Source organism: Rhodocytophaga aerolata, assembly GCF_030503435.1.
Taxonomy (GTDB): Bacteria; Bacteroidota; Bacteroidia; order Cytophagales; family 172606-1; genus Rhodocytophaga; species Rhodocytophaga aerolata.
The window spans coordinates 115,344-173,014 of sequence record NZ_JAUKPO010000012.1 but is presented as its reverse complement, the minus strand read 5'-3'; the positions used below and the strand labels follow the sequence as shown (position 1 = coordinate 173,014).

Here is a 57,671-nt window from a genome sequence, read left to right as displayed (position 1 = left end):
AAGCATAGGTATATATTCGGGATTTTCCGGAGCCAGACGTGCAAGTTCTTCTGAGCGGCGTACTGCTTTTTCTATGGAGTCATCATCGAATTCATCTACTGTTGCTACTCCTGATTTTTTTCCGAAAGCAGACCGGACTTCTAAATTCTGGTTGATCAGCGAGCCACTGGTAGAAACGGTGTTACGGGCATAACGGATGTTGCCTCGTTCTTCTCCCAGAATATTAACTTCACATTCGTCGGCTTTGGAATACCTAAGAACTTTTTGCAACAGGGCTTTTGCTTCAGCCTCTGATAAAATTACTGCCATAAGTTTAGAAGAATAGGGATTCGATGTATAGTCAATTATAGTAAATGTAGAAAAAGATCGTGGGAAAAGCAGGGAAGCTGGCAGAAAAATGGGGTAAAGTAGCGCATCCTATAGAAAGCTTGATATGATACAATCTTATAAACAAAAAGGCCGCTGATTCAGCGGCCTTTTATATGAGTATGTAGTTTCTTTATTACTGTTTATCCCACCAGACCCGGGTTAAGAATAAATCAGGTCCTTGTTGTTGTACAGCAGCATTGTATTGTGTTGAATTTACACTGGCTTCGGATTGTGGGTAAATCAACCGGCGAGGTATAACTCCGCCTGTTTCATTGCCAGGGTAGTTCGTAGGAGTAAGAGCAGGATAACCAGTTCTGCGCCAATTAGCATAGCCTTCATACGAATTCAGGAAGGTAGCTACCCAGTACTGTGTATGAATTTGCTCCATTTGTTGTTCCATGCTGCCTCCTACAAATGGATGCGCTGTAAGATACGCCGTTGTAGCAGCAGCGTCAATAGTAACGCCAGGGTACAAGTTCATATGCTGGATGGCAGCAGTTACCCCTTTGTTGTAATGATCTACCACTGATCCGCTTTCCCATCCACGTAAAGCCGCCTCTGCTAATAAAAGCTCTACCTCTGCATAGCTTTGCAAAATAGTAGGGGCCTCTGAGCTGGCAACTGTATGTATATTAGGTTCTGAATACAGAGGGAGTGAGTCGGTAACGCCCCATGTAGGAATCAACGTGCGGATAGAAGTTGCATCATAGCCATTAGGCAATCCCTTTTGTAAGGCAGGAGCCGTACTGGTAGCTAATTTAGATTCATCTGCATTTCCTTGCCATAAAGTAGCAATTACAGGAAGTCTGGGGTCGTTGTTGTTTTTTAGAAAATCAACCAAGGTTTTGCTTAACTTACTGTTTGCTTTTCCTTTTAAATTGGCGGCATCTATCTCCTGAGTAATTAGTTGACGGCCAACCATATTGCGATTGATATCTTCCGGGCCATCTGTATGAGGTACTTTTGCCAGGTCATCGTTGCTTTGCATAACACCGCCTGCAATGGCTTTCTTTACATAGCTTTCTGCCAAAGCTGGGTCTACTTTTGTTAGGCGCATACCTAAACGTAGCATTAAGGAATAGGCAAACTTTTTCCATTTAGCTGTATCTCCATTGTAAATAAAATCAGCTGCACCAAAAGAAGCTTTTGTCGCATCTAGAGCAAGTGCCGCCTCTTCTAATTCTTGTAGCATATCCGGATAAATTTCAGACTGCTTATCATATTTTGGAGAGTATACTTGATTGATATATCCTTTGCCTGCTTCTGAATAAGGTACGTCGCCGTACAGATCTGTAATGCGGTGATAGATAAATACACGCCAGATACGGGTAATGGCATAGTGATTAATTTGCTCAGGATTATCTTGTACTTCCGCTATAATTTGCTCAATTTCTTTTACCTGGTCAGGATAAGCTCTCACATAGAAGGCTCCTGAATACTGATCATTAAACAAATATTTGTCTCCTGACCAGTAAGTAGTAGTAGAAGCAAAGTGCTGAATCATGGCTCCTGCATAGATCAAGTTGGTCCGGTGACTTTCAAAATCAGTACCCGACGTTCTCAATATATTCGTAGAAAACATACTTTCTATCACTGGCTCGGTAACGGCATTAGGGTTCGTATTCATTTCTTCAAAGCCTTTATCGCAAGACACAAAGAAAGCTGCCATGCCGGCTACGAACGCCATTTTTTTAATCTTATAGGTTATGTTATTCATTATCTTCAACAGAATTAAAATTTAATCATTAAGTTCAAGCCATAGCTGCGGGCAGTAGGTACGCCAAACATCTCTAATCCTTGGGCATTGCTGCTGTTGTAATTAGATTCCGGATCTGCGTTAGGTACATTCTTGTACAAAATCAGCAGGTTTCTGGCCACAAATGATAAGCTGGCAGACTGGAAAGGTGTATTGGCGATAAGGGATTTAGGAACAGAGTAGCCAAATACCACCTGACGCAGCTTAATAAAGCTGGCATCATACACAAATTCATCGGTAATCCGGAAAGCAATGCCGCGGTAATAGTCCTGCGCACTAACTGTAGCACTATATGGCTCGCCTTTCGTATCCACACCAGATACAGGTATACCTGCTTCGCGGCCATCCAAGGTGTTTTTGTGTAAACCGGAATTGTAGGCATAGGCATTAGTTGCTGAATACAGGTCGCCGCCAAATTTACCATCGATTAAGAAGTTCAGGTTAAAGTTTTTGTAAGTAAAAGTATTGGTAATACCCATAGCCCAAGGATGTACCCCTTGTCCTAATATTTTTAACTCACTCTGCACGGGTACGCCAGTAGCTTCATTATAGACTATATTGCCGTTTGCATCACGTTTCATTTCATAGCCTTTGATTACACCAAAAGGTTGTCCTTCATCATGATATACAAAGCCATTTTGAGTTCTGGCTTGCCCCAAATACAGTGTTTTTAACCCTGGAGCAATGCTTACTACTTCGTTTTTGTTGTAAGATACGTTGTAGCTAACGTCCCAGTTAAAGCCAGCGGTTTTTACTGGAGTACCGGTTAACAATAATTCAATACCTTTATTGCTTACTTCTCCTACGTTTAATAATACGTTGTTGTATCCGGATGATTGGGAAGTAGAAGCCAACACTGGATCATCTGTAGTAAGTCGCTTGTATAAAGCTAAGTCTACTCCTAAGCGGTTATTTAACGTCTTTAATTCAACACCTATTTCTGAAGAGGTATTCAGCAGAGGCTTTAAGTTAGGATTAGGAATAGTGCTGGTAGCAATATTCATTAAAGGCTGCCCAAGGTGGCCTTGTCCTGTTAAACTGTAAGGCAACGTTAAACCATAGGGATCTGGGTATCCGCCACCTACTTGTGCCCAGGATGCACGTACCTTACCAAAATTTAACCAGGCAGGCATACCAAATGCTTCTGAAAATACAAAGCTCACCCCAGCAGATGGATAGAATATGCTGTTGTCATTTAAAGAGAGGGTAGAGAACCAATCTTGGCGGCCAGTAAGGTTCAGGTATAACCAGCCTCTATACCCAATATCTGCGGAAGCAAATACTGAGTTAATCGCATTCTCTCTAAACTCATTGCTAAAGCTTCTGTTTTTTAGGTTACTTAAGAAGTAACTGAATGGCACAGAAAATTCATTCCCACTAGCATTCAATCTTTGTGATTGGCGCTTCATCATATTCCCGCCTGCAATTACATTTATAGAAAAATCACTTACGTCCTTTGTAAAGCCAACAATCACTTCAGCGTTGTTCTCGAAGAATTTCTGCTGGAAAGTATTCATGCCGCCAACGGTCCGGTAAGCAATACCAGTGGGCTCAATATCTGTTCCATCTAACGTAAAGTAGTCTGTTCCTAATCTACCCCGGACATACAAGAAGTCAGTGATGTTGTAGCGTAAGCTGAACGAACCTAATAATCTGCGGCGGTCATCTTCATTGGTTACTTTATTAACCGCAAAATAAGGGTTGGTTGCATACACATTGGAGTTAAAGAGTTCTTCGTAGCCTCTTTCATCATAGCCTGGATTTAAGCTACGAATGTCGATATTGGTAGCCAGTAACTGGGCACTGTAATTTGGATTCTTTGGGCTATCTGATAAGAATGTCCGGTTTTTACCCTTTTCTATATTGTATTGAACATTACTTTCAAATATGACTTTTTTTGAAAGATTGGCATTGGCACTCAGGTTGAATGTTTTCCGGTTAAAGGAAGAATTCGGAATCATACTCTGGTTCTCCAAGTTAGAAGCAGAAAAACGGAAATTAGCCACTTCATTGCCACCGGCTACGGCTACTGTATTTGTAAAGCTGCTACCATTGTCATAAAAGTTTTTTAAGTTATTTTTTTGTGCAGAATAAGGTCTGGCTACTCCATCAAACTGTGTTACAGGTGAGCCATCTAAACGGTCGCCCCATGAAAGTAATCCATAAGAAATAGCTTCTTCCTGGCTGATAGGCTTGGCTCCTCTGGTACCAGAACCATATTCGTACTGCCAATCAAAGAGATTAATAGGCCTTTCCATGGTATAGGTAGAATTGAACTCTACACCTATCCCTTGCTGCCCTTTCCCAGATTTGGTTGTGATCAGAATTACCCCACTTGCTGCACGAGAGCCATACAGCGCAGCAGCTGTACCGCCTTTTAATACAGATATACTCTCAATATCATCAGGGTTTAAACTGTTCAAGCCATCTCCCCGGTCAAAACCACCCCACTCACCAGCCTGACCTTGATTGGAGTTGTCAATCGGAATACCGTTAATTACGTATAATGGCTGGTTGGTACCACTCAGGGAAGTATTACCCCGGATAACAATCCGGCTGGAACCACCTGGACCAGTAGCAGAAGGAGAGGCATTTACTCCGGCAATTCTTCCACTTAAGGCATTACCCAGGTTAGTTTCTCTGGCTTGCGTAAAGTTTGCACCTTTTACTTCTGTAACTGCATAACCCAAGGTTTTGGTTTCTCTCTCAATACCCAGCGCCGTTACTACTACTTCATTCAAACTTTTAATGTCAGAAACCAGCGTAAGATTAATAGTTGTCTGGTTATTAACCGCTATTTCTTCAGTAATGAAGCCTATGGCTGAAAAAACCAGTGTACTGTTGCCATCTGGTATCTGAAGAGAATAATTTCCTTCTACATCTGTAGCCGTTCCTACGGTGGAGCCTTTTACGAGCACGTTTACACCTGGCAAAGGTTGTTGTGAATCATCTAACACTTTACCTTTTACTGTTTGCTGTGCCCAGGCTATCTGAAAACAACAGAGCAGGAGCAGGGTAAATAAAGTGTATTTAAAACTGCATTTATTCATGATTGGTTGGGTTACTGTTTATGGGTTAATGTTAAAAAAGAATGAGGTTAAACAAGTTAGTTGCGTTGTGGGGGGGTGCTTCATACAATAAAAGGGATTAAGGTTATAGAACTAGGTAAATTATTAAGGGAACTCTGTTAACTAAAATGAATTTCAAGTCTTCTACTTTTCTACTGTACATAAAGTAAAGGGGCATTTTTGAATAAGTATTCCAAAATATAGAATGGCAAACTCCCTATTTTACCCCAAATGCTACAAAAGTATTGCTGGTTGAGAAATATCAACTAAGTAGAAAAATATAATTCTTCTGTAATGTACTAAGCAGCAAATTTGTAATTTTTTATATATTATCAAAAGACATCTTTTAAAATAATTAAAGGAGATTTGAAATAAAATTTAAATATTGGAAGGATAATCAGAATTTCAAAATAGAGACGCAGATCTTTTACTATTTTAATAATAAAAATTATGGGATATGCAAGATTTGGGAAATATTATATGGTATGTTATTCTGCTATTAAAGGATTCTTAGAAATGGAATTATAAATTTTCGGTCAAAATACACTCATAAGATACATTTACTCAAACCGAATTGATATTTTCTTCTATGTATATATAGTAAGGATTTGGCTACAGATTCATAATCTGTTTCTAATCTATTTGTTTAAATATATAATTATTTAGTGATTATCTGTTAATATATCAACAACAATAATAATAAATTGGATTAGAAAGATTCCATTAATGAATTGTATAATATAAGTCATAAGATATATAAATATTTTAATAGATATTTATATAAGGTGTTAATCTTGCTTTGAAAAATCATATAGTTGATGCTTTTAGATAGTTGTGGATAGTAATCTAAACTCATGTCTTGATGTTGAATACTGACAGCTTTAGGTTCCAAACCTTAGTGTAAAGCATGCCTCAAAAAGTGATAAGAGTCAGAGGGATGGATGTGTGGAAGAAATAATTTCTTTTCTACAGAGGGCTGGTAAAAGCTCAAATATTATAGGTCTGCTGGCTGACTTCTTTTGGTAGCGTAAGGTATTTGCTAGTGCCTGTTACAAAGTTTACAGGGCAACCGTATTTGTTAACTTCATCAAATGGCTGATGTTCTAAACTTCGTGGCTGTCTCTATATATAATGAATGAAGGGAGAATCAAAAGAAAAAACCTTGAAAATAAAATTTTCAAGGTTCGTATTATAGTTAATTGAGGTCCCGAGCGGATTCGAACCGCTGTACGAGCTTTTGCAGAGCTCTGCCTAGCCACTCGGCCACAGGACCATTTTTGATGCTGCAATATTAAAGAGAATACTCATGCTTTCAAAGCAAACCAGTTAAATTTTGAAAATTACGCTGTTTAATCCTCTTTGTATAGGAGTTGCTATAGCTGAATCAGATCTTGCGGGCAGTGTTAATTACATTCACGCCATTAAATCGGGCTGTTGATGAACCATGAGAAACGGCACTGCTTTGAGAGGGTTGTCCTTTTCCATCAAAGAAAGAACCACCCAACCGGTAATCTTTTTCATCACATATGCGGGTGCATGAATTCCAGAATTCCTGTGTGTTAGATTGATAGGCCACATCTTTCAGCATGCCTGCAATTTTTCCATCTTTAATTTCATAAAACAACTGGCCACCGAACTGAAAGTTATACCGTTGCTGGTCTATAGAGAAAGAGCCATCGCCAATGATATAAATTCCTTTTTTTACATCTTTGATCAGATCATTTACAGAGAGTGGAGCTTTACCAGGAGCCAAGGAGACATTTGGCATCCGTTGAAATTGTACGGAACTCCAGCTATCAGCATAGCAACAACCATGCGACTCAGCCTCCCCAATAATTTTAGCCTGGTCGCGGATAGCCTGGTAGTTTACCAGCGTACCATCTTTTACCAGGTCCCAGCGTTTAGTTTTAACCCCTTCATCATCCCAGCCTACAGCGCCTAAAGAGCCCTCCTGAACTTTATCGGCAAACAGGGTTACTTGCTTACTACCATAATTGAAGTTTTTAGATTGCCATTTGTCCAAGGTAGCAAACGAAGTACCTGCAAAATTGGCTTCATAGCCCAGCACCCGGTCTAATTCTAACGGGTGGCCTACAGATTCATGGATTGTTAACCACAAATGGGAGGGGTCCAATACCAGATCGTACTTGCCGGGTTCTACGGATTTGGCGGTTAGCTTTTGTTTGGCTTGCTTGGCTGCGGCAGTAGCATCTTCCAGCATATCATACCCCTTGTTATAGCGGGTAGTAATGCCGCTTACCTTATCTTTAGGATTGGCTTGCAAATATTCATAGCCCATACCCATAGGCGCACTTAGCGAACTGCGTGTTTCAAATTTGCCGCTTTGCGGATCTATTGCTGTAATCTGGAATACTGGCCATATGCGGTGTACGTCCTGGTCAATGTAAGAGCCATCGGTAGAAGCAAAGTATTTCTGTTCATTTACCAGAAACAACAGAGAGTTTACATAATTTGCTCCGTTTTTCATGGCGGCTGCATTCACAGATAAAAGTAGATCGGCCTTTTCTTTAATAGGCACTTCGAATGCATTTTTCTTAATTGGTGCTTTCCAGCTTACTTCTCCAAATCCTTTTTGCGGAGCCAGTTGTACAGGTTCTTTTTGCAGGCGGGCATTGGCTTTGGCAATGGCTACGGCCTGTTCCGCTGCCTTTGCTGTGTCGGCTTCATTTTTGGCATCCACAATGGCTGCAAAGCCCCAGCAACCATCGGCTATCACACGTACGCCTACTCCGTAAGATTCTGTATTAACAATGTTCTGCACTTTATCTTCCCGGGTAATAACAAACTGGTTCAAATACCGGCCAATACGCACATCCGTATAGGTGGCCCCTCTGGATTTGGCTGCATTCAAGGCTGCATCGGCTAAGCGTTTTTTAACAGCTACATCCATACCGCTATCCAGAAGTGATTCTGCAGGTACAGAACGGCCCATTACAGGGATTCCGGGTAGCATGATGGCTCCGGCACCTACTCCGGCTAATTGTATAAAATCTCTGCGGTTCACAGGAAAGTCCTCCTTTGGGTTTTAGGTTAATGAGAAGCAATATAGAAATTAAACAGGTGGATGCCTGCACTTTCTTCTAAAGTTACAAATTTTGCCAAAATACCCTGTACCCATTTTAGAATGTAGTTTATTTAGGGTAAATTTTTTAAACTTGTATACTTGCAAAATGTATCACCATTCATGAACCACACTGCTATCCGATTTCTTTGCTTATTAATTAGTTCTCTTGCATCGCTGCCTGTTTGGGCGCAACAACCAAAAACGTATCCTGCCGGTGAATTGCAGCTTGCCCTAAAAAAGATGACTGTTGTAGGCACTGCGTTGTATATGGCTGCCCACCCGGACGATGAAAACACCGCTATGCTGGCATACCTGGCGAAGGAACGGCTGGTCCGTGCGGCTTACCTGTCGGTTACCAGAGGCGACGGAGGACAAAATCTGATAGGTTCTGAACAAGCGGAGCTAATGGGACTGATTCGTACACAGGAGTTGTTGCAGGCCCGCAGGGTAGATGGAGCTGAGCAGTTTTTTACCCGTGCCAACGATTTTGGTTTTTCTAAAACTACCGAAGAAGCACTGGAAATTTGGGGAAAAGAGCAAATACTGGGGGATGCTGTATGGATAATCCGCAATCTGAAGCCTGATGTTATTATTACCCGTTTTCCTCCGGATTCCAGAGCAGGACATGGGCAGCACAGTGCCTCTGCTGTACTGGCACATGAAGCATTTAAGGTCGCCGCCGATCCCAAGCGCTACCCGGAGCAACTCAAGTTTGTGCAACCCTGGCAAGCCAAACGTATTGTATGGAATAGTTATAATCCAAATTTCAGTAATACCGCCCCTAAAGACACAGGGAGTTATACGAAAGTAAATTTAGGTGCTTACAATGCATTACTTGGAAAGTCTTACACAGAAATAGCTGCTGAAAGCCGCAGTATGCATAAAAGCCAGGGATTTGGTTCTGCCCGCAGCCGGGGAGAGCGGATAGATTACCTGCGCCACACAGCTGGCGAAAAAGCCAAAGACGATTTGTTTGAGAATGTAGACCTGACCTGGAAAAGAGTTCCCGGGAGCGAAACGCTGGCCAAGACATTGCAGCAAGCTTATGAGACTTTCAGACCAGAAAATCCTGCTGCCAGTCTTCCATTGTTGCTGCAAGCCTACAAGCAAATTGAACAATTGCCTAAAGATAATTACTGGGTACAGGTAAAAAAACAGGAGTTAGAAGAGGTAATTGCTGCGTGTGCAGGAGTATGGTACGAAGCCAATGCTACTACTTTTGCCAGTACGCCTGGTGATAGTATAAAAGTAACTGCCAGTGTGGTAAAGCGGTCAGATTTTCCGGTTACCTTAACTAAGGTGCAGTTTACGCAGGTAAAGAAGGATACTACTGTAAATAGCACACTAAAAAATAACAACCTACTTACCTTATCATTTAAGGCCATTATTCCTGCCAATACTCCCTATACACAACCTTACTGGCTACAGGAAACACCTGCCAAAGGAATATATAGTGTTAATGACCTCCAGTTAATTGGCAAACCAGAAGCTCCGGCTCCGTTATCGGTAACATTTACTTTTTCTATAGAAGGCACTTCTTTTACTTATACCAAACCAGTAAATTATAAATGGACTGATCCGGTAGAAGGGGAATTGTACCGTCCGTTTGAGGTGCGGCCGGAAGTGATGGTGAACCTGGCGGAAAAGGTGTATATGTTCCCTGATACAAAACCGAAAGAGGTGCATGTAGTAGTAAAAGCAGGGAAAGCCAAGGTAAGCGGTGAGCTAAGCCTTGATTTGCCAAAATCCTGGACAGTGAATCCGCAACGGATTCCATTTACATTAACCAAAAATAACGAAGAGCAACGAATTACTTTCCAGGTAACACCGCCTGCAACAGCTGCGAATGATTTATTGAAAGTAGTTGTAAAAACAGCTTCTGGTGTAACTTCTTCCAAAGGCTTGCTTACCATTAATTACGCCCATATACCTGTACAAACCATATTTCCAGAAGCGCTTGCAAAAGTGGTACGGCTGGACATAGTCGCTTCCGGGAAAAATATTGGATACCTAATGGGGGCCGGAGATGATATTCCTGCTTCTTTGCGTCAGGTAGGCTACCAGGTAACGCCTCTTACAGAAAGTGATTTTGCTACCGGTACTTTAGATGCCTATGATGCCATTGTGCTAGGAGTCCGGGCATTTAATACAGTAGACCGTATGCCTTTTTATCAGCCAAAATTGATGCAGTATGTGGAGAATGGGGGAACGATGCTGGTGCAGTACAACGTAAGCAATGGACTGAAAACCGATGAATTAGGCCCATACCCGATCCGTTTATCCAGAAACCGGGTAACCGTAGAAGATTCGCCCATTACCTTTCTAAATCCAAAGCATACGTTGCTGAATACCCCTAACAAAATAACGCAGAAAGATTTTGAAGGATGGGTGCAGGAACGGGGGTTGTATTTCCCGGATAGCCTGGATACACATTATGAAACCATCTTGTCTACCCTGGACCCCAATGAAAAACCGCAGGATAAAAGTGTGTTTGTAACACAGTATGGCAAAGGCAAATTTGTATACACTGGCCTGTCGTTTTTCCGGCAATTGCCGGCAGGCGTACCTGGTGCTTACCGTTTCTTTGCTAATTTAATAAGCCCTGGTATCGTGCCTGAAAAGAAAGAAAACGGAAAAGCATTTTCAGGAAACGGTAAGAGTGAATAGACATATAAAACAACTAAGCCGGCGTATATCATACTATACGCCGGCTTAGTTGTTTCTAAAGTTTACGGAATAAGTTCATAAACAACTTTCCGTTCGTCGTGCTTATAATCTTTGGGTAAGGTAAATTCCAGATGAAGTTCATTTGCATTAATGCCATTTAAAATAAAAGCTGTTTCTTCAGTGGTGGTAGCCTCATCTAACACCATGCGCTGGTTGTTGCTGATAAGTTTCCATTTACCAGTTTTAATCTTCCCTGGTCCGTCGGTAAAGTTATAATTACCATCGGTATCAAATCTCCTGCGGTAAGCACTGTAGTCTGTAGATTGGTCGGGTACATTGTTTATCAGTACTCGTTTTATTCTCCATTCTTTGCTGAGGGTTTGGATTTCCGTAGGAATAACAGGACCGGGTTCTGGCCTCTCACAGTTAGCCGCTACAAAAACCAGGCTCATCATGAGGAGCAAGGGTATAGAAAAGAAAATGCGTATGTGCTTCATATATAAAGGAAGTTGAGTAGTTAGATGAATTTGGAAAAACCCTGCCTGCTTTACTAGTAAGCAGGGTTTCCACAAGTGATAAGAGCTTAATTTATGATTATTGCTTAATAAAAGGCTGTGAATACTGTATACCTTCACCGGTTATCCGCACCATGTAATGACCACGTGGGTACTGAGCTACAGAAAGTTGTAAGGAACCATCTGCCTGATGAGGAGCCACTTCCCATTCAGCCAGCTTCATGCCCAATGTATTATAAATCATCACCTTTACAGACTGCTTTAGTGTTGGAAGTTCTATTGTCAGGCCATCGGAAGCTGGGTTAGGATAAAGTTTTAGCGGTTGCTTTGCTATGTTTTCTTCAGGGCTGCTGGTAAGCACTACTGCACTAGACATCAGGCTGCACTGTCCGGAAGTAACTTTTACTGAATAGCTTCCTGCGGCAGTTACGTTGTAGGTTTTTGAGCTTGCATTGGCTATAGCTACATCATCTTTAAACCACTGGTAGGTGTCCGCTGTTGTCGGGCAAGTAAGAGTTACGGTAGCAGAATCTGCCGGAGCACTAATCTCAATGGTAGGCTTGGTGATTGCACTGTTCACCATTATCTGCTTGGTAGCACTTCCTTCACAGCCGGTTGCATTCATACCAACCACCCGGAAAGCTATATCTTTCATGGGTTTTACAGTAATTTTGGCACCACTTCCAATAAAGGTGTTTCCTTCATACCAATTATAGGTAGCTGCGCCACTAGCAGACAATTCTAATTCATCATCCGGGCAAATAGCTGATTTGCTGGCGGTAATCTGTAATACAGGTTGAGCCGTAACCGTAATATATGCCTGTTGTGTAGTAGTGCCTATTCCTAAGGCATTTTTCGCAGTAAGTGTTACAGCATAGGTACCTGGCGTATTGTACATTACGGTTGGATGCTGTTGGGTAGAAGCAGCCGGTGTAGCTCCCTGGAATGTCCAGCTCCATTCTCTGGGTGAATTTTGGGAGACATCGCTGAATTGTACAGCCGTACCTACACACACGGTTTGGCTAGCTACTGTAAAGGCGGCAACCGGTTTTTGAGTAGGAGCCGGAACTTGTACATTTATATTATCCAAATAAATATTGTTACCCCAGCCAGAGCGGTTTGCAATAGCTAAGTACACATCGGTTTGGCCATTGAGGAAAGCCAGAGATATTGTTTCTTTTCTCCATTGAGAATCTGTAGGAACAAAGCTACTTTCGGCATCTGGGGCTGTAGCCAGGTCTTTTCCGCCTTTTCTCCAGAAAGGAGAAAACGTTTTTCCACAATCAGTTGAGTAATAAACGACTAAGGTATCTGTCAGGTCAGCATTGTAGCGGGCATAGGCTAGGTCAAAGCTAAGCTCGGCAAAGCGGTTGGCAGATAAATCTATGGAATTACTCATTATTCCATCTACTGTGCCATAAGGGTTATCTTTTTCGTCGCCACTATAGTTGTCGAAATAAATACTGCGGCTGCCTATGCCAAAGCTGCTGTTTCCTTCCGAAAACTGCCAGGTTCTGTCGCCATCCGGATTGTAAGGTATCCAGTCAGGAAATGCAGTACTGGTACTGCCTTCCACTGTTTCTGCAAAAGGAAAGGCAAGATTCGTGTTAGAGAGAATGGTAATATAGTTGGAGAAGAAAATGGTATCGCGGCCTGTTGGGTTGGAAGCAATCAGACGTACGCCATAGGTACCTGCTCCGGTAAAAGTAATACTCTCATTTTTATTATTAAACGTAGCCAGCGACTCACCATCACTGTTGAAAAACTCCCAGGCCCAGCCAGTCGTATTATCAGATGACTTGTCTGTAAACTGGATAGTAGCGCCATCGCAGGCAACAGTCTGGCTAACTGTGAAATCGGCAATGGGTTTGTTGCCGCCACCAACCGGAATATGTACCGTAGAAGTAAGTAGTTCTTTCCGGCGTGGGCATTTTTCCAAAACAGTCCGCATTCTGGTTTTCTGATCCTGGGTAAATATATTCACACAGGCATCGTCAGAATAATCCATATAGTTTTCGACCATGTCTTTTCCAGGGTCGGTACAGGTGTCTTCGCCTTTCGCACAGCCATAGTGTTTATCTCCGGTTTTGGGAGTATCTGCTACAAAATCATCTGTATTACATCCGCCATTGTCATCGCCCCAGATGTGCCGTAAACCTAAATAATGTCCTACTTCGTGCGTAGCCGTGCGTCCGGTAAACTGGGAAGCTACATTGCCGCCTCTACCAAATACCAGGTAATTTAACAATACACCATCTGTGGTAGCACCTGTCGGGTAGCCAGATAAATCCAGTCCTGGCAGGCCCGACCGGATAGGAAACTGTGCATACCCCAATGAGCTTTCTTTTTCACCACCTAATTTAGCCGTCCAGATATTGAGGTATTTCTCCGGGTCCCAAATGGTTTTTGGTTTTAGCGTATTTTCCAGATCGTCTTGTTTGTCCCAGGAAGCTTTGCCCATATTTACCCGGTGTATCCCAGGTTCAGCCAATGTTGCGCCATCCGGTCCGCGTAAAGCCAATGCAAACTCAATTTCTATATCTGCCCCAATAGGATTAGTATTAAAACCGGGTGTACCTTGTTTTCTGCGGAAGTCTTCATTCAATACATCTATCTGGGATTGTACCTGGGCGGCTGTAATATTGGGACCGGTTCCCACAGGCTCGCCGTTATGGATGACGTGTACTACCACTGGAATGGTGTAAATGGCTGCCTGGGTGCGGGAGGTGCGTAGTTTTTCTTTATAAACTTGTATATTCTTTTGCAAATCCTGTTCAAAATCGTCTATAGTGCCTATTCTGGCGTTCCGTTGCCTGAGAAACGCATCGGCTTCCATGGTATAACATTTATGAGCAGGGTCGAAATGAGGAATATTATCAGCAGGCGTTGCAGGAGATCCAAACTTGCGGATAACTGTTTCGCCAAAATTAGTATTCTTTTTATGAGGAAGCGGAGAATCCTGGGCAAAGCCTGGCTGTAGGCCAAAAAGGGCTACCCCCAATAAAAATCCTCTGCCATAGGTAAGTAGTGTTGTATACATGATAAATACTTAATTAATAATTTTTTTTAATGTTAATAGGGAATCGGTTATGTGTATAAGCTGAATGGTATAGGGTGCCATTCCGTCATTGTTAAAGCTAACCTGTATGGTATTTTTGCTTGTAGACTTCCAGGTTCCGGTTATTGGTTCTGTGCCGTCTGCGGGGCCAATGCTATGGAGTACAAAATTACCGTTCTCTTTTAACTCAAAACCTTCCCGGCCTCGGGCTAGCGGGAATGCATAGGAAGCAGGCCGGTAAGTTTGGATAGCTGGTTTGTCTTCCTCAAAGGAGTGTACCCAGTGGCCGAAAAGAGTAGGTGGTAATTCTGACTGAGTCTTCTGGCAGGTTTGTGCCGTTAGCAATAAAATGCCAAACAGAATGAATATAAGTTTCACAGAAAAGTAAAGATTAACAATAAAAGAACATTGTCTCTGGGACCTATCCGGAAAGGGCTACTTTCTATAGGTGAGCCGGTTTAGCTATGTAGTATCTTTATTTCTCTCCAGGTAAGCTACCATGGTGTAAAAAAGCATGGTAAACAGGATTATAATTATCTCTTTCATGATGAAAAAATGCTTGTTTAAGTAGTAGGTGTTTGCTTGGTAATTTTGCTGGTTAATGGCACTTGGCTAGGAATGTAACCTCTGGCAGTAGCAGAAAAACTTGGAGATAACAAGAGTATTTGTAATTTTTGGCGGCACAATAAAGGTCAGTGATGGGCTGGCATTTCATTACAGAATAAATGGCCTGTAAGCAAGCAGCAACTGAAGTGTAAAATATGGACCGTATAGTGCAGAACAAAAGCTTTGACAAACAAAGGATTGTACAAAATACCGGATTTAACAAAGCTTTTTTAGGCAACTTAAGGCGATAGCAAAATTGTGGCAGGTAAACAATTAATTATGAGTTTATCTGTTACTATCCCGGAACATAGGCATAGCTCAACATAAACCGGAACTTGTAACTACTATCAAATGAATTTAAAGTATATGTAAAACTTATTCTTTTCGTGCATGATATCACGTAGCAATGCGGTTAAGATTTTTATTTCTGTCAATATTGTAAGCTGGCTGCTGTTACTGGTAGTAAACCTTCTTAATTTTTTAGGATGGAATAATTATCCTGCGCTGGGGGTGCCAGTTTACCTGAAAGGGCTCCTGCTTAACCTTTTTCTCGCCTTTATTTTTTTCTATTACCGCATCACGGTAGGACAGCTGCGGGACGATACCTTTATCAACCTGCTTACCAGGCTCGTAGTTACCGGGTGTACAACCGTACTCGTTTCGGTGCTCATGCGTTTTCTGGTGTTTCTGTTGGGAGAAAATTTACTTGCCCAGCATGCGGAGGTTTCTACTATTTTCTATCATGTTAATATTGGCCTGATTACCATCTTCCTTACCCAGACTTTTTTCGTCTGGAAAATACTGATTTTGTACCAGAAGTCCCGTGGCCTGCTTACCTTCTGGTATTTTTTTGAATATTGCCTGCTGGCAAGCCTGCTGCTGAATTTTTTTCAGACCAATACGTTTGGTCCGGTTTTTCTGGGTTTGTTTGGCATCCTTTCTCTCTATGGATTTATCCTTTCTGTTAATTTACGATGGGTAGCTTATCTGAACTTTAAAGAGAAATGGCAAGGCATACTGCTGATTATTCTGGTCGTATTGTTCAGTCTCTACTTCATGTATACCCTGTGGGATTACGTCCTGGACAGGGCACGTTCGGTAGATATTTTCGCCAATGTATACATGCTGGCCATGTTTACATTTATTTTCATCTATGCATTGTTTTCTATCCTGGTGATCTTATTTAACCTGCCTACTACCTCTGTGTTTGAACAGAAGATTGAAGAGTTACTGAATTTTCAGAAACTTACCCAGTCGTTGCAGATGGGCGATAGTGAAACCAAGGTATATGAAACCCTGATTGAAGGCACTGTAAAAGCCACACTGGCAGAAGCCGCCTGGCTGGAAGTAACTGACGATAAAGGAAACATACAGTCTTTTATTAACCGCAACATTTCCCGCAGCCAGACACAGGCTATTAAAGAATACCTGAATGCTAAAAACGGGCACCGCCAGCTAACAGTACCGTTAATGAAGAACTTGAAAAAGAAAAGCGGGTTTACAGATTCCATGCTTATTCCCTATAAATCTTTGCTGACAGTACCCTTGCTTTTCCAGAATAAGCATTATGGGATGCTTACCTTGTTAAAAGAAGAAAAAGATGGTTTTGATAATGAAAATGCAGAAACAGTAACTGTTTTTGCCCGCCTGGCTGGGGTAGCTATTGAAAACTTCCGGTTAGTGTCTAATGCATTAGAAAATGAACGTTATAAGGAAGCATTGAACATTGCTAAAAAAGTACAGCAATCTCTTTTACCTACCTGCACTAACCTGAGTGACCAATTTGAGCTGAGTATTTTTTCGCATGCGTCGGATGAAGTAGGAGGGGATTATTACGACTTCTACAAAATGGCCGATACCCAAACAGCGATCATTATAGGCGATGTATCAGGCAAAGGTACGTCTGCTGCCTTTCATATGGCACAAATGAAAGGAGTTTTTCAAAGCTTAATAGAAATGAATCTGCATCCGGATGAGTTTCTGCGCCATGCAAATAATGCGTTAAGCCGGTGTCTGGAAAAAAATCAGTTTATTACTGCCAGCTATTTTCTTATCGATACCGAATTTCATTCGATTCAGTATGCCAGGGCTGGCCATTGTCCTACTTTGTACTTTTCTTTCCGCGATAATGAAGTCTACTACTTACAGGATAAGGGCCTGGGGTTGGGAATTTTGCGCAGTGAGGATTATTCTTTGCATATCAGTAAACAGGAGATTATTTATTATTCTGGAGATGCCATGCTGTTGTATACAGATGGTATTGTGGAGGCTAAAAATACAGGTGGGGAGGAGTATGGCTACGAACGCCTGTTACACTTTATGCGTACGCATATTCAGCAGCCGGCAGAGCAGTTTACCCATTTGCTGGTAACGGAGATTCAGCAATTTTGTGGAAGTGAAAATCTGGATGACGATTATACGGCTGTATTCTTAAAATTTATTTAAATTTAAGGTAACTTTCTTTTGAAACTTACGTAAGGTAACCTGAATATGGAAATCAGTACTTCACACGAGGGCAGTATGCATATCATCGCTGTCAACGGAGATCTGGATGCTAGCTCTTCTATCGTCTTAGATAGAGCGATAGCTGAGGCTGTGTCTGCCAGTAAACATAATATTGTTATAGATTGTAATCAATTAAATTATATATCTTCAGCCGGACTTGGGGTATTTATGTCTTATCTTCAGGATTTTCAAGACAAAAATATCTCTTTATTGCTTTTTGGTCTAAATGAAAAGGTAATGAATGTATTTGAGATTCTAGGATTGGATCAACTACTGACCATAGTACCGTCTAAAGAAGAAGCGAGGATGTTAGTCAATGATCCACTATTATAAATTTTTCTGCTCCAGAGAAAATCTGAAAGGAATACGCGACTTTGTTACCAGTGTGTTGCGGAATTATTCCTTATCAGATGTTGAAATTAACCAGATGGTGCTGGCAGTGGATGAGGTATGCACTAACCTTATTATTCATTCCCATAAATGCAATGCCGACGACTCAATTGAATTGAGTATCAAAAATCAAAAAGACGGAATTACCTTTGAAATTATAGACCGGGCAGCAGCTTATTTCGATTTTGCCAGCTACAAACACCCAGATTTAAAACAAATGGTAAAAGAAGGGCGCAATGGTGGCGTAGGATTGTTGCTGGTAAAGCGATTGATGGATAAAGTAGAAGTAGAATATAAAGATACTCAGAGCACCTGGCGTTTATATAAAGAACTTCCTTTTCAGGCTCCAGAACGTGTGTGAGCATCTGGCAAGGTAATCATTCCGGCCTAACCAATTATATAACATCCATTTGTGTTTTTTCTTAAACATACATGGATGTTTTTTTATGCTTTCATACATGCCATCTGACAACGGGCAGAAATTAATTGGTGGAAATAAGCCTTCTTTTCCCTTCAATGCCTGTATTATTCTTTGCATAAGCAAAATTTTTAGCCTTCATATTACATCGGCTAACAGCTGATTATCAAATAATTTTATTCGTTGAAACAATAATTGCGGTCAAAAATCATTAAAATTGCAATTAGTTTCATAAATTTTTATGATGAATAGAAACACATGCCTGGCCTTACTGGCTTGTCTTGTTGCCACAGGTGGATGTAAAGTAAACCAACAAGCTTCCTCTTCCAAAGATCCAGTAATAGCTACCGTAGGAAATACACCCATTTACAGTTCCGAATTTAAATATGTGTATGATAAAAATGCAGTAGCCGATAGTTTGCCTGCTCAGGAAAGTCTTCAACAGTATTTGGATTTGTATGTAAACTTCCGGCTCAAAGTACTGGAAGCTGAAAGCCTGGGATTAGATACCCTGGATTCGTTCAATCAGGAACTAGGCGGCTATAAGCAGCAACTAGCAGAGCCGTACTTACAGGACAGCAGCATTACCACCAGCCTGGTAAAACAAGCGTACGACCGCCTGAAAGAAGAAATACATGCCAGCCATATTTTAATTAGTTTGCCCGAAGATGCCGATCCGAAAGACACACTGGCTGCTTATCAGAAAATAACGGACATCCGTCAGAAGGCTATGCAAGGCACTGATTTTACAACGCTGGCGAAAGAAAACTCTCAGGACCCTTCGGCAGCCTCTAATGGAGGGGATCTGGGCTATTTTACAGCCCTGCAAATGGTATATCCTTTTGAGGATGCCGCCTACCAAACGCCTGCCGGACAAATATCACAGCCAGTACGCACCAAGTTTGGGTATCATTTAATAAAAGTAATCGACCGCCGTCCTTCACAGGGTAAAATAAAAACGGCTCATATTATGGTCAGGACTAACCCGGAGGCACCAGTAGAAGATGCGACAGCGGCCAAGCAAAAGATAGATGAAATATACAGCCGTTTGCAAAAGGGAGAAGATTGGAACCAGCTGACCATGCAATTTTCAGAAGATGCCGGTTCTAAAACCAAAGGCGGAGTACTTCCTCCTTTCACCACCGGCAGTATGATCCCTGCATTCGAGGAAGCGGCTTTTGCCTTGAAAAATGCTGGAGAGTATTCCCGGCCAGTACTTACACCGTATGGATGGCATATTATCAAATTAGTAGAAAAAACCGGGCTTGAACCTTTTGAAGATTTGGAAACTTCTCTTCGCCAGAAAGTTACCCGGGACTCCCGTTCAGAGCTTAACCGAACATTATTACTAAAGCGGCTGAAGACAGAAAACGCGTTTGTGGAGCAGCCCAAAGTATATGCCTTAGCCGAGAAAAGTGCCACCAATGCGCTACCGGCCGGCCAGTGGACCTATGCTACCGATAGCAAAGATCTGCAGAAAACCCTGTTTACTATTCTTAAACAGAAATATACCTTGGGCGACTTTTTTGCTTATGTGCAAAAGAACCAGCAGGCTAAACCCAATCTAACGGCAGCTTATTACATGAAAATGCTCTATACTGATTTTGTTAATCAGAGTATTATGGAGTATGAGAAAAAACACCTGGAGCAAAAATACCCGCAATACAAATATCTGGTAAAAGAATACCGGGATGGCATGTTGCTCTTTCAGCGGATGGAAGATAAAGTATGGTCCCGTTCTTTAACTGACACGACTGGCTATAAAAACTATTATGAAAACAACCGTACTGCTTATCAGTGGGGTAAACGCGTAACAGCTACGGTATACAATGCCGCAAGCGCGGAAGTGTTAGCAGAAGTAAAAACGTTGCTGAAGAAAAAATCATATCCGGTAAAAGAAGTTACCTTCCAGGATATTTATTTTGATAGCGGCGTTGGCAAACTTAACAGCGATCACCAGGCAAAATTAGATAACCTGGCCAAGGCTATGGCTCAGGACAAAAACTTACTGTTGGAGGTATCTGGATATGCCGATATCCGGGAGAATGAAAGTGTTTCTGCAGAACGGGCACAAGCGGTTACCGACTACCTGGTAGAAAACGGCGTGGACATTACCCGCATCGTAGTAAAAGACTTTGGACGCTTCAAGCCCATATCCAAAACAGACCGGCAAAAAAACCGTAGGGTAGCAGTTGGTATTACATCTACCTCCAAAACAGCTATTGAAAAAGTAGTAAATGCCCGCAAACCATTAAATCTGGAGATTACAGAAGGCGTTTTTCAGAAAGGAGATAATGCATATGTGGATAACATAGACTGGAAACCTGGTTCGTATACACTAAATCAGAATGGCCGGGTAATTTACATTGAAGTGGCCAGTGTGGAACAACCCAGAGCCAAAACCCTTGAAGAAGCCCGTGGCCAGGTTATTTCCGATTACCAAACCTATTTAGAAAAACAGTGGATTGAGGAGTTACGCAAAAAGTATGCGGTGGTCATCAATGAAAAAGAAGTTAAAAAGCTGATGGAGTAAATACAAACAGGTTGTAGCCATTGGTTGATACAACGTGTAGCAATAGATTTATAAGAAACAAATGATTCTAAAATGCTTGTAGGACCTGTGTGTTTTACAAGCATTTCCTATTCACATGCAGAAATTATATTATTTTTTTATTATATTCAGTGTTTCCGGCTTAGCTGCTTGCTCTACTATGCCCGATAAAACAGGTGAGCAGATGGTAGCCAGTGTAGAAGATAAACATTTGTATGCTTCCGATCTGGCGGGATTAGTAAGTAAAGGCATTTCTGCAACCGATAGCGCCACTATTGTTACAAACTATATAGAAACCTGGGCCAGAAAGCAAGCCATGCTGGTAAAAGCAGAAAAAGAGGTGGAGCTAGATAACCAGGAAATAGAGCGCAAAATAGCCGATTACCGCTACGACCTGATGATTTATGAACTGGAGAAAAAGTATTTGCAGCAAAACCTGGATACTGCCGTTACCGATCAGCAGATACAAAAATACTACGAGGAAAATCCGGCTAATTTTGAGTTAAAGCAAAATATTGTACAGGGTAGCCTGGTCCGCTTGCCAAAAGGCACGCCAGAGGTAGATAAAGCCCGGAGGTGGATGAAACAAAAAGATGAAAGCAGCAGAACGGAATTAAAAAATTACTGTTACCGTTATGCCAGTACCTATGTTATCGGGGATTCTACCTGGGTAGATTTTGAAAGCATGATCAGTCATACGCCATTCAGAGAACTACCCAATAAAACACAATTTCTGAAGCAGAATAGCTATGCAGAAAACACCGATGAGGAAAGCATTTATCTGCTGGCCATTGATGATTACAAAATAGCCAGTCAGACGTCCCCCTTGTCATTTGTAAAAAACCAGGTCCGGGATGTGATACTTAATCAACGGAAGACAGCCTTGATTCACAGCTTTGAGCAGAAAGTATACAAAGAGGCCAAAGAAAAAAATAAAATAAAAGTACACCAAGTGTCTGAGTAGTTTAACTACCGCTGCAAACATAGAATTGCGCAACTTTATACATGAAATTATCCATTGGCTACGTTTACTATAAGCAGTCTTTTGTTGCTTGTCGTGACAGGGCTTTCAATATTTTATTATAAACCAGAACTTATCCTAGTAAAAAGTATACTATGTGGAACACAAATTGTAACTTTCCACATATTCCAATTCTAATTCAAATGATGAACCGCTTTTTTATACATTCATTGATTTGTGCCATTACGGTAATGGGCAGTTGTCTGGCAGCTAATAGAGCTATGGCACAAGGGCAGGGAACAGCCATAGATAAAATCGTAGCCAAAGTTGATAAGCATATTGTATTACTCTCGGAACTAGAGGCTAGTTATTTGCAGCAACTATCAAATGGAGGCCAATCTGGCGAGAATGTAAAATGTGAAATTTTACAGGGCCTGGTGGTAAACAAAGTGTTGCTGGCAAAAGCTGAAATAGACTCCGTAATTGTGGACGATAAACGGGTGGATAGTGAGCTGGACCGCAGAATGCAATACTATGAAATGCAGTTTGGTTCCAGAGAAAAAATTGAACAAGCTTATGGCAAAAGTGTAGAACAATTGAAAACTGAACTGCGGAAAGCCTTGCAAGAGCAAATGACCGCCCAGCAAATGCAGGATGAAATTACCAAGAATGTAAAAATTACCCCCAGCGAAGTAAAGAAATTCTTCAATAGCATACCCAAAGACAGTATTCCTTATTTCCCTACAGAAGTAGAAGTAGGCCACATTGTAAAAACAGCTACCGTTAGCAAAGCCCAAAAAGCCCAGACCAGAGCCAAGCTGAATGAGATTCGCGAACGTATTGTTACGGGAGGAGAAGATTTTGAAGCATTAGCTAAAGTTCATTCCGATGACCCCGGAAGTGGGGCTAATGGGGGCAACCTGGGGTATTCTAAAAGAGGTGCCATGGTTCCACAGTTTGAAGCGGCTGCCTTAAAGCTAAAGCCAGGAGAAATTTCCCAGGTAATTGAGTCTGAATTTGGGTTTCACATCATCCAGCTAATAGACCGCCGGGGAAATGAGTATAATAGCCGCCACATTCTGATACGTCCTAGTTATGCGGAAGTAGACCTGACTGAAGCTCAGAATTACTTAGATAGCCTGCGCACCAGAATCCTTAATGATAGTATTTCGTTTGCTAAGGCTGCTAAAGAATACTCAGACGATAAAATGACATCTTCCAGCGGCGGACTATTTGTGGACCCTAACAGTAACAGCACCAAAATATTTGCAGAAAACCTAGACCCGGTGGTATACATGACTATTGATACCATGCAGGTGGGTAACATTACTACTCCCATTGCATACCGTACAGATGATGGTAAAAGCGCCATGCGTATTGTATACTACAAGACTAAAATAAATCCGCACTATGCCAATCTCCGCGACGACTGGCAAAAAATATACAATGCGGCCTTGGGTGAAAAGAAAAATAAAATAATCAATGAATGGTTTATAAAAGCCAGAAACGATGTTTCCATTATTGTAGATGATGAATACGATAAGTGTAATCTCGTAGACAATATGCAATAACCTATTCGCTGCTGCCTATAGCTATGTTTCCCTACAACTATAGGCAGCTTTTTTTCTACCAGTTGCGTTCAAATTCTCTAATCTATAACTAAACTGCCTGTGAAATTTAATTCTGATGTAGAAGCAGCAAATGCTTTACAAGCTTCCTATAAGCGATTAAAAGACGAAATATCCAAAGTAATTATCGGGCAAGATGAAGTAGTAAGGCTAATGCTGACGGCTATTTTCTCCCAGGGGCATTGTTTGTTGGTAGGTGTGCCCGGCCTTGCTAAAACCTTGCTCATCCAGACCATTGCCTCTTCCCTTGATTTGCAATTTAACCGGATTCAGTTTACTCCGGATTTAATGCCCTCTGATATTTTAGGTTCTGAAACACTGGATCAGGAAAGGCATTTTAAATTTATACGGGGTGCCATCTTTGCCAACATTATCCTGGCTGATGAAATTAACCGGACGCCTCCCAAAACCCAGTCAGCTTTGCTAGAGGCCATGCAGGAATATTCGGTTACCATAGCCGGACAAAAATATGCATTGGACCGCCCATTCTTCGTACTAGCCACGCAAAATCCGATTGAACAGGAAGGTACCTACCCGCTGCCTGAAGCACAGCTAGACCGTTTTATGTTTAATGTGAAGCTGGATTATCCTTCTTTTAAGTCAGAAGTAGATATTGTGAAAGCTACTACTACCTCTTCGAGCTACCAGGTGCAAAAAATACTGCATGGCAATGAAATACGGGAGTTTCAGGCATTGGTACGTAAAGTGCCAGTACCAGATAATGTAGTAGAATATGCTGTAAAACTGGTGCATAAAACCCGGCCGAATACAACTATGGCTTCTGCCGATGCTAACCAATATTTAGAGTGGGGGGCAGGTCCACGGGCTTCGCAATACCTGGTGTTAGGAGCCAAATGTAATGCCTTATTCAACGGAAAATATTCTCCGGATATAGAAGATATACAAGCTGTAGCTTCACCAATTCTCCGCCACCGCATCGTACGCAACTTTAAAGCAGAAGCCGAAAACATATCAGTAGACGATATAATTAAGAAGTTGCTTTAACATAAAGAGTAATTAAACAAAAACACCTCACAGGAATTGAAAACCTGTGAGGTGTTTAATTTTTGTATAAAAATGATTGATTTTATTTATAGAAGTCTATATTATGGCAACAAGAGACATTAGTGTATAAAATATCATTGTACCTGAACTCTACATTACTCAAGTTGTCATACCCGCAGTCATCTACGCTCTTAACAAAGTCAACTGTGATGGTATCAGTATCTGTAGGAGATAAATACAGATAAAACTGTCTGCGTATCTGAGTACCCGAAGAAATTTTACGGTCTTCGTATGTTAAAAAGTATATTGTTGCGCTACCATCAGTTTCCACATCTATAGATTTACCATTTTCATTAAAGATTTTAACATCATTGAAATTGTAGCTGCCAGCTAAGCCCAATAACGGCTGCTTATTTGTCTTACTTAAAAGCCTAAAATTTAGACCATTGTTATACACAAAATCATAATCAATATTGCATTTATCGCAAGCCTGCAAGAAAATTGAAAAAAAGCCTACAATGAGCAGAAGTTTATTCTTCACAAAAAGAATTTTATTTATAATATAACTCCGGCGGATCTGATAAAACTCCATTATAAACAGCTATTTGTATCTAAATTAAGCTCTGCTACAGTCACCTCTGTATAATTCAAACACAGTGGTAATAGTATCGGTATCTTTATAATCTAGGCACAGATAAAAATCTTTGTTATGTAAACAATACACTGTTTTGTATTTTTAGCTACGGTACCTAAGGATAAGTAATTTATATTGACAAACCTTATTTTAATGTAAAACATCAATAGAATAAAAACACCTCGCAAGTTTTCAATGCCTGGAGGTGTTTTTGTTTTAAATAGTTGTTTGATTAAGCAGATACTTTTGCTCCATCCATATTTTTGATAATCTCTGTACCAAATTCAGAGCATTTGAGTAATGTAGCTCCTTCCATCAGACGTTCAAAATCATAGGTTACCCGCTTGGCAGCAATGGCATTTTCTAGTCCGCTGTAAATCAAGTCAGCCGCTTCTTGCCAACCCATGTATTCCAGCATCATAGCACCAGATAGTATTACAGAACCTGGGTTTACTTTGTCTTGTCCGGCATATTTAGGCGCAGTTCCATGAGTAGCTTCAAATATGGCATGTCCGGTTACGTAGTTAATATTAGCACCTGGCGCAATACCAATTCCTCCTACCTGGGCTGCCAACGCATCAGATACATAGTCGCCATTCAGGTTCAGGGTAGCAATTACATCATATTCAGCAGGCCTCAGTAGAATCTGCTGCAGGAATGCATCGGCAATGGCATCTTTTACGATAAGGCCGCCAGGCAGTTTGCACCATGGCCCGCCATCAATTTCTACGGCACCAAACTCACGTTTAGCCAGTTCATAGCCCCAGTCACGGAAACCACCTTCGGTAAATTTCATAATATTTCCTTTGTGTACCAGTGTCAGCGATGGTTTGTTAAACTTAATCGCATACTCCAGGGCTGCGCGTACCAGCCGTTCAGTACCTTCCTTCGATACAGGTTTTATGCCAATACCAGATGTCTCCGGGAAACGGATTTTCTTATATAGTTGCGGAAAGTTTTCTTTAAACAGGTTTTTGAATTTATCAGCTTCCGGAGAACCTTCTTTAAACTCAATCCCTGCATAAATATCTTCCGTGTTTTCCCGGAAAATAACCATATCAGTTAATTCAGGCTGCTTCAGTGGAGAAGGTACCCCTGTAAACCAACGTACAGGCCGCACACATGCATACAGATCCAGTTCCTGACGCAGGGCTACGTTCAGTGAACGGATACCACCGCCAACAGGGGTAGTTAAAGGGCCTTTAATACCGACTAAATAATCGCGGAATTGGGTAAGGGTTTCGGCAGGCAGCCAGTTGCCGGTCTGGTTATATGCTTTTTCACCAGCCAATACTTCCAGCCACTGAATTTTCTTCTTGCCTTTATATGCTTTTTCTACAGCCGCATCGAAGACACGTACAGACGCTGCCCATATATCCGGACCGGTTCCATCTCCTTCAATAAATGGAATAACTGGTTGGTCAGGCACCTGTAAGGCTCCATTGCTGATTGTTATTTTTTGTCCGTTCATAATATTGTTCTGTTTGGGTTTCTTAAAAAAATAATTGGGTACAAAGGTAAAAATCTTTTCCAATTTTGTCTGGTATACAGCTATTTCTTTGCTAGCACTATATGCAGGTGTTTGAGTCGGCGCTATAGCAACATTACTCCTTGCGGATGCACTATGGAAAAAAATGGATTTTCGGAATGTCTATCAGTAAAGGAAGCCACTCACCTATTTGTATGGTATGTTCTGCTGTCCGGAGCACTAAGGAAAAGTTTTTATTGATTTCTACCTCTATTAGAGAATACGCACCCAGGTATTCCATGCTCACTACTTGGCCTTTGCAGTGAAAATGAGCGGAAGTACCCATGGCTATATTCTCCGCCCGGATGCAGACTTTTTGTTGTGGTGCTGAAGAATAAAAGGTATTTTCTGGCAGATAAGATTGTACTAAGGCCCAGTCTACAATATTAGCATCACCAAAAAAACGGGCAACATACGGCGTAGCAGGACGAGTATAGATGTTAGCAGGAGTATCTGTCTGAACAAAATGGCCGTTTTTCATTAATATAATTCTATCAGCCATCGAAAGGGCATCGGTTGTATCGTGGGTTACTAAAATGGCCGTAATACCACTTGCCTGCAGAATTTCTTGTATATCTTTTTTTATTTGCCGCTTCAGTGGCAGATCCAGGTGGCTAAAAGGCTCATCTAATAATAAAAGTAGTGGTTCATCGGCCAGGGCTCTGGCAAGCGTGGCCCGTTGTTGCTCTCCGCCAGATAGTTCCCTGGGATATTTATGTTGCAGGTGTGTAAGTTTGCAGAGCTCCAGTACTTCGGCAATTCGTTCCTGCTGGTAGCTATGTGGATATGCCCGCAATGTATGTTGGATGGTATCGTAAATGTGTATGTTAGGAAATAATTTATTATCCTGAAACACCATTTTTATCTTCGGATGGCCAGGAATCAGTTGCTGGGAAGGCAGCGGAATTAATTCATCCTGTATCCATACTTCCCCTTCATCTGCTTCTTCCAATCCTGCTAAAATCTTCAGCAAGGTTGTTTTTCCTGAACCACTTGCCCCCACGATAGCCAGTAATTCATGCGGATGTATCGTCAGGGAAACATTGGTAAGAGCATCCGTTTCTTGTCCGGGATATCTTTTTTGAACATTTTTGGCTTGCAGTAAAGGCTTCATGCAGTAGGTGTATTGCGCAAGTATACATAACCATTCCGGCAAATGGTTAGTTAACCTCTTGTCTTTTCTTGCCGCCAGCCTTTTTTTCTTTTACTTTCTGAATATAGTCTGGTGCATAAGGTACTTTACAGGCTGTTCCGCCCATATCTACCGTTACTTTTCCTATTTGCCTGCCTGTTTCTTCAGCTAAACCAGATAAAGAATGTACATAAGAGCCAACAGCAATAATAAACCCATTCATTGTATACCGCACCCGGTTGGGCGAAAGGTGAATAGTTTGCTTGACTTTATGCAGTAAAGATTGTAACGTTTCCCGGTTTGGTTCAGGGTTGGATTTTTCCGCCAAAATCGCCAAGGTAGACCAGCCTGCAGCAGCAATATGTTCTGTACTTGATTGAATCCATTCCAGAGCCAATTCAAAACCAGCTATGTTCTCAGCAGCAACTTTAGGTACTGTATATTCACTTAACATAGGCCAGTAGGCTTCTTCTACCCATTTCTGAAGCTGCTGCTTTGTCATATATGAACCATGGGTAATGAGTCCGGCCAAATACATGGCGTCAGCAATAGTGGTGTCGTATAGTTGTAGTGCTAAAGCTGGATTGCTTTTAATCTTTCGTTGTAATTTTTTCAAATCTTCTACTTTTACCCCATACAAAGGTTCTCTAGCGCCATGTTTCAGCAATATATTTTTTGTAGCCTCCCGGCCTACCTTTTTCAATTCTTCCACTACTTGTTCGCTTGTAATAAGAGTATGAATGTATAATACATATAACTATTATAGGTAATCTTATCCGGTTATTATCTAGAGCCCAAGGCTACTTATATATGTTTATGGATGCAGTAAAACTGACACACTTTTCTGGCAATAAAAATAAGCAAAACATATACTAGCTAATACAGGTAACCATACTAATATAAGCATAAACTTTTAGGGATACAGATCGTTTAATACCTGACGAGCCATGCTTAGCTTTCTGTAGTATATACGCACACACCATGATACAGCAGCCGTAGGCCATAGCGCATTTACCTGTCGGGAAAAGAGATAAATGTATGTAATGGGATGGGAAATTTTCACAGAATCTTAGAAATATTTAATTAAATAGTGCTAAATCAAAAATATAGCTATATACTAGCAAAATAAGTTAATTTCTTATTATCTTTCCTATTCCTGTTTATATCCAAATTACCTACAAGCAGCATGAAGCAGGTTCTACTTATCTGTTTTTTTTTATTCCTGTTACTTCCCTTACCTCATGAACTTCTGGCTCAGCGTGCAGTAAGCGGAAAAATTACTTCATCTGAAGACAATTCAGACTTGCCCGGAGTAAACGTGCTGGTAAAAGGTACTGCCAATGGCACTACCACCAATGCGAATGGCATATACAGCCTGGACGTGCCTGCACAGGCAACACTGGTGTTCAGTTATATTGGCTATGTTACGCAGGAAATCCCTGTTACTAACCAGACGGCTATAAATGTAGTGCTGCGCCCGGATGTTACGCAACTAACAGAAGTGGTAGTTACCGGTTATGGTACTCAGGAACGGAAAGATATTATTGGTTCGATAGCTACCGTATCCTCCGAAAAATTCAAAGATATTCCCATTGCAGGTATAGATCAGGCATTGCAGGGCCAGGCTTCCGGGGTGCAAGTAACTCAATCGTCAGGCACGCCGGGGGGTGGTATTACAGTACGGGTAAGAGGGGCTACATCTGTTTCTGCGTCTAACCGGCCTTTATTTATTGTAGACGGGGTACCTGTAGAAGACGGTGCACTAGCCTTGCGTGACTTTGGCGGCCAAAACGACAATGCCTTATCTACCATTAACCCCAATGATGTAGAATCTATTAACGTATACAAAGATGTAGCCACTAAGGCTATTTATGGCTCCAGAGCGGCTAACGGCGTAGTCTATATTACCACCAAGCGGGGCAAAAACGATAGCCGCACCGTTATCAATGCCGATGTGCAGCATGGAATTATAGATCCTGTACGTAAAATTGAATTGCTGAATGCAACCGAGCTATTAGAACTGCAACAAGAAGCGGTAAGAAATGCGGGTGGAAATCCGGAACAACTGGGCCTGATCAGTGGGGTAACCGATGCCGTAAATACCGACTGGCTGGATGCCGTTTTCCGCAGAGGCATTTATCAGCAGTATCAACTAAATGCCCGGGGTGGCAACGAACGCACCCGGTTCTATGCCAGTGGCAATTACCGCAATGAGGAAGGTGTGCAGTTGAACAACCGTTTTGAAAGATATACCGGCACGCTGAATTTAGATCATAAAGTCAGCAACAAATTATCTTTTGGAAATAATCTTTTATTAGCCCGTACTAAAAACATGCGGGTAAAAGGCGACAACTTTTTGGATGGCGTGTATTCGGGTGCTTTAAAAAGCCTGCCTTTTTTTCATCCGTATGACGAGCAAGGCCGGCTTATTGGCCCCTCCGACCCGGCTTATCCGTCTTTCCCAAATTTTAATCCGGTAGGGCAGGCAATACTTCCCCGTTTTGATACCTATACTACCAAAATTGTAGGAGGAATCTTTGCCGACTATTCTTTTCTGCCGGAACTTAAGCTCACGTCTAAATTCAGTATCGATTATAACGGTGTTACAGAAGACCAGTTTGAGCCTTCTTCTACCGCTATTGGAGGGTATTTGCTAGGCAGAGGCTATGGAGTTTACAGCACTGGCACGTATTCTACCTTAATTAATACCAATGTACTTACCTACACCCGTACCCTAAAAGAAAAGCACAGTTTTAATATTTTACTAGGTTCAGAAATTTTACAGCGGACCGAACGTACGTCTTCTGTTACGGGTCAGGAGTTTCCTAGTGATGAATATACTTTCTCTTATATTGCTTCTGCCGGTGTGGTAAACCAGGGAAGCTCTTTTCTGCTGAAAAATGGCCTGGTTTCATTTTTTACAAAAGTGAACTACGATTTAGCAGATAAGTATTTGTTTTCCATTACAGCCAGGCAAGATGGTTCTTCCAGATTTGGGCGGGGCAGGCAATTTGGTTTTTTTCCTTCCGCTGCCGCTGCCTGGAGAATTTCGGGTGAGCCTTTTATGCAAAATTTTGCCTTCGTTAATGACTTAAAACTACGAGCCAGTTTTGGGTATACCGGCAATGAGCGGATTGGCGATTTTGAATACTTAGGCACGTTTTCAGCAGCTACCTATAGCGGAAGTTCTGGTCTGGCTCCTTCCAGGCTCGAAAATGCTGAACTGCAATGGGAACGTACCAGAGAAGTAGATTTTGGCGTAGATGCTTCTCTGTGGAATGGCCGCATTAACATTACGGCTGATGCATACGATAACCTGACAGATAAATTGCTTTTTGATCAGCCTATCCCGTCAACTACTGGTTTTGAAACGGTTAAGGGCAATATTGGCAAAGTAGCCAACAAAGGATTTGAGCTGGGTGTGAATTCTATCAATTTTGATGGAAACTTTAAGTGGAGTACAAGTCTTAATTTTTCCAGAAATCTTAACAAAGTGATAGAGCTGGTAGATACCCTGCCCATTTTCCGCGGCTATACTGCTTCACAGGCAGGCAATACCAATGTGGTGCTTCCAGGCCAGCCATTGGGTACATTCTGGGGGCTTGAATTTCTGGGCGTAGATCCGGCAACTGGTGATGCTATTTACCAGGATATCAATGGCGACGGCGAAATTACCGATCAGGATGCCACTATTATTGGGAATGCACAACCAGACTTTTTAGGAGGTATTACAAATACCGTATCCTGGAAAGGGTTTGATCTGAGTGTGTTTTTTCAATTCTCCTATGGCAACGATATACTCAACTTCACCAATACCGGGTTGTTGAATTCCGGAGAAGATCTAAATACTAACCAGGTAAGAGAAGCTTTAAAAAGGTGGAGAAAACCTGGTGATATTACCAGTGTACCGAGGTATGAGTATGAAAGTACATTTAATAATTACCATAGCAGCCGCTTTATTGAAGATGGCTCTTATGTGAGGTTAAAAAATCTTACTCTTGGCTATCGCCTGCCACCCAATATGATTAGCCGGTTAAAATTAAATAATGCCAGAGTATATGTTTCCGGTACTAATCTATGGACACTTACCCCCTACACTGGCTCAGATCCGGAAGTAAGTACGTTGGATGGTTCTACCACGGCACAGGGTATAGACTTTTACACCTTGCCTCAGGTACGCACTGTCATAATTGGGTTAAATCTGGGATTTTAACAGGTATATCGACATATGAGTAAATTCATTAAATATCCACTATTCATTGTATTGTTCATTATTGCTTCCTGTAATGATATACTAGACCCACAACCTATTAACTTACAGATTACAGAACTTGCCCTGAACGATGCAAATGATGTAGGCCCGGTAGTTACCGGTTTGTATGCGGCTTTACGGGGAACAGGTGCGCCTACCATGATAGCCGGAGATTTTACAGCCGACATGGTGACTCACCGGGGTACCTTTACGCAGTACCGCGAGTTGGGTACCAAGCAAATTACACCTGCCAATGCCGCTATTACAGCCCTATGGTCTAATCTGTATAACACTATTTACTCGGCAAATTTTATTCTGGAGCGACTTCCAGATATAACTGGCATACCGGCTGCGCAACGCCGGGAAGTAACTGCCACTGCCCGTTTTCTAAGAGGCTATTGTTATTTCATTGGGGTGAATACCTATGGCGACATGCCCTTAGTGACAACCACTGACAGAAATACAAACAGAAATATTGACCGCACTTCCAGAGAAGAAATTATTTCATTTATTGAACAAGACTATCTGGCGGCCTTACCAGATTTACCCGAAGAACCAGCCAGTGTAGCTTTTGCCAGCCGGGGAGCCGTACAAGCAGCACTTGCCAGGTTTTATTTATACCAGCGGGATTGGGCCAAAGCCGAACAGTATGCCACAGACGTAATTACCTCTGAAAATTATACACTGGTAAGTGAGTTTGTGCAACTTGTGCAGCAGGATTTTACCACCGAAGCTATTCTGGAGCTAGGCTACACCGCCAACGACGACCCAGGTACGAGTGCCACAGGGTTGAACAACCTGTTTGTAGGCAGGAGAGAAGTAATTCCTTCCAATGAAATACTGGATAGCCTGTATTCTGCACCATCCGGAGACCGCCGCAGGACGGTAAATTTTGATCCGGCCTTGTTACGTGGAACAGACAACGGCTTTATTGTAGCAAAATATGGCAATGTTCCCAACGATCTGGAAAATAATAACATTGTGTTATTCCGGCTAGGCGAAGTCTATCTGATCCGGGCCGAAGCCAGAGCCTGGCAAGGTAAAATTAATGGTGCTGGAAGTGCAGAAGAAGATTTAAATGTATTGAGAGCAAGGGCAAAAGCACCAAATGCCACAGCCGGTACACAAAATCAGATGCTGTCGCTGATACTGCGCGAACGCATATATGAACTGGCGTACGAAGGCCACCGCTGGTATGATCTGAAACGGACAAACAGAGTTAACCAGGTAATGGCTGCTTTTTCACGTAACTGGCGGCCGGCTTATGAGTTATGGCCTGTACCGCAGCGGGAAATTCAAAGCAATCCTGGTTTGGCCAATGCTCAGAATCCGGGATATTAATTTTGTCCGCTGCTTTATCTGACTGTTAAATACATGATTACCTTTTAATTTAAACGATTTGTGAAAAGTATATTCCGGCTAGTGTATGTATTATTGGCAACAAGCGTAGTTATTGCTTGCGAGAAAAAAGAGATCATTTTTGAAGGGCCTTACCATGTTCGTTTTACAGAGCCTACAGCCTCTGCCCGTGAAAGTGTTAATAAGCCTATTCAAATAGCTGTACATCTGGTGGGGCCGCAACGTAGTGAACCCATTACGGTCCGCTATACGATTAGTGGTACTGCCCGCCCGGGAATAGATTACCGCATAGAAGGAGAAGAGGGCACGGTGGTAATACCGGCCAGGCAAAGTTTTGGCTATATTACTATGCGCTTACTAAATAATGCCAATAACATTTTAGAATCGCAGGATGTTACGTTTAATATTATTGGTGTAACACCATCCGATTTACAAATTGGTTTCAGTAAAGATGGCATTATCGGTAGATCCACTACGTTTACCATTCTGGATGATTGTATCTTAAATGGCTCTTACACAGGCATCCTGGATGGGGTTGACGATGTAGCCCCGGTTTCCGAAATTGCCATTACCAGTTCCGATTGTAAGGAATATGTAGCCAGTAACTGGAACATCGGATTAATAGAATATCCTAGCATCGCTATGAATTTCACGTTCATCGACAATGGAGATAATACGCTGACTATTCCTAAACAAGCGGAAGAAGTACTTTCTGCGCCCAATGACACGATACAGGGTACAGGTTCGGTAAACCCATTAAATGGCCGGTTAACCTTTAATGTTGAGGTATTGCTTAAAGACCAGGCTGGCAATGACTCTTCCCGTATTGTAGTGCCTATAACTTATATTCCGGAATAAGACTGTATGAAAAAGATTCTACCCTATATATACATCTTTGGTCTGCTGGCAGGTATGCTTGGGTTAGGTGGCTGTACAGAAGAAGTAAAGCCCACGCCCTATACCTATTCACAATTGCTTACAGGAACTACCAGTAAGTCATGGAGGCTCACTGGGATACAACTTATTGAAGAAGGCAAGCAACCTTTCAGCTTCAATATTCCCAATGACTGCGTTTACGACGATTTGTATGTATTTCATGCCGATAAAGACCGCACCTTTGAAATAAAGGAAGGGGCCAGCAAATGTGATTCAAATGACCCGGATGTGTTCTTCACTGATACATGGTCTATTGTAAATGCCACCTCTACCATTAATTTTCTATTGCCACTGCTTCCTTCTGGTACATACACCTTAAAAAACCTGACCGAAAATTCGTTTACTATGGAGTATTATTTTGAGGAAGACAATTACAGCTATCGTTTTATATTCACCAGTCAGCGAAACTGATGTAACTTTATTGATTCATGAAAAGAATCGTACTCTTATTATGGGCTGTTTATATAAGTATTTTTAATGCTTATTCTCAGTCTTTACCGGCCAGTCAGGAAGAAATAGAGAAATGCTATACGATGGAGTCTGATAGCCTGCTGCGCATGAAATATCCGCAGATGGGTTCTATCTTGGATTTTGAAAGAGACTTGCAGTTGAAGATGACCGAAGTAGCTGAGCGGAAGAAAACCCTACGAACCACAGACGAAGTAGTAACCATCCCCATTATTGTACACGTAATCCATAATGGCGAAGCTGTCGGAACTGGCTTAAACATTAGTGCCGCACAGGTACAATCGCAGCTGGATGCCTTAAACGAAGACTTTAGACGCAAACCGGGCACTCCAGGATTTAATAACAGCTCTGTAGGTGCAGATATTGAAATAGAGTTTTGCCTGGCCCGGCTAGACCCCCAGGGCCGCAATATGCCAGAACCCGGCATTCACCGGTACAATGGCCGGAAAACATCCTGGACAAGAGATGAGATTGAAAACAGCCTGAAACCAGTTACCTATTGGGACCCGGATAAATATTTTAATGTGTGGGTAGTTGCTGATCTGAGGTCGGATGCTACTACCTTACTGGGATATGCACAGTTTCCAACCCGCTCTAACTTACCTGGATTAAGTTCTACCGGAACAGCGGCTACCGATGGGGTTGTTATCTGGTACCGGTCATTTGGCCGGGGCAATAATTTCAACTTATCTCCCAATAATAACCTGGGCCGTACCATGACCCACGAAACCGGACATTGGCTGGGGCTGCGGCATATCTGGGGGGATGGCGCTTGTGCAGAAGATTTTGTGGCAGATACGCCACCGGCAGACGGCCCCAGCAGAGGTTGCCAGGTTGGCCGGGTTTCCTGCGGCAATGTAAATATGGTGCAAAACTACATGGATTATTCTGACGATGCCTGTTTTAATATATTTACGGCCGGGCAAAAAGCCAGAATGCGTACAGTAATGGAAGTAAGCCCCCGGCGAAGTACGTTGCGTGCCTCTAATGTATGTGGAAACCTTTCTGCAGGCATACCTGTCGCTAACTTTACATCCGACCGGCAGCTGGTACTCAGAGGCGGTACAGTTAATTTCAACGACTTATCTCTTAATTTTCCCACCACCTGGATATGGACTTTTGAAGGGGGAGAGCCGGCTACATCCAATGAACGCAATCCTTCAGTTGTATATACCACGCCAGGGGTATACAATGTAACGTTAACCGTTAGCAATGCACAAGGTAGCAATACCCTGACCAGGCAAGATTTTATTGAAGTATCCAGTGAGGGGATATGCAGCAATAGTACAAATTTTAATGGCACCCCTACCGTACTCAGGTTTCCGGCAGACAGTACTACCCGAGGGTATGTAGCCGGACATAATTCCTCCGGAACTGGCGCTGTGTCAGAGTATTTTGGAAATGCACTTGGATACACCAATCTGGGCGGCGCATCTCTGCGGTTTGGGTACGTGCATGCTTCCAGCGATGATGCGACCGTTACCGTACTTGTGTGGAATGCCCGGGGTTTTCAGGGCGGACCAGGTGCTGTACTGGAACGCAAAGAGGTTTTATTAAGCCGCATTCAGCAGGATATAAACAATGGCCAGCCAACCAATATTACCTTTGATAGAAATGTACCCTTGTTTGGAAGAGGATTTCATGTAGGCATAGAACTCGCCTATGATGGAGATACTGTAGCATTGGTAACCACGCAGAATGGACAATCAGTGTTCAACACCGCCTGGGAGCAAGATAGTACCGGCCGATGGGAAACATTTTCTGTGAGCAGAGGCTATAATATAGCCCACGATATTTCTGCCAATGTAGGGATGCAACCTTCTGTGCAAGTGTCTGCTTCTACGCTTATCATCAATCCTGGTGAAACAGTTACGTTGAATGCCAGAGGTGCCAGCCTGTTTTCCTGGCAAGCCAGCAGCGGAAGTCTCAGTACTACGTTAGGGCCGCAGGTAGTAGCCAATCCACAAGAAACAACCACTTATACGGTTACCGGGGGCGGGTTAGACTTATGCCGCACGGAAGCTTCTGTAACCATTGTAGTTAGAGGCACCGTAAGTACGCCAACCCCTGCTGAAGATCAGGCATTGCAAATATTCCCTAATCCCAGTGCCGGTAAATATATACTTACACTAAACAATAACAAAACCGGGGCAGTCCAAATAGACTTATACAATGCGATAGGAAATCAGGTGTTTGCTTTACAAGACGTAAAATCAGGTACTGAGTATGAAAAAGTGCTTGATCTAACCGCTCTGCCTAAAGGTGTATATGTGGTTGCCTTCACAACTAATAATCAAACTATCTGGAGGAAAATAGTAAAATTATAACCCCTCACTTGTATTCCTGCCAATTTGAAACTATATTTTGCCTATATAAAGAATTGCCAAATATAGTTTCAATAGCAACTGTGAATTATTAACTGTAAAAATCTGACAAATGAAAAAAACAAATTTACTACTTGTATTAGGTGCCCTGTTAGTTTTCTTTTCTTCTTGTAATAAAGATGATTCTGCGCCTGCTACCAAAGCCGACATATTGGCAAATAAAGTATGGCGTATTACCTCACATACCGTAAGTCCAGGCCGTCAGACACAGGATGGATCAGTGATTACAGACTTGTTTCAGTATTATGGCACCACTTACCAGGATGATGTAGTCAGATTTAACAGAAATCCGAATACCTATACCTTTGAAGAGGGGCCAACTAAGTCCGATCCTACAGGCGATCAGGTATTTAATGCCGGAACCTGGATGCTAAACTCAGACGAAACAGTATTAGTGCTGCAATCTGCCAATGGGCAATTCTTTTCTTACGGGCAAATTGTTCCAATCAGCGAGGAAGATGTAATTATTGTATCGGAGGGAAGTGCCACACATCTGACAAATTATAACATTGTAGATCTAACAGCTACTACATTCAGCTACAATTATGCATACCGCTTACAGCAGAATGGTCCTGTTTATACAGAAACAATAACATATACCGCCGAATAATAAATACTGGCATTGAATAAAAAACCCTTGCAAGCTACTTGCAGGGGTTTTTTATTTATTTGCATTACAACTTTTTTAGGATAGATGTATTCTGCCAGAAGTTCTGCTATCATTTCTACTTATCACATCTTCAGCTGAATATTCAGTATAACATGCTTAAAAGCACTTGCTTTTATAGCAGTTGCCTTCCCGGATCTAAAGCCATACCATATAAAATAAAGAAGCAGTTTGTTAATAAGGTTAGCTCATTAGTCTGAAATAGCCTTAGTCATGAAAGATGAATATATTAGATATAGCCCTCTATGCGATAATTAACTGCCGCCACAAAAATTTTTGCCCTATAGAAGAAACTTTGTAGAATAAGTTGTGATACTCTATTACTTACTCTTAAAAAAATACTTTTCTACAGAATACCATAACCCGCTTCTATGAACTTAATCTGCTATAGTACCTCACATATACTTTCCCGAAATTGTATTTTATTAAGCCAATTTTCATGCTGATGTAATCTGATACTGGTCAAAAATAATATTATATGCCAAATTATATATAAGTCTTTCTGAAAATAAGTGCTATTTATTAAGTAAAGTAGTAGGTATGCATACTAAATTATTTTGGCAAATATGCCAAGAAGCTAATTTTGGAAGCGTAAGTATTTTTAGAATCAGTAAAATAGAATTAAATCGGTAATAGTAATTTGAATTTTTTATTTTGTTGCATTTTAACTATTCCAACCTTCATTTGCATTTTAGTCGTGCTTCAAATAGTACAAAATATATAATGATGAAAAAAATTTTGCTAACATCTTATTATGAAAAAAATTATTTTGTACTAAATTGCCTTTGATATTGTTTGTTCACCTATTTGAATATTTCTACGAATAAGTTACAAACAATAGTTAACCTTTTTAGTTTCACAAAAAACTTACCTTACATTTTAACCAACAAATTAGTATGAAGAAGATTTTACTAATGTGTGCTGCTTTGCTGCTGATCATTACCAGTCACAGCCAGCTCTGGGCACAAGAAAGAACTGTCACTGGGAAAGTGACTTCAGCAGACGACGGCACGGCATTGCCAGGCGTAAACGTAATTGTTAAAGGGACAAACAACGGTACTACTACCTCTGCTGACGGAACTTACAGTATATCCGCTGCTGGTGATGCTACGCTGGTATTTAGCTTTATAGGTCTTACCACACAAGAAGTAGCTATAGCTAACAGAAGTACAGTAAATGTGCAAATGGGATCTGACGTAACAGAGCTGACAGAGATTGTTGTAACTGCCCAGGGGATTGAACGCGATCAACGGTCATTAGGTTATGCGGTACAATCGGTAAATGGCGACAAACTGGCACAGCGCTCTGAACCTAATTTACTAAACAGCCTGCAGGGAAAAGTAGCTGGGGTTAACATTTTGGGAGCTAGCGGTGCACCCGGTGCTTCTACTAATATTAATATCCGGGGTATTACCTCCTTCAATGGAAGCAACCAGCCTCTGATTGTGGTAGATGGTATTATTTTCAGCAACGACCTGAACAATACCCAGAACACCTTGTTTGGCTCGCAGCCTTCCAACCGCCTGGCTGATATCAACCCTGAAAATATTGAATCAATTAATATTTTGAAAGGTCCGGCAGCTGCCGTTCTTTACGGATCAAGAGCTTCTGCCGGTGCCATCGTTATTACTACCAAATCTGGCAAGAATCTGAACAACAAAACAGAAGTTACTGTAAACTCTTCCGTAAACTTCCAGAATGTATATGGTTTGCCAAGATATCAGAACCAGTATGGCCAGGGAGCAAACAACGATTATGTAAATAACTCCACCAACTCATGGGGACCTGCTTTCGGTACACCTGGGTATGCAACCGTAATAAATCTACAAGGAGAAGAAGTACCTTATCAGGCTTATCCTAATAATGTTAGAGATTTCTTTGATACTGGCCGTATCCTACAAAACTCTGTAAACATAGCTTCCGGCGATGCTGATAAAAACTTTGCATTGTCTTTAGGAAGTACACTACAAAACGGTGTTATTCCAGGCACAAAGTTTAACAGGCACAACGTACAGATCGGAGGCAATACTAAGTTGAACAATGGTTTGAAAGTAGGAACTCAGATCTCCTATGTAAATACCGGGCAGAGTGGTACGCCTATGGGTAACGGAGGTAGTGCCTTTGGCCAGCTAACACGTATCCCGAGAAGTTATGATTTAACAGGCAGGCCATATACAAATGAACAGGGAAGAAGTATTTATTTTTTAACTACCCAAAATCACCCGCTTTGGAGTACGGAAAATGAAGTGCTTGATGGTCAGGTAGACCGTGTATTTGGCAATTTTAGTTTAGGATATGACATAACTGATTGGTTTAGTGTTACCTACAGAGCTACTGCCGACGTATACTCCGACAGACGGAAACTGACTTTGCAGATTGGTTCAGCAAGAGCCCCACTAGGTCAACTTGTTGAGGATAACTTCTTCCGCCAAGAACTGAACCAGGACATTATTCTTACCTTTAAAAAGGATAACTTATTTTTTGAAAACTTCAATGCCAACGCTTTATTGGGTCATAACCTAAACCAAAGAAGATTTCAGAATAGTAGCGTAGTAGGGGAATCATTAACAATTCCTCAGTTCACAAACGTTTCTAATGCATCTGTGTTTACTAGTAGTGCAGAGGAGTCTTCACTGAGAAGACTTGTTGGATATTATGGACAGGTATCATTTGATTATAACAACTTTGCTTTCCTGGAATTATCTGGAAGAGTAGACCAGTCTTCTACCTTACCAAAAGCAAATAATGCCTATTTTTATCCTGCAGCTGCTATTAGCTTTGTTCCTACTGATGCGTTTAATGTAGAATCTAATATACTGTCGTATGCAAAAGTAAGAGCCAGTATCGCTAGGGTAGGTAGGGATGCAGATCCGTATCTGTTAAACACCGTATATGTGCCAGCTACCTATGGAAACAATCTGGCAAGTATAACTTTCCCTATGAGTGTAGGTAGTGCCAGTATCCCAGGTTTTCAGATTGGCAGCCGGATTGGTAGCAATGAACTGACTCCAGAGTTTGTTACATCTTATGAATTTGGGGCAAATCTTGGGTTATTTCAGAACAGATTTGGCCTGGATGTGACCTATTTTGAGTCTAAGAGTACAAACCAAATATTCGATGTAGCTGTACCAAATACTACCGGATACGATACCAGAACTACAAACGTAGGAGAGTTGGAAAATAAAGGCTGGGAAGCAGTATTAACTACTTCACCTATCAAAACCAGTGCGTTCTCCTGGGATATCAACCTGAACTTTACACGTATCAGGAATAAAGTGGTGTCTATTGCACCTGGCGTTACACAGTCAAATATTGATGGTGATCTATTTATTGGTATAGCTCCTTCTATTGTCGAAGGACAACCTTATGGAGTAATTGTTGGTACTGCCAATGCCCGTAATGATGCCGGTGAATATTTAATTAACCCAACCAATGGGTTGTTTGTACCCGGCATTGCTGGTGAAGTAATTGCTAATCCTAATCCTGATTGGACAGCTGGTTTGACCAATACATTTAATTACAAAGGTTTTTCGCTCTCTGTATTGGTAGACACCCGCCAAGGCGGAGACCTTTATTCCTTTGGTGCAGTTGATCTCCGTGGCAATGGTAGCTTGGCTGTAACAGCTATAGATAGAGATCAGCCTAGAATTTTACCAGGGGTAATCGATAATGGCGATGGTACTTATCGTCCAAACAACATTCAAATCAGTGCTCAGTCTTACTGGGCTGGTTTAGGTGGATTGGCCTCCGAGGCGGCTGTTTTCGATGCAACAGTATACCGGTTAAGAGAACTGGCCCTTAATTATTCACTTCCTTCAGGTTTATTAAGCAAAACTCCTTTTGGCTCAGTTACCTTCGGGGTAAGCGGACGTAACCTGTATTTCTTTGCACCTAATTTCATTGGCGATCCAGAAGTTAATACACAAGGAGCCGGTAACATCCAGGGCATGGATTTAAATGGGGCTCCTAACACCAGGAATTATGGCTTTAATATAAGGTTTACTCTATAATTTCCTGTAACAACAGTTCCTGCTAATAACAGCCCGATTGATAGGGTTATAAAATAGTATACTAGCCTCGATTTAAGCTATTGGCAGATTTACAGATTCATAGAATCATAAAATTTAACTCAAATGAAAAGAACTAATATATATAAATACGCCTACTATTTACTTATTCCCTTGTTATTGGGAGTAAGCGCGTGCGAAGATTATTTAGACGTAAATGATACGCCTAATAACCCACTTGCTGTTACGCCTCCAGTATTGTTACCAAGTGCTTTAGCAGGTACAGCTTTTGCCAATGCAAATGAGCTTAACAGATTTGCTGCCGTTACAGTAACCCATTTGGCGGGAGCCGCAGGTAGCCCCGCAGCCTACGACATCTACAATATAGATGGAGGTGTTTTCGGAAACCAGTGGCGGTTTGAAATTTACGGTGGTGCTTTAGTAAATTACCAGAAATTAATTGAAGATGGTGAAGAAAGAGGTGCCAATGCCTATGTAGGTATAGCCAAAATTATGAAAGCCTACACTTTTAGCATTGCAACCGATGTATGGGGAGATGTGCCTTATTCTGAAGCTTTAAAAGGTACCGAGTTCTTACAGCCAAGAATAGATTCACAAGAAGATATATACAAAGGCAACTCAGCTTTAGGTATTCAGAGTTTATTCGACCTAGTAAGAGAAGGGTTAGCAGACCTGGAAGAAGCTAGTACCTTTACTCCTGGTAGCGATGATCTCGTATATGAAGGAGACATAGAAAAGTGGAAAAAAGCCGGTAATACACTTCTATTGAAATTTGCTATGCAAATCAGCCGTAGAGAACCTGCCTTAGCTGCTAGTGTTATTAATGAAGTATTAGCTAAAGGTCCTGAAAGTTATATTGCGTCTAACACAGAAGATCTGAATGTGAGATTTGGCGCGAGTGTGGGTAGCCAGAGTCCCATTCATACCTATACGAATGTGAGCAGTTTCAAAGATGAGTTGATTGTGAGTACCAGATTTGTAGATGTTTTAGAATCACTTAACGACCCAAGACTACCGATATTCGTTACTAAACCAGGAGCTGATTATGTAACCGTAGATAACGGCTTTAGAGGAACATTACCTCAGCCTGTAGCAAACTGGAGTAGATACAATTCGTATGTTACTGGTGTTAATGGCGAAGGTCCTGTGCGCCTGGTAACTAATTTTCAGCGTGCATTTATATTGGCAGAAGCTGCTTTAACCTTGCCAGGAGTTGCCACAACACAAACTGCCCAAGAATATTATACAGAAGCTATTACAGCTTCTATGGAGTTGGCAGGATTAACATCTGCAGAAATAACAGCCTATCTGGATGCTAATCCAGCGATTGCTACACTTTCTGGCTCTACAGAGCAACAGCTGGAACAAATTATGACTCAAAAATGGATTGCTTGGTTTGGTAATGGCCTGGAAGCATGGAATGATTGGAGAAGAACAGGGTATCCGGTGCTTGCTCCATCTCAAAATGCGGTAGGAATAGATGGAACCAGACCTGTGCGGGCTCAATATATAGAGCAGGAACTATCTAGAAATCCTAACTTCCCAAATCCAGGCCCATTGTCTAATGAGAAGTTGTGGTGGGATGTAGACTAACTTTTTGATTAACTTTAACGAACGTATTCTTATGAAAAATATAATAAATAGATTGCTTCTGCTCCTGGTAATGGCTATAGTTGCTTTTTCTTGTAAAGAAGATGATGAATTTAGTGACTTGGTAAGAGATAACAGGCCGGCGGTGCCTGTAACATTTCCGGGTGCTACTACTTTCGGCTTTAATCCCTATATAGACAAATCTCTGGCAGCTCTTAACGCAGGGGAACCTATTACCTTTACATTGGCTATTCCAGAAAACAGTGGCCGTACCATAAGAGAGATTACCAAAGTAGGCGCAGGTGCTACAGCCATTAATGCCGGAACGTTAAATAGTGCCAGTTACACTGAAGCCCCTATTGCAGGAAGTGGAACCACCGCTACGTTTACTACTACGCTTGATGAATTTAAGACGAAGCGCCCGACTGTTCCAACTACTACTGTAGCGGCTCCAGGGTTTAGAGAACTTGCCTTTATCTTCTTAGTTACTTTGGATGACGACACTCAAATTGTTACACAGCAGGTACGGGTTAGAATAAGACCATAACAGTCTTTTTATGGATAGATAGTAAAAAGCAGAGAAATACTTTTCTCTGCTTTTTTGTTTGAGGAAACTACAAGAACTTTATGTAAATTTTAGTCTATGAAACAGATTATTTTACTCCTTTCTTTCCTGTTACTATTTTCTTCTTTAACCTACAGCCAGTCAGCTACTAATGTACTCACCAAGGAGCAGTTTCAGGATTATAGCTTTATTCCGGGAAACTATATGCGGCAACTGCCGGGCAAGCCACCTGAATTAAAAGGGAGCGCCTATACAAATGACCAATGGAGTAATGGGACTATCTATCTGAACAGAGGGCAGAAGACGGAGGTATTGCCAATTAAATATGATATCCTAAACAATCAGCTGGAGATACAACATGAAAACAAAGTAAAAGTCCTTCCGGGCTATGAAGTATTCAAGTTCGTTCTACAGCAAAATGCAGAAGAAATATTATATAGCAATATACAGAACTACAAAGGGGGCAAAGCCTTGAAGGGGTTTGTTAAAATACTGGTTCCAGGTAGTATTATACTCGGTTCACATACAACAGCTGAGATAAGTAAACCTAATTATAATGTAGCCTTGAACGTAGGAGAGAAAGATGCAAAAATTATAAAAAAGGAAAAATTATATCTGATAACGGAAGGTGTTATAAGGGAGATTCCCGCTAAAAAAAGTGAGTTTATGGCTGTATTTGGCGAAAAATCCCAGCAGGTAGAGCAGTTTATGAACGCCAACAAATACAATCATAAAAATAAGCAAGCAGTACAACTAATTATAACGTACTATAATAGTCTTGCTTCTTGAGGTATGTATTACAGGTAAATACCTGCTGCAAGATTACTGATAAAAGAAACCCGGGTATGCATCCGGGTTTCTTTTTTGAGATATTTCCTTCTTGTACATAAGCCTATTGAAATTTGCTGTTGCATTTCTATTTATTTATGCACGCAACTAACACAGATTACTAACAAAGATAATGAACAAAGTTTAGTGATTGAAGTTTAAAAAGCCCTATTTATCAGTTGATTATATCAGATATCCTCTGTATATTCCTAGCCTCACCAAGCACTAAGCCATGAAGTATTATAAGATTTCACCTTCAGTTGCTTTACAGCCCTATATAATGTGCTATTATGTATGGGAGCAAAAACAGCCACTTGTCTCACCGCTAGAGATAAATTCTCCACCGAATGGTTTGGGCGGAATGGTATTTAATTATGGCGACCCTCCGTATCTGTTAAAAAATGATGGTACATCGGAGCGTATTCCTTCTTGCTTTGTTGCCGGTCAGTTCACAAGGAACTATACGTTGCGCCTAAGCGGAACTATTGGTATGATTGGAGTGGTATTCTGGCCGGTAGGATTGTCTTATGTACTACAAATGCCAATGATAGAGTTTACAGATCAGCGCGTTGATTTACAATTGATTTTAAAGGAAGAAGCTGCTAGTCTGGAAAACTGCCTATTGGAGTGCCAAACAACCTATACACGTATACAAGTACTTTAAAAGTTTATGTTAGATAAGATTCATAAGATAGATCCGGAACCAGATATAGTAGATTATGCCGTAGAAGCTATTCTTCATAAGAAAGGTATTTTATCGATTGGTCATTTGTCTGACGACCTGTGTATAAGCTCCAGACAGTTGCGCAGGCGTTTTACAGAAAAAGTAGGAATTTCGCCGAAGATGTGTGCCCGCATCAAGCGGTTCAACTATGTTAGTAATTTATCTTCCGGTGATTTTGGTACGTGGATGGATAAAGTGCATTCGTGCGGCTATTATGATCAGGCACATTTTATTCGTGATATCAGCGATTTTTCGGGTAGAAGTCCAACAGAATACAGGCATTACCAGCAGCGGATAGCACAGGTAATAGGAGCCTGACGAATGTCCGTTTTTTACAATACAAAAAGATTTTAAGAATGTATTTTAGGCTCTGTATTGTTTTCAAACTTAACCTGAGGAGACCCAACTTATGATGACCACTGAACAAAGCCGGAATTTAATTAAAGAATACATCCAGGCACTATGCCAGGAAAAATCTGAAGCCACCATCGATAAATACGTCAACGATCCAGTATTGAAGGGGCATATCATTATTTTTGAAGCAGGCTTACCCAACTACCAGTTTTTTCCTAAAGATATTATTGCAGAGGGAAACAAAGTAACAGTTCGTTTCATGATAGAAGCCGAGCATAAAGGAGATTTGTTTGGCGTGCCTGCTACAGAACGTCCGGTAAATTTTGAAGGCATTATTATTTATGAGGTAGCCAACAACAAAATCGTTAACCATTGGATGCAGGTGGATACTGTTGCACTTATGCAGCAAATTGGTGCTATGCCAGTATCAGCAACAGCCCATTGAGTCTAACAGGGCAGGTGCAGAAAAGGGGTAGATGTATTGCTATCCCTTTTCTGTAAAATAACAGAAGTGTTATCCATTATCTGCAAAGCCAGGATATAAAGCCATACCTCCATCTATGAGTAATGAAACCCCATGTATATAATCGGACTCGTCGGAGGCAAGCCATACGGCGGCTTTAGCTACATCTAAAGTTTCGCCTACCCGGCCATACGGTATAAGTTCTAACAGCTTTTTTTCTGCTTCTTTGGTTTCCCATGCCTCATTATTTATAGGTGTTTTGATGGCACCTGGCGCAATGCTGTTTACCCGGATTTTGAGAGGAGCCAACTCCTGGGCTATAGATTTCATAAATAACATAATTCCTCCTTTAGAAGCAGCATAATTTACGTGTCCGGCCCAGGGAATCACTTCATGTACAGAACTGATACAAATGATTTTGCCTGCGGCTACCGAGCGTTCTTTCACAACCCCTCTTCTGACAAATTCCCTGGCTGCTTCCCGCGCACATAAGAACTGTCCGGTAAGATTAATGTCAATCACTTTTTGCCAGTCATCCAGAGACATTTCCAGGAAAGGGGCATCTTTTTGCAAGCCTGAATTATTTATCAGAATATCAATCGTGCCAAAGGCTTCAAACATCTGCTTGAACATGCGTTGCACCTGATCTTCCTTGCTTACATCTGCCTTAATAGCAATGGCTTTGCCTCCAGCCGCTTCAATCTCTTTTACGGTGTCTTTTGCTCCGTCTTCACTGCTATGATAATTTACGATTACCTGAGCGCCTGCCCGCCCTAGTTCTATGGCAATGGCTTTTCCGATACCAGAACTGGCACCGGTAACTAATGCAGATTGACCTTTTAACTTTTGCATAGGTTATTAGTATAATTAGAATTGATTAAGAATATAAACAGAAACGATGATGAAGAGTGTCTCCTGCCTACTAATACATTCGCTGGTAAATTCACTTACCCTACAACCTCTTTTAACTGGCAGGATAATACGGCTCCCCTTTAGCATACCACTGAAAAATAAGTTCTTCAGCCTGCTGAAACAGACTTTCCTTGGTTTATTAGCAGGGAAGTACTATCCAGGTTGTACGGAAACTTCTTTTAAAAGATATATCTTTCTCTGAATCAAATGCAGATTTAGATCTTCGTTTCTAACGTCCGTTGTTAGCTGCATCAATAAATGCCTGCACATTGTAATTCCTGCAAAAGACGAGTAACTTCGTACAAAATCAATGTATGGGCATATCCCGCAGATTACGGATCAGGCGAATATTATTAATGGGCTTTCTAAGGCTTATCCGGTGGCCTAATTTGCTATTTATCATCCTTACTCAATACTTTGTCCGAATCTTCCTGGTTGGGCCCAGAGATGCCTGGGTAAGTCATTTCATGGATGTACGGTTTCTGATGCTGACCCTTTCGACTGTACTGGTAGCGGCTGCCGGCTATATTATTAATGACTATTACGACATAAAAATAGATACCATTAACAAACCTAAACGGGTAGTGGTTGGGAGGATTCTGCGCCGCCGATGGGCGATGATCTCACACCTGTTACTGAATGTAACCGGCATTCTGTTGGCCTTTATGGTAGACTGGAAGGTAGGGCTAGTTACTTTTGTTTCTGGCTTTTTACTGTGGCTTTATTCGAACCAGTTAAAAAGGCAGCCGTTTACAGGAAATTTTACTATTGCGTTATTAACAGCAGCCTCTCTGCTAGTGGTATGGATATACCAGCCGAGAAATGAGTTTCTGGTGTACACGTTTGCAGCCTTTGCTTTTTTCATCTCACTAATCCGCGAGATTATTAAAGACATGGAAGATGTAAGGGGAGATGCAACCTTTGGTTGCCAGACGTTGCCCATTATATGGGGCATACGCCGGACAAAAATATTGTTATATATCCTGATTTTTTGTTTCCTGCTTGTATTATTTTCCCTCTCAGCCTATCTGCAAAATGTGGTAGTTATGTACTTTTGTTTTTTTATTTTAGTGCCAGTCGGCTGGCTCACCTATAAATTATTTTGGGCAGATACCAAAAGGGAGTTTTCCTATTTAAGTAAGTTCTGCAAACTGATAATGCTAAGCGGTATACTCAGCATGGCACTGGTGTAATCACATGAAAATCTATAGCATAGAGAAGAATATACGCCTGCTCCCTGTGAGTCTTATCAACTAAAACCAACAAAATAAGTGATCAATATAGCTATCTTCGCATCGGGTACCGGGTCTAATGCACAAAAAATAATGGAGTATTTTGCTCAGCATCCTAGTGTTCGTATTTCCTTAGTATTAAGTAACAACAGCCAAGCTAAGGTTTTAACTGTTGCTCAACAATTTAATATACCTGCTATTACCTTTACCCGTAGCCAGTTTTATGAAACCGACGAAGTAATTCATATCCTGCAAAAACACCAGGTTACCTGGGTGGTGCTAGCAGGTTTCTTATGGCTGATTCCGGTAAACCTCATCCGGCATTTTCCAGATAAAATAGTGAACATACACCCGGCGTTATTACCCAAATATGGCGGCAAAGGCATGTATGGGGCAAGAGTTCACCAGGCGGTAGTAGAGGCAGGAGAGGTCAATTCTGGTATTACCATTCACTTGGTAAATGAAGAATATGATAAAGGAAAAATTATATTTCAGGCATCTTGCCCGGTAACATCTACAGATACGCCAGAAGAAGTGGCACACAAAGTACAAGCACTAGAACATGCTCATTTTGCCCCGGTTATAGAAAAATTAATTTCAGAGCCTCATCTTTGAATATGTTTTGATTAAAACGTAATTTCGCAAAAAAATAGTAAACCCATTTATCCATATCACCCTACCAACTTTTACTTTTACCTTATCCTAACCAATGTATTCCAGAAAAATTGAGTCGGCATTAATTTCTGTTTTTTATAAAGATGGCTTAGCGCCTATTGCTAAGTTACTACACGAACAAGGCGTAAAATTATATTCCACCGGAGGTACCCAAACCTTTCTGCAAAACCTGCAATTACCTGTTACAGCTGTTGAAAATCTCACTGGGTATCCTTCTATTTTGGGAGGCCGCGTAAAAACGCTGCATCCGAAAGTGTTTGGCGGTATTCTGTTCAGACGGGAAGAAGCCGAAGATCAATCGCAGGTAAAAGAGTATGATATTCCATCCATCGATCTAGTTATTGTGGATCTTTACCCGTTTGAAGAAACCCTTGCTTCTGGTGCCGGTGAAGAAGATATTATAGAGAAAATAGACATAGGTGGGATATCCTTAATTAGAGGGGCAGCAAAGAATTTTAGAGATGTGCTTATTGTATCGTCCAGAAATCAATATGCCGATGTAGAAAGTTTGCTCAGAGAAAAAAACTGTACTACTGACCTGGCTGACCGTAAAAAGTTTGCGGCCCTTGCTTTTGAAGTTACGTCTCACTACGATACAGCCATATTCAATTACTTCAATAACGAAGCAGAAATTCCGGTTTTTAAGCAAAGCCTTAGTCAGACAAAAAAATTAAGGTATGGCGAAAATCCACATCAAGCCGGGTATTTTCATGGCGACCTAGAGGCCATGTTTGAGCAGTTGCATGGCAAGGAGCTTTCTTATAACAACCTGGTAGATATTGATGCAGCGGTGTTACTTATTAATGAATTTGAAGGAGATAAGGCTTTTGCTATACTCAAACATACCAATGCCTGTGGGGCCGCAACAGCTTCTACCGTAAAAGAAGCCTATTTAAAAGCACTGGCGGCAGATCCTGTTTCGGCTTTTGGCGGGGTGCTTATTACCAATTCAGCAGTAGATAAAGAAACAGCCGAAGAGTTAAATAAATTATTTTTTGAAGTATTAGTTGCCCCAAGTTTTACAGAAGAAGCCCTTCAGATTTTAAAGGGGAAGAAGAACCGTATTCTGTTGAAGCGCAAAGAGGTAGCTTTGCCTAGTGTTTCTGTGAAAACATTACTTAATGGGGTAATCCGGCAAGACATTGATAACCGTACTGAGTCGCCAGCTGATTTGCGCTCTGTAACACAACGCGAGGTAACCACCGAGGAGAAAGATGCTCTTGTGTTTGCTGCTAAGATTGCTAAACATACCAAATCAAATACCATTGTTTTAGCCAAAAAAGGGCAATTACTGGCAAGTGGTGTTGGGCAGACGTCACGGGTTGATGCCTTGCGGCAAGCTATAGAAAAGGCTAAATCGTTTGGCTTCGATCTACAAGGCGCGGTGATGGCTTCTGATGCCTTTTTTCCTTTCCCTGACTGCGTAGAAATTGCACATAAAGTTGGCATACAGGCAATTGTGCAACCAGGTGGCTCTGTAAAAGACCAGGATTCCATAGACTATTGTAACAGCAATGGGCTAGCTATGGCTTTCACCGGAATCAGGCATTTCAAACATTAATCAGGTATTTAAAGCAAATATCTTTTATTTGTTATCAATGTAATGTTTTTTTCATTTCAAAATATATAATAACCAATAATTAGAGTGATATTGCATAAAATTAAATGTTACTCTTTGCGATTTAGTAGACAAAAAGATAGATTTAATTTCGCTAATGCTCAATTGGCTATTTGTTAACCTGATATACAATTACTAAATATTATTCCTCTACGTAGGTTTTAAACAGGAGATTTCTTTAAAATGGGATTATTTAATTTTCTTAGCAGCGATATTGCTATTGATCTTGGTACCGCTAACACACTCATTATTTATAAAGATAAAATCGTTATTGATGAGCCTTCTATTATTGCTATAGACAGGAACCTGCCCAGCCGGGTATTAGCGATTGGGAAAGAGGCTATGCAGATGCATGAGAAAACCCATGAAAATATTAAAACGATCAGGCCACTGAAAGACGGGGTGATAGCTGACTTTACAGCTGCCGAGCAGATGATCCGGGGTATGATCAAGATGATTAATACAGGGAGCAATTTGTTTACGCCTTCTCACCGGATGGTAGTGTGCATTCCCTCTGGTATTACTGAAGTTGAAAAACGGGCGGTAAAAGATTCATGTGAGCATGCTGGTGCTAAGGAAGTATATATGATTCATGAACCTATAGCTGCTGCTATCGGTATTGGAATAGATATAGAGCAGCCCATGGGTTCTATGATTGTAGATATTGGCGGGGGAACCACAGAAATTGCCGTAATTGCTTTATCTGGTATTGTTTGTGAACAATCTATCCGGATTGCTGGTGATGTATTTACAAAAGACATTCTGGATTATATGCGCCGCCAGCACAACCTGCTGATTGGGGAACGTTCTGCAGAAAAGGTGAAAATAGAAGTTGGCGCGGCATTAACCGAACTGGAAAATCCTCCACCTGACTATGAAATCCGCGGACGCGATTTAATGACCGGTATTCCAAAAGTAATTAAAGTAACCTATGGTGAAATTGCGTTTGCTCTGGATAAATCTGTTTCTAAAATCGAAGAAGCTGTACTGAAAGCACTGGAGATGTCTCCGCCAGAATTATCAGCAGATATTTATGTAAATGGTATCCACTTAACCGGTGGAGGAGCTTTGCTGCGTGGTCTGGATAAAAGGCTTGCAGCTAAAACTAAGTTACCAATTCATATAGCCGACGATCCTTTAAGAGCCGTAGTAAGAGGCACAGGTGTAGCCCTGAAGAACTTAAAGAATTTCAAAGCTGTTTTAATAACATAATACAAATCAGTGACTGATGGCGAATGATTAATGAAAAGTTACATTAATCGTTCGTCATTATTCATTATTCTTTCTCCATGCAAAGGTTATTTCTTTTCTTTTACCAATACAGGGCATTTATATTTTTTATACTGATAGAGCTGCTCTGTGCCTGGCTGATTGTAAAAAACAACCGTTACCAGAATGCGGCTTTTCTTAACTCAACTAACCGGTATGCAGCCCAGATGATGGCTGCTACAAATACGGTAATTGAATTTGTGAATTTAAGAAAGGTAAATGCAGACCTTGCCCATGAAAATGCCAAATTGAATAACCTGAATGCCCGGCTAGTGCAGCAGGGAGACTCTGCTATACCCAAAGGGTACTGGCTCGATTCTTTAGTAGCCCAGCGTTACCGGTTTAAAGTAGCCAAAGTAATCAACAATTCTACCAGCCGCACTAATAATTATCTTACCTTAGATAAAGGCACCCTGGATGGTATAAAGCCCGGCATGGGGGTTGTGTCGCCGGAAGGAGTGGTAGGTAAAATAAAATATTGCTCAGATCATTTCTCGAATGTGGTATCACTGCTGCACACAGAAATGCAGGTTTCTTCCCAGATTAAGAAAAATGGCACCTTTGGTACAGCCCGCTGGATTGGCAAAAATGCCAAGGAAATAGACTTGCTGTATATTCCACGCCATGTGGAGTTGCAGAAAGGAGATACGGTCGTTACGACCAGCTACAATACGATCTTCCCGGAAGGAGTTATGGTAGGTACTGTTAAAAATTTCTCCCTGAAAGGAGACGATGCTTTTTACGATATTAATCTGGATCTTTCCATAGATTTTTATCGGCTTTCTTATGTATATATAGTTGAGAACCTGTTACAGACAGAACAGGATTCCTTAGAGAGACGTACATTAACCGGGTTAAATGAATAGCAGGGATTATATTTTACAGATTTTTTATTTCGTGGTCTATTTGGCGTTGCAGGTATTCCTGGTGCGCAATATGGTGTTGTTTGATGTGGCGTTCTGCTTTGTATACATTGCTTTTATCCTGCTGCTGCCCTTCGATACCAGTCCGGTTTTTTTACTCTTTGTAGGGTTCAGTACCGGTCTGCTGATAGATGTTTTCTATGATACCTTAGGTATACATGCGGCGGCCAGTACGGTTGTAGCTTATTTTAGGCCATATGTTATCCGGCTGAACACACCCCGTGGCGGTTATGAACAAAATGCCAGGTTAACTCTGCAAAGCATGGGCATGGAATGGTTTGCTCCCTATGCTTTGATATTGATATTTCTACATCATGCGGTGCTGTTTTTTGTGGAGGCTAGCCAGTTTAATTTATTCTTTTTTACCCTGCTCAAAACAGTAGCTAGTACAGCTTTTACGTTTGTGTTAGTCACACTTATCCAATACCTGTTTTTTTCCAAAGGCCGTAATTAGACATTATACAGGCAAGGTACATACCTACACATCTCCTGAAATAACTTTCACGAGATTTTTAGTTTAATGGTGTTATTGTATACCTTTTAGGAATCTACAAAAGAATCATCAAGGTGTACATGGGGTAAAGTATAAAGGCTATGTCAAAAATCTATTTTATAATAAAATAAAGGTAAAAAGCCCAATTGGTATTCCTGTCTTAAATAGCCGGCTTCCGGATTTAGACGGTCGGGGACATACGTGACAGACAGCATATTTTTTATATTAAATAAGTTTACCAGATCTAGTGCTATCTCATGGGTAAGCCGTTTGGAATTCAGTTTAAACCCTAGCCTGATATCAGCCCTAAAATAATTCGGGAATTGTAGGGTGTTTCTCAGTTCATCAATAATTACTACATCATTTGCTTTCTGGGTAGCTATTTCATCTACAGGTGAATGCCTCCTGCCCCCAGCCCAGGTAAGTTTACCACCCAGCGTGAAAGTTTTATTTTTTACTGTGTATTCGGTGCCACCTAACAGGTTCAGGGCAAAATTTCCATTAAAGTCTGTATTCCTCTTTACGCCATCGCTGCCTTTGTAGGTAGATTCAAATAAGGAACCGGTGAGCATAAAGAAATAATGATTATTAAAAAATTTCTCCAGTGTAAGCTCTATGCCATAGTTTTCGCCAGTTCCCGCATTAGTTAAGGTATCTGGGAAAAACCGTTCAAATGTAGAACCCTGGTTGAGCAAAGAAAACGAAGAAGGAACGATACTAACTGGTACCTTAAATAAAGATTGGTAATAAGCTTCTGCTTTTACACGCACCTGCCTGGATAAAGAATGGTCGTAGGAAAGTACGAAATGGTGGCTGCGGGTAAAACCCAAATTTTTATTATGCAGTGCATTGGCGTTTGTACCGGGTATATGATAAAAATAAATATAGGTTGGTTGCATCTGGCTATGCAGACCATACCCAGCACTGAATGCCTTACGGGGAGAAAATTTCCATTTCATTCCTAGCCTTGGTTCTAAAGAAAAACTATTGTTGAGCAAAAACCATTGACTATGCAAGCCTGAGTTCAAGGTTAAATTTTCAGTAATGCGGTATTTAGATTGCACATATGGCTGAAGTAAATAAGAGTTTCCTCTATAATCGAAGCGGTTTTCGAAGGCATTAGTATTTTCATTTAGCACACTGTCTATAAAATTAAATTGATACCTGTCTGCAAATAAACCTGCATTTAATGTGTGCCTGGCCGAAAGTTTGTGTGTAACGTAGCCTGCCAAAGAAGTAATTCCTTGAGTGAATGTGTAGCCTAAACATGGAACTAGGTCTGTATTATCCACATAGCGGAAAACCAGATCATGGAAAGCCCAGCTCTTAGAGTGGGAAGCGGATAAAGAAACTTTGGCGAAAGTAGAAGCATTGAACGTATGGCTAAAAGAAGCACCTGCTACACCCATATTTGAGCGGAAATACTGATCCCGGTCTATATCGCCATACAGGTCGGTTGGAGGCTCTGTAAATTTGCTCACAATAATATCTACTTTGCTAGTTCCCCCAATACCAAACACGGAAAAATTACTCTTTTTACTCACTGGGAAGTTCAGTTTGAAAGAAGCATCCTGGTAATTTGGTACGGCTGTGGTGCCAATATTAATTCCTATTGCCTGAAACATGCGCAAGGTAGAATACCGGTAAGTGGCCAGATACGATGAACGGTTCTTCCTGGAGATAGGGCCTTCTGCAGCTAGTTCTGTACCTAGAATACCAAACTGCCCGGTAAATTCATGGGTAGTATTATTGCCATTACGCATTTTTAGATCAAAAACACCTGCCAGAGAGTTACCATATTCCGCTGGAAAAGCCCCAGTCATAAAGTCAGAAGTGCCCAGTACCTTGTTATTGAGTATGCTTACCGGGCCACCTGTTGTTCCGGCAATGGCAAAATGGTTAGGGTTGGGAATATTTACATCTTCTAGCCGGTAAAGTACCCCGGCTGGCGAATTGCCCCGGATCACAATGTCGTTCCGCGAATCGTCGGAGCCTTGTACACCTGCAAAATTAGAGGCCATCCGGGCGGGGTCCTGGCGGCTGCCAGCATAGCGTTCCGTTTCTTCCAAAGAAAAGGTGCGGGCACTGACAGTAGCCATTTCATTCACAGAGCCGTCTTTGCTATTCGCATTTACTACCACTTCAGTCATGGTAATAATGGAAGTTTCCAGCTCCAAGGCTAATACTACCTCTTTTCCGGCGTTAACCACAATAGTAGGAATCACTAACTCCTGATAGCCAATATAACTAACCCGGATGCTATGTTTACCCAGTGGAACATTAGCAAGTTTAAAATAGCCATCAGTATCCGTTACAGTTCCTTTCATCTCAGGAGAATTGTCCAGTAAGACAATGGCTGCTCCAGGAAGCCCGATCTTTGAATCTTTATCAGTAATTCTACCTCTAATTATTTGAGTGCCTGTCTGAGAGTAAGCTGTGCCAACACCCAGCAGAAAACAAAAGAATAGGAGAGCTATTATGGAATATGTATAACTATTTCGCATACACTGTGAGACTTTTGTAATAAAGAAAACAGATATATTCCTATGAAAAATACTGCTGAAAATAGGCTGGTTGAGTAAAGCAGTAAAGTGGATATTTTTTACAATAAACCCTACATACAAAAAATAATAAGCAGGTTTTTAGGTTGTATCATTAAATATAGATAAAAAACAATTACTCAGTTTAAAAATCTTCTGGCAAATACCGATGCTGCATTTATGATTTCCGGCTTTTTGCCTTGTAGCAGTTATAAAAGCTGTTTCTGTTTTGGCCTTAGTCTGGTCCGTTTCAGATAAGTAAATATGACAAAAATAAGCAGAGCCAGCGGTGATGAAATATAAAAACAGGTTCTTAGGAAGAGGCTAATAGATTGGTACATTTTATGTTAAAACATACACAGGAGGTACAGAAAAGAATCTTTTTTTTCACTGGACTTGTTGTGTATTCAATAACTATTTTGGATTTTTGATATAGAAAATAATAAAAAGTTGACTAAAATTTTACAGATTATAAATCTTCTGAACGACTTTTTGCTATCGTTTCCTTCTGACTTTCGGAGTCATCAACTAGCTACTAACTTCAACCAATATATACATGAGAGAAGGTAGACAATATGTCGTAATGGGTATTTTTATAGCCGTCGGAGTGGTGTTCCTGATCCGGTTGTTTTTTCTGCAAGTAGTAGACACAAGCTACCGTTCAGCAGCGGAGAACAATGCTATATTAAAGGTTACGCAATACCCCACACGTGGGCAGATTTACGACCGCAAGGGTAAGCTTATTGTAATCAATGCTCCGGTATACGATATCATGATGATTCCGAAAAAGGTTAAGATTGAAGATACGTTGGCTTTTTGCCGCGTAATGGGTCTTACCAGATCCGGATTCGATTCATTATTCCGGGTAGCCAGAGCGTCTAAAGCATATTCACGGGTAAAACCTTATCCTTTTCTCAAGCAAGTATCTAATGTGGATTTTGCCAGAATCCAGGGTGCCCTAGTAGATTATCCTGGGTTTTATGCTACTGCCCGTACAATCCGGTCGTATCCTAAAAAGGTAATGGCTAATACATTAGGCTATATCGGAGAAATCAGCAAGAAGAAACTGGAAGCTCCAGGACAGACCTATTATAAGCAAGGTGACTATGTGGGTATTAGCGGAATTGAATCTTCCTATGAGGAGGAATTACGTGGGAAACGTGGTGTCCGGTATGTATTGGTAGATGTAAAAGGCGTAGAAAAAGGCTCCTTCAAAAGTGGCCAGATGGATACCTCAGCTGTTTCCGGGGAGGCACTTACCTCCAGTATAGATATTGACCTGCAACAGTATGCAGAAACTTTAATGATGAACAAGGTGGGAAGTGTAGTAGCTATAGAACCATCTACAGGTGAAATTCTTACCATGGTATCTTCGCCTACCTATGATCCGAATATGCTTACCGGGCGTGAATTTCCGATAAATTTCGGTCCATTGCAGAAAGATCCTTTAATTCCACTATACAACCGTCCGATACAAGCAGTATACCGGCCGGGTTCTATCTTTAAGCTGGTGCA

The 57,671-nt window shown here is 41.3% G+C and carries 41 protein-coding genes and 1 tRNA gene (2 of these 42 cut by a window edge); 28 read left to right on the top strand and 14 right to left on the bottom strand.

From position 1 onward, the window contains the following. The 5 genes from Q0590_RS20010 to Q0590_RS19990 all read right to left on the bottom strand — a co-directional run. A protein-coding gene (locus Q0590_RS20010) for a TldD/PmbA family protein (RefSeq protein ID WP_302039373.1) crosses the window boundary here: on the bottom strand, nucleotides 1–309 show its 5' end (the start). The gene continues 1,029 nt to the left of window position 1, outside the view; only the first 309 of its 1,338 coding nucleotides appear in the window; it begins with the start codon at nucleotides 307–309; its stop codon lies off the left edge, out of view. 193 nt (nucleotides 310–502) lie between these two features. Further along, nucleotides 503–2,056, bottom strand: coding sequence for a SusD/RagB family nutrient-binding outer membrane lipoprotein (locus Q0590_RS20005; RefSeq protein WP_302039372.1), 1,554 nt, complete (start codon nucleotides 2,054–2,056; stop codon nucleotides 503–505). 44 nt (nucleotides 2,057–2,100) lie between these two features. Beyond that, nucleotides 2,101–5,175, bottom strand: coding sequence for a SusC/RagA family TonB-linked outer membrane protein (locus tag Q0590_RS20000; protein ID WP_302039371.1), 3,075 nt, complete (start codon nucleotides 5,173–5,175; stop codon nucleotides 2,101–2,103). 1,220 nt (nucleotides 5,176–6,395) lie between these two features. Next, nucleotides 6,396–6,466 (bottom strand) — tRNA-Cys (locus tag Q0590_RS19995). A 111-nt stretch (nucleotides 6,467–6,577) separates the two neighbouring features. Next, nucleotides 6,578–8,218: a TldD/PmbA family protein gene (locus Q0590_RS19990; protein WP_302039370.1), complete on the bottom strand. Its 1,641-nt coding sequence runs from the start codon at nucleotides 8,216–8,218 to the stop codon at nucleotides 6,578–6,580. 180 nt (nucleotides 8,219–8,398) lie between these two features. Between Q0590_RS19990 and Q0590_RS19985 the strand changes: the two genes are divergently transcribed. Then, entirely contained in the window at nucleotides 8,399–10,945 is a 2,547-nt protein-coding gene (locus Q0590_RS19985) for a PIG-L family deacetylase (RefSeq protein WP_302039369.1), read from the top strand. 62 nt (nucleotides 10,946–11,007) lie between these two features. On the opposite strand, the gene Q0590_RS19980 is transcribed toward Q0590_RS19985, so the two are convergent. From Q0590_RS19980 to Q0590_RS19970, 3 genes are all read right to left on the bottom strand, one after another. Continuing rightward, nucleotides 11,008–11,442 (bottom strand): hypothetical protein, encoded by a 435-nt coding sequence (locus tag Q0590_RS19980; protein WP_302039368.1) that lies wholly within the window; start codon nucleotides 11,440–11,442, stop codon nucleotides 11,008–11,010. A gap of 97 nt (nucleotides 11,443–11,539) precedes the next feature. Continuing rightward, nucleotides 11,540–14,500 (bottom strand): M43 family zinc metalloprotease, encoded by a 2,961-nt coding sequence (locus Q0590_RS19975; protein ID WP_302039367.1) that lies wholly within the window; start codon nucleotides 14,498–14,500, stop codon nucleotides 11,540–11,542. Nucleotides 14,501–14,509: 9 nt separating this feature from the next. Further along, nucleotides 14,510–14,896, bottom strand: coding sequence for a hypothetical protein (locus Q0590_RS19970; RefSeq protein WP_302039366.1), 387 nt, complete (start codon nucleotides 14,894–14,896; stop codon nucleotides 14,510–14,512). Between the two features lie 618 nt (nucleotides 14,897–15,514). Between Q0590_RS19970 and Q0590_RS19965 the strand changes: the two genes are divergently transcribed. From Q0590_RS19965 to Q0590_RS19935, 7 genes are all read left to right on the top strand, one after another. Continuing rightward, complete coding sequence (locus Q0590_RS19965) at nucleotides 15,515–17,569, top strand: GAF domain-containing SpoIIE family protein phosphatase (protein ID WP_302039365.1); 2,055 nt, start codon at nucleotides 15,515–15,517, stop codon at nucleotides 17,567–17,569. 45 nt (nucleotides 17,570–17,614) lie between these two features. Beyond that, the gene (locus Q0590_RS19960; protein ID WP_302039364.1) at nucleotides 17,615–17,962 is read left to right on the top strand and encodes an STAS domain-containing protein; all 348 of its coding nucleotides are present in this window, start codon (nucleotides 17,615–17,617) and stop codon (nucleotides 17,960–17,962) included. Next, nucleotides 17,946–18,380, top strand: a complete 435-nt coding sequence (locus tag Q0590_RS19955; RefSeq protein ID WP_302039363.1) for an ATP-binding protein — start codon at nucleotides 17,946–17,948, stop codon at nucleotides 18,378–18,380. Before Q0590_RS19960 ends, Q0590_RS19955 begins: the two co-directional genes overlap by 17 nt. Before the next feature lie 298 nt (nucleotides 18,381–18,678). Beyond that, nucleotides 18,679–20,970 (top strand): peptidylprolyl isomerase, encoded by a 2,292-nt coding sequence (locus Q0590_RS19950; RefSeq protein ID WP_302039362.1) that lies wholly within the window; start codon nucleotides 18,679–18,681, stop codon nucleotides 20,968–20,970. A 115-nt stretch (nucleotides 20,971–21,085) separates the two neighbouring features. After that, nucleotides 21,086–21,952 (top strand): peptidyl-prolyl cis-trans isomerase, encoded by an 867-nt coding sequence (locus Q0590_RS19945; RefSeq protein WP_302039361.1) that lies wholly within the window; start codon nucleotides 21,086–21,088, stop codon nucleotides 21,950–21,952. Between the two features lie 200 nt (nucleotides 21,953–22,152). After that, nucleotides 22,153–23,520 (top strand): peptidylprolyl isomerase, encoded by a 1,368-nt coding sequence (locus Q0590_RS19940; protein ID WP_302039360.1) that lies wholly within the window; start codon nucleotides 22,153–22,155, stop codon nucleotides 23,518–23,520. A 99-nt stretch (nucleotides 23,521–23,619) separates the two neighbouring features. After that, nucleotides 23,620–24,582: an AAA family ATPase gene (locus Q0590_RS19935; RefSeq protein ID WP_302039359.1), complete on the top strand. Its 963-nt coding sequence runs from the start codon at nucleotides 23,620–23,622 to the stop codon at nucleotides 24,580–24,582. Between the two features lie 82 nt (nucleotides 24,583–24,664). On the opposite strand, the gene Q0590_RS19930 is transcribed toward Q0590_RS19935, so the two are convergent. The 4 genes from Q0590_RS19930 to Q0590_RS19915 form a co-directional block, all read right to left on the bottom strand. Continuing rightward, complete coding sequence (locus Q0590_RS19930) at nucleotides 24,665–25,123, bottom strand: hypothetical protein (protein WP_302039358.1); 459 nt, start codon at nucleotides 25,121–25,123, stop codon at nucleotides 24,665–24,667. A 325-nt stretch (nucleotides 25,124–25,448) separates the two neighbouring features. After that, on the bottom strand, nucleotides 25,449–26,741 hold the full coding sequence (gene icd / locus Q0590_RS19925) for an NADP-dependent isocitrate dehydrogenase (RefSeq protein ID WP_436714348.1): 1,293 nt from the start codon (nucleotides 26,739–26,741) through the stop codon (nucleotides 25,449–25,451). Between the two features lie 97 nt (nucleotides 26,742–26,838). Next, the gene (locus Q0590_RS19920; RefSeq protein WP_302039356.1) at nucleotides 26,839–27,858 is read right to left on the bottom strand and encodes an ABC transporter ATP-binding protein; all 1,020 of its coding nucleotides are present in this window, start codon (nucleotides 27,856–27,858) and stop codon (nucleotides 26,839–26,841) included. Between the two features lie 46 nt (nucleotides 27,859–27,904). Beyond that, on the bottom strand, nucleotides 27,905–28,588 hold the full coding sequence (locus Q0590_RS19915; RefSeq protein WP_302039355.1) for a DNA alkylation repair protein: 684 nt from the start codon (nucleotides 28,586–28,588) through the stop codon (nucleotides 27,905–27,907). A 474-nt stretch (nucleotides 28,589–29,062) separates the two neighbouring features. On the opposite strand from Q0590_RS19915, the gene Q0590_RS19910 reads away from it, so the two are divergent. From Q0590_RS19910 to Q0590_RS19850, 13 genes are all read left to right on the top strand, one after another. After that, on the top strand, nucleotides 29,063–32,089 hold the full coding sequence (locus tag Q0590_RS19910; RefSeq protein ID WP_302039354.1) for a SusC/RagA family TonB-linked outer membrane protein: 3,027 nt from the start codon (nucleotides 29,063–29,065) through the stop codon (nucleotides 32,087–32,089). Nucleotides 32,090–32,104: 15 nt separating this feature from the next. After that, the gene (locus tag Q0590_RS19905; RefSeq protein WP_302039353.1) at nucleotides 32,105–33,469 is read left to right on the top strand and encodes a RagB/SusD family nutrient uptake outer membrane protein; all 1,365 of its coding nucleotides are present in this window, start codon (nucleotides 32,105–32,107) and stop codon (nucleotides 33,467–33,469) included. Nucleotides 33,470–33,529: 60 nt separating this feature from the next. Continuing rightward, nucleotides 33,530–34,345, top strand: a complete 816-nt coding sequence (locus tag Q0590_RS19900) for a hypothetical protein (RefSeq protein WP_302039352.1) — start codon at nucleotides 33,530–33,532, stop codon at nucleotides 34,343–34,345. Between the two features lie 6 nt (nucleotides 34,346–34,351). Then, nucleotides 34,352–34,834, top strand: a complete 483-nt coding sequence (locus tag Q0590_RS19895) for a hypothetical protein (RefSeq protein ID WP_302039351.1) — start codon at nucleotides 34,352–34,354, stop codon at nucleotides 34,832–34,834. A gap of 17 nt (nucleotides 34,835–34,851) precedes the next feature. Further along, nucleotides 34,852–37,218 (top strand): M43 family zinc metalloprotease, encoded by a 2,367-nt coding sequence (locus Q0590_RS19890; protein WP_302039350.1) that lies wholly within the window; start codon nucleotides 34,852–34,854, stop codon nucleotides 37,216–37,218. 109 nt (nucleotides 37,219–37,327) lie between these two features. Beyond that, nucleotides 37,328–37,885: a hypothetical protein gene (locus Q0590_RS19885; RefSeq protein ID WP_302039349.1), complete on the top strand. Its 558-nt coding sequence runs from the start codon at nucleotides 37,328–37,330 to the stop codon at nucleotides 37,883–37,885. Nucleotides 37,886–38,838: 953 nt separating this feature from the next. Further along, nucleotides 38,839–41,952: a SusC/RagA family TonB-linked outer membrane protein gene (locus Q0590_RS19880; RefSeq protein WP_302039348.1), complete on the top strand. Its 3,114-nt coding sequence runs from the start codon at nucleotides 38,839–38,841 to the stop codon at nucleotides 41,950–41,952. Between the two features lie 123 nt (nucleotides 41,953–42,075). Continuing rightward, nucleotides 42,076–43,563, top strand: a complete 1,488-nt coding sequence (locus Q0590_RS19875; protein WP_302039347.1) for a SusD/RagB family nutrient-binding outer membrane lipoprotein — start codon at nucleotides 42,076–42,078, stop codon at nucleotides 43,561–43,563. A gap of 31 nt (nucleotides 43,564–43,594) precedes the next feature. Next, entirely contained in the window at nucleotides 43,595–44,107 is a 513-nt protein-coding gene (locus Q0590_RS19870) for a hypothetical protein (RefSeq protein ID WP_302039346.1), read from the top strand. 96 nt (nucleotides 44,108–44,203) lie between these two features. After that, nucleotides 44,204–44,914: a hypothetical protein gene (locus Q0590_RS19865; RefSeq protein WP_302039345.1), complete on the top strand. Its 711-nt coding sequence runs from the start codon at nucleotides 44,204–44,206 to the stop codon at nucleotides 44,912–44,914. Nucleotides 44,915–45,185: 271 nt separating this feature from the next. Then, nucleotides 45,186–45,617 (top strand): DUF6597 domain-containing transcriptional factor, encoded by a 432-nt coding sequence (locus tag Q0590_RS19860; RefSeq protein WP_302039344.1) that lies wholly within the window; start codon nucleotides 45,186–45,188, stop codon nucleotides 45,615–45,617. 6 nt (nucleotides 45,618–45,623) lie between these two features. After that, the gene (locus Q0590_RS19855) at nucleotides 45,624–45,995 is read left to right on the top strand and encodes a helix-turn-helix domain-containing protein (protein WP_302039343.1); all 372 of its coding nucleotides are present in this window, start codon (nucleotides 45,624–45,626) and stop codon (nucleotides 45,993–45,995) included. Nucleotides 45,996–46,086: 91 nt separating this feature from the next. Next, nucleotides 46,087–46,476: an ester cyclase gene (locus Q0590_RS19850; protein WP_302039342.1), complete on the top strand. Its 390-nt coding sequence runs from the start codon at nucleotides 46,087–46,089 to the stop codon at nucleotides 46,474–46,476. A gap of 69 nt (nucleotides 46,477–46,545) precedes the next feature. On the opposite strand, the gene Q0590_RS19845 is transcribed toward Q0590_RS19850, so the two are convergent. Continuing rightward, nucleotides 46,546–47,346 (bottom strand): SDR family oxidoreductase, encoded by an 801-nt coding sequence (locus Q0590_RS19845; RefSeq protein WP_302039341.1) that lies wholly within the window; start codon nucleotides 47,344–47,346, stop codon nucleotides 46,546–46,548. A 374-nt stretch (nucleotides 47,347–47,720) separates the two neighbouring features. On the opposite strand from Q0590_RS19845, the gene Q0590_RS19840 reads away from it, so the two are divergent. The 6 genes from Q0590_RS19840 to Q0590_RS19815 all read left to right on the top strand — a co-directional run bounded on the left by Q0590_RS19840 (nucleotide 47,721) and on the right by Q0590_RS19815 (nucleotide 53,577). Continuing rightward, nucleotides 47,721–48,599 carry a geranylgeranylglycerol-phosphate geranylgeranyltransferase gene (locus tag Q0590_RS19840; RefSeq protein ID WP_302039340.1) on the top strand — a complete coding sequence of 293 codons (879 nt, stop codon included), beginning with the start codon at nucleotides 47,721–47,723 and terminating at the stop codon, nucleotides 48,597–48,599. 78 nt (nucleotides 48,600–48,677) lie between these two features. Further along, a complete protein-coding gene (gene purN / locus Q0590_RS19835) occupies nucleotides 48,678–49,253 on the top strand; it encodes a phosphoribosylglycinamide formyltransferase (protein ID WP_302039339.1) in 576 nt (191 codons plus the stop codon). A gap of 94 nt (nucleotides 49,254–49,347) precedes the next feature. After that, nucleotides 49,348–50,874 (top strand): bifunctional phosphoribosylaminoimidazolecarboxamide formyltransferase/IMP cyclohydrolase, encoded by a 1,527-nt coding sequence (gene purH, locus Q0590_RS19830; RefSeq protein ID WP_302039338.1) that lies wholly within the window; start codon nucleotides 49,348–49,350, stop codon nucleotides 50,872–50,874. 240 nt (nucleotides 50,875–51,114) lie between these two features. Further along, nucleotides 51,115–52,143, top strand: a complete 1,029-nt coding sequence (locus tag Q0590_RS19825; RefSeq protein ID WP_302039337.1) for a rod shape-determining protein — start codon at nucleotides 51,115–51,117, stop codon at nucleotides 52,141–52,143. 77 nt (nucleotides 52,144–52,220) lie between these two features. Further along, nucleotides 52,221–53,066 carry a rod shape-determining protein MreC gene (gene mreC / locus Q0590_RS19820; protein ID WP_302039336.1) on the top strand — a complete coding sequence of 282 codons (846 nt, stop codon included), beginning with the start codon at nucleotides 52,221–52,223 and terminating at the stop codon, nucleotides 53,064–53,066. Beyond that, entirely contained in the window at nucleotides 53,059–53,577 is a 519-nt protein-coding gene (locus Q0590_RS19815) for a Rod shape-determining protein MreD (protein ID WP_302039335.1), read from the top strand. Before mreC ends, Q0590_RS19815 begins: the two co-directional genes overlap by 8 nt. A gap of 143 nt (nucleotides 53,578–53,720) precedes the next feature. Here Q0590_RS19815 and Q0590_RS19810 read toward each other — a convergent pair whose 3' ends face one another. After that, complete coding sequence (locus Q0590_RS19810; RefSeq protein ID WP_302039334.1) at nucleotides 53,721–56,120, bottom strand: TonB-dependent receptor; 2,400 nt, start codon at nucleotides 56,118–56,120, stop codon at nucleotides 53,721–53,723. Between the two features lie 592 nt (nucleotides 56,121–56,712). Between Q0590_RS19810 and mrdA the strand changes: the two genes are divergently transcribed. Beyond that, nucleotides 56,713–57,671, top strand: the start of a protein-coding gene (gene mrdA, locus Q0590_RS19805) for a penicillin-binding protein 2 (RefSeq protein WP_302039333.1). 1,000 nt of this gene lie beyond the right edge of the window; the window shows 959 of its 1,959 coding nt (coding positions 1–959); the start codon lies at nucleotides 56,713–56,715; its stop codon lies off the right edge, out of view.

Excerpts from the sequence above, each read along its gene's own strand:
- Q0590_RS20005 (WP_302039372.1), bottom strand. The coding sequence starts at position 2,056 with ATGGCGTTCGTAGCCGGCATGGCAGCTTTCTTTGTGTCTTGCGATAAA.
- Q0590_RS20000 (WP_302039371.1), bottom strand. The coding sequence starts at position 5,175 with ATGAATAAATGCAGTTTTAAATACACTTTATTTACCCTGCTCCTGCTC.
- Q0590_RS19985 (WP_302039369.1), top strand. The coding sequence starts at position 8,399 with ATGAACCACACTGCTATCCGATTTCTTTGCTTATTAATTAGTTCTCTT.
- Q0590_RS19980 (WP_302039368.1), bottom strand. The coding sequence starts at position 11,442 with ATGAAGCACATACGCATTTTCTTTTCTATACCCTTGCTCCTCATGATG.
- Q0590_RS19975 (WP_302039367.1), bottom strand. The coding sequence starts at position 14,500 with ATGTATACAACACTACTTACCTATGGCAGAGGATTTTTATTGGGGGTA.
- Q0590_RS19965 (WP_302039365.1), top strand. The coding sequence starts at position 15,515 with ATGATATCACGTAGCAATGCGGTTAAGATTTTTATTTCTGTCAATATT.
- Q0590_RS19960 (WP_302039364.1), top strand. The coding sequence starts at position 17,615 with ATGGAAATCAGTACTTCACACGAGGGCAGTATGCATATCATCGCTGTC.
- Q0590_RS19955 (WP_302039363.1), top strand. The coding sequence starts at position 17,946 with ATGATCCACTATTATAAATTTTTCTGCTCCAGAGAAAATCTGAAAGGA.
- Q0590_RS19950 (WP_302039362.1), top strand. The coding sequence starts at position 18,679 with ATGATGAATAGAAACACATGCCTGGCCTTACTGGCTTGTCTTGTTGCC.
- Q0590_RS19945 (WP_302039361.1), top strand. The coding sequence starts at position 21,086 with ATGCAGAAATTATATTATTTTTTTATTATATTCAGTGTTTCCGGCTTA.
- Q0590_RS19940 (WP_302039360.1), top strand. The coding sequence starts at position 22,153 with ATGATGAACCGCTTTTTTATACATTCATTGATTTGTGCCATTACGGTA.
- Q0590_RS19920 (WP_302039356.1), bottom strand. The coding sequence starts at position 27,858 with ATGAAGCCTTTACTGCAAGCCAAAAATGTTCAAAAAAGATATCCCGGA.
- Q0590_RS19910 (WP_302039354.1), top strand. The coding sequence starts at position 29,063 with ATGAAGCAGGTTCTACTTATCTGTTTTTTTTTATTCCTGTTACTTCCC.
- Q0590_RS19905 (WP_302039353.1), top strand. The coding sequence starts at position 32,105 with ATGAGTAAATTCATTAAATATCCACTATTCATTGTATTGTTCATTATT.
- Q0590_RS19895 (WP_302039351.1), top strand. The coding sequence starts at position 34,352 with ATGAAAAAGATTCTACCCTATATATACATCTTTGGTCTGCTGGCAGGT.
- Q0590_RS19890 (WP_302039350.1), top strand. The coding sequence starts at position 34,852 with ATGAAAAGAATCGTACTCTTATTATGGGCTGTTTATATAAGTATTTTT.
- Q0590_RS19885 (WP_302039349.1), top strand. The coding sequence starts at position 37,328 with ATGAAAAAAACAAATTTACTACTTGTATTAGGTGCCCTGTTAGTTTTC.
- Q0590_RS19880 (WP_302039348.1), top strand. The coding sequence starts at position 38,839 with ATGAAGAAGATTTTACTAATGTGTGCTGCTTTGCTGCTGATCATTACC.
- Q0590_RS19875 (WP_302039347.1), top strand. The coding sequence starts at position 42,076 with ATGAAAAGAACTAATATATATAAATACGCCTACTATTTACTTATTCCC.
- Q0590_RS19870 (WP_302039346.1), top strand. The coding sequence starts at position 43,595 with ATGAAAAATATAATAAATAGATTGCTTCTGCTCCTGGTAATGGCTATA.
- Q0590_RS19865 (WP_302039345.1), top strand. The coding sequence starts at position 44,204 with ATGAAACAGATTATTTTACTCCTTTCTTTCCTGTTACTATTTTCTTCT.
- Q0590_RS19860 (WP_302039344.1), top strand. The coding sequence starts at position 45,186 with ATGAAGTATTATAAGATTTCACCTTCAGTTGCTTTACAGCCCTATATA.
- Q0590_RS19855 (WP_302039343.1), top strand. The coding sequence starts at position 45,624 with ATGTTAGATAAGATTCATAAGATAGATCCGGAACCAGATATAGTAGAT.
- Q0590_RS19850 (WP_302039342.1), top strand. The coding sequence starts at position 46,087 with ATGATGACCACTGAACAAAGCCGGAATTTAATTAAAGAATACATCCAG.
- Q0590_RS19845 (WP_302039341.1), bottom strand. The coding sequence starts at position 47,346 with ATGCAAAAGTTAAAAGGTCAATCTGCATTAGTTACCGGTGCCAGTTCT.
- Q0590_RS19840 (WP_302039340.1), top strand. The coding sequence starts at position 47,721 with ATGGGCATATCCCGCAGATTACGGATCAGGCGAATATTATTAATGGGC.
- purH (WP_302039338.1), top strand. The coding sequence starts at position 49,348 with ATGTATTCCAGAAAAATTGAGTCGGCATTAATTTCTGTTTTTTATAAA.
- Q0590_RS19825 (WP_302039337.1), top strand. The coding sequence starts at position 51,115 with ATGGGATTATTTAATTTTCTTAGCAGCGATATTGCTATTGATCTTGGT.
- mreC (WP_302039336.1), top strand. The coding sequence starts at position 52,221 with ATGCAAAGGTTATTTCTTTTCTTTTACCAATACAGGGCATTTATATTT.
- Q0590_RS19815 (WP_302039335.1), top strand. The coding sequence starts at position 53,059 with ATGAATAGCAGGGATTATATTTTACAGATTTTTTATTTCGTGGTCTAT.
- Q0590_RS19810 (WP_302039334.1), bottom strand. The coding sequence starts at position 56,120 with ATGCGAAATAGTTATACATATTCCATAATAGCTCTCCTATTCTTTTGT.